The organism is Proteus sp. G2300 (assembly GCF_009915965.1).
In the GTDB taxonomy this organism is placed as follows: domain Bacteria; phylum Pseudomonadota; class Gammaproteobacteria; order Enterobacterales; family Enterobacteriaceae; genus Proteus; species Proteus vulgaris.
On record NZ_JAABNK010000012.1, the window covers coordinates 1 to 45,805 of the forward strand.

The 45,805-nt window shown below is 39.1% G+C and carries 36 protein-coding genes, 1 tRNA gene, 2 rRNA genes and 1 pseudogene; 18 read left to right on the forward strand and 22 right to left on the reverse strand.

Annotated features, from left to right (window positions below; all coding sequences use genetic code 11):
* From GWI97_RS06765 to GWI97_RS06785, 5 genes are all read left to right on the forward strand, one after another.
* Window positions 1-1,676: ribosomal RNA gene (locus GWI97_RS06765) — 23S ribosomal RNA — on the forward strand; the annotation flags it as partial.
* 116 nt (window positions 1,677-1,792) lie between these two features.
* Window positions 1,793-1,908, forward strand: a 5S ribosomal RNA gene (rrf, locus tag GWI97_RS06770).
* 303 nt (window positions 1,909-2,211) lie between these two features.
* Window positions 2,212-2,949: a (Fe-S)-binding protein gene (locus GWI97_RS06775; protein ID WP_036933545.1), complete on the forward strand. Its 738-nt coding sequence runs from the start codon at window positions 2,212-2,214 to the stop codon at window positions 2,947-2,949.
* Complete coding sequence (locus tag GWI97_RS06780) at window positions 2,940-4,358, forward strand: LutB/LldF family L-lactate oxidation iron-sulfur protein (protein WP_161681391.1); 1,419 nt, start codon at window positions 2,940-2,942, stop codon at window positions 4,356-4,358. Before GWI97_RS06775 ends, GWI97_RS06780 begins: the two co-directional genes overlap by 10 nt.
* Window positions 4,359-4,361: 3 nt before the next feature.
* Window positions 4,362-5,051, forward strand: coding sequence for a LutC/YkgG family protein (locus tag GWI97_RS06785; RefSeq protein ID WP_036933549.1), 690 nt, complete (start codon window positions 4,362-4,364; stop codon window positions 5,049-5,051).
* 24 nt (window positions 5,052-5,075) lie between these two features.
* Here the strand turns inward: GWI97_RS06785 and GWI97_RS06790 are convergent, their stop codons facing one another.
* The 4 genes from GWI97_RS06790 to acs form a co-directional block, all read right to left on the reverse strand.
* Window positions 5,076-6,587 carry a phosphoethanolamine transferase gene (locus GWI97_RS06790; RefSeq protein ID WP_224215411.1) on the reverse strand — a complete coding sequence of 504 codons (1,512 nt, stop codon included), beginning with the start codon at window positions 6,585-6,587 and terminating at the stop codon, window positions 5,076-5,078.
* 476 nt (window positions 6,588-7,063) lie between these two features.
* Window positions 7,064-8,719 carry a cation acetate symporter gene (locus GWI97_RS06795; RefSeq protein WP_036933554.1) on the reverse strand — a complete coding sequence of 552 codons (1,656 nt, stop codon included), beginning with the start codon at window positions 8,717-8,719 and terminating at the stop codon, window positions 7,064-7,066.
* Window positions 8,716-9,027: a DUF485 domain-containing protein gene (locus GWI97_RS06800; RefSeq protein ID WP_161751889.1), complete on the reverse strand. Its 312-nt coding sequence runs from the start codon at window positions 9,025-9,027 to the stop codon at window positions 8,716-8,718. Before GWI97_RS06800 ends, GWI97_RS06795 begins: the two co-directional genes overlap by 4 nt.
* A gap of 161 nt (window positions 9,028-9,188) precedes the next feature.
* Complete coding sequence (gene acs / locus GWI97_RS06805; protein ID WP_036933559.1) at window positions 9,189-11,147, reverse strand: acetate--CoA ligase; 1,959 nt, start codon at window positions 11,145-11,147, stop codon at window positions 9,189-9,191.
* Between the two features lie 372 nt (window positions 11,148-11,519).
* Here acs and sodA point away from each other — a divergent pair, with 372 nt between their 5' ends.
* Together sodA and yiiM are read left to right on the forward strand one after the other, a co-directional pair.
* Window positions 11,520-12,143: a superoxide dismutase [Mn] gene (gene sodA / locus GWI97_RS06810; RefSeq protein ID WP_036933561.1), complete on the forward strand. Its 624-nt coding sequence runs from the start codon at window positions 11,520-11,522 to the stop codon at window positions 12,141-12,143.
* 108 nt (window positions 12,144-12,251) lie between these two features.
* Window positions 12,252-12,926 carry a 6-hydroxyaminopurine reductase gene (gene yiiM, locus GWI97_RS06815; RefSeq protein WP_036933563.1) on the forward strand — a complete coding sequence of 225 codons (675 nt, stop codon included), beginning with the start codon at window positions 12,252-12,254 and terminating at the stop codon, window positions 12,924-12,926.
* Window positions 12,927-12,993: 67 nt separating this feature from the next.
* Here yiiM and trpS read toward each other — a convergent pair whose 3' ends face one another.
* The 11 genes from trpS to GWI97_RS06870 form a co-directional block, all read right to left on the reverse strand.
* On the reverse strand, window positions 12,994-14,022 hold the full coding sequence (gene trpS, locus GWI97_RS06820) for a tryptophan--tRNA ligase (protein WP_036933565.1): 1,029 nt from the start codon (window positions 14,020-14,022) through the stop codon (window positions 12,994-12,996).
* A 7-nt stretch (window positions 14,023-14,029) separates the two neighbouring features.
* A complete protein-coding gene (locus tag GWI97_RS06825; RefSeq protein WP_036933568.1) occupies window positions 14,030-14,734 on the reverse strand; it encodes a phosphoglycolate phosphatase in 705 nt (234 codons plus the stop codon).
* On the reverse strand, window positions 14,734-15,405 hold the full coding sequence (gene rpe, locus GWI97_RS06830; protein WP_036933570.1) for a ribulose-phosphate 3-epimerase: 672 nt from the start codon (window positions 15,403-15,405) through the stop codon (window positions 14,734-14,736). Before rpe ends, GWI97_RS06825 begins: the two co-directional genes overlap by 1 nt.
* 44 nt (window positions 15,406-15,449) lie before the next feature.
* On the reverse strand, window positions 15,450-16,265 hold the full coding sequence (dam, locus tag GWI97_RS06835) for an adenine-specific DNA-methyltransferase (RefSeq protein WP_036933573.1): 816 nt from the start codon (window positions 16,263-16,265) through the stop codon (window positions 15,450-15,452).
* A gap of 82 nt (window positions 16,266-16,347) precedes the next feature.
* Window positions 16,348-17,289 carry an SPOR domain-containing protein gene (locus GWI97_RS06840; RefSeq protein WP_036933576.1) on the reverse strand — a complete coding sequence of 314 codons (942 nt, stop codon included), beginning with the start codon at window positions 17,287-17,289 and terminating at the stop codon, window positions 16,348-16,350.
* A 169-nt stretch (window positions 17,290-17,458) separates the two neighbouring features.
* The gene (gene aroB / locus GWI97_RS06845; RefSeq protein ID WP_036933579.1) at window positions 17,459-18,553 is read right to left on the reverse strand and encodes a 3-dehydroquinate synthase; all 1,095 of its coding nucleotides are present in this window, start codon (window positions 18,551-18,553) and stop codon (window positions 17,459-17,461) included.
* Window positions 18,554-18,607: 54 nt separating this feature from the next.
* A complete protein-coding gene (gene aroK, locus GWI97_RS06850) occupies window positions 18,608-19,129 on the reverse strand; it encodes a shikimate kinase AroK (RefSeq protein ID WP_036914409.1) in 522 nt (173 codons plus the stop codon).
* 578 nt (window positions 19,130-19,707) lie between these two features.
* On the reverse strand, window positions 19,708-20,814 hold the full coding sequence (gene pilQ, locus GWI97_RS06855) for a type IV pilus secretin PilQ (RefSeq protein ID WP_161751890.1): 1,107 nt from the start codon (window positions 20,812-20,814) through the stop codon (window positions 19,708-19,710).
* A complete protein-coding gene (locus tag GWI97_RS06860; protein WP_161751891.1) occupies window positions 20,811-21,341 on the reverse strand; it encodes a hypothetical protein in 531 nt (176 codons plus the stop codon). Before GWI97_RS06860 ends, pilQ begins: the two co-directional genes overlap by 4 nt.
* On the reverse strand, window positions 21,338-21,910 hold the full coding sequence (locus GWI97_RS06865) for a hypothetical protein (protein WP_052038418.1): 573 nt from the start codon (window positions 21,908-21,910) through the stop codon (window positions 21,338-21,340). The genes GWI97_RS06860 and GWI97_RS06865 overlap by 4 nt, the downstream gene beginning before the upstream one ends.
* On the reverse strand, window positions 21,898-22,722 hold the full coding sequence (locus tag GWI97_RS06870; RefSeq protein ID WP_036933583.1) for a hypothetical protein: 825 nt from the start codon (window positions 22,720-22,722) through the stop codon (window positions 21,898-21,900). Before GWI97_RS06870 ends, GWI97_RS06865 begins: the two co-directional genes overlap by 13 nt.
* A 115-nt stretch (window positions 22,723-22,837) precedes the next feature.
* Between GWI97_RS06870 and mrcA the strand changes: the two genes are divergently transcribed.
* Window positions 22,838-25,372 (forward strand): peptidoglycan glycosyltransferase/peptidoglycan DD-transpeptidase MrcA, encoded by a 2,535-nt coding sequence (mrcA, locus tag GWI97_RS06875; protein ID WP_036933586.1) that lies wholly within the window; start codon window positions 22,838-22,840, stop codon window positions 25,370-25,372.
* Between the two features lie 48 nt (window positions 25,373-25,420).
* Here mrcA and nudE read toward each other — a convergent pair whose 3' ends face one another.
* Window positions 25,421-25,969, reverse strand: a complete 549-nt coding sequence (gene nudE, locus GWI97_RS06880) for an ADP compounds hydrolase NudE (protein ID WP_036933588.1) — start codon at window positions 25,967-25,969, stop codon at window positions 25,421-25,423.
* Between the two features lie 353 nt (window positions 25,970-26,322).
* On the opposite strand from nudE, the gene umoB reads away from it, so the two are divergent.
* The 4 genes from umoB (at window position 26,323) to pckA (ending at window position 31,651) form a co-directional block, all read left to right on the forward strand.
* On the forward strand, window positions 26,323-28,431 hold the full coding sequence (gene umoB / locus GWI97_RS06885) for a flagellar biogenesis regulator UmoB (RefSeq protein WP_036933589.1): 2,109 nt from the start codon (window positions 26,323-26,325) through the stop codon (window positions 28,429-28,431).
* A gap of 71 nt (window positions 28,432-28,502) precedes the next feature.
* The gene (gene hslR / locus GWI97_RS06890; RefSeq protein WP_036933591.1) at window positions 28,503-28,916 is read left to right on the forward strand and encodes a ribosome-associated heat shock protein Hsp15; all 414 of its coding nucleotides are present in this window, start codon (window positions 28,503-28,505) and stop codon (window positions 28,914-28,916) included.
* Between the two features lie 26 nt (window positions 28,917-28,942).
* Complete coding sequence (hslO, locus tag GWI97_RS06895; protein WP_036933593.1) at window positions 28,943-29,827, forward strand: Hsp33 family molecular chaperone HslO; 885 nt, start codon at window positions 28,943-28,945, stop codon at window positions 29,825-29,827.
* A 204-nt stretch (window positions 29,828-30,031) separates the two neighbouring features.
* Window positions 30,032-31,651 (forward strand): phosphoenolpyruvate carboxykinase (ATP), encoded by a 1,620-nt coding sequence (gene pckA / locus GWI97_RS06900; protein ID WP_103005178.1) that lies wholly within the window; start codon window positions 30,032-30,034, stop codon window positions 31,649-31,651.
* A gap of 167 nt (window positions 31,652-31,818) precedes the next feature.
* Here pckA and GWI97_RS06905 read toward each other — a convergent pair whose 3' ends face one another.
* Together GWI97_RS06905 and GWI97_RS06910 are read right to left on the reverse strand one after the other, a co-directional pair.
* The gene (locus tag GWI97_RS06905; RefSeq protein ID WP_036933595.1) at window positions 31,819-32,520 is read right to left on the reverse strand and encodes a pirin family protein; all 702 of its coding nucleotides are present in this window, start codon (window positions 32,518-32,520) and stop codon (window positions 31,819-31,821) included.
* A 604-nt stretch (window positions 32,521-33,124) separates the two neighbouring features.
* On the reverse strand, window positions 33,125-34,339 hold the full coding sequence (locus GWI97_RS06910; RefSeq protein WP_036933598.1) for an NAD(P)/FAD-dependent oxidoreductase: 1,215 nt from the start codon (window positions 34,337-34,339) through the stop codon (window positions 33,125-33,127).
* Between the two features lie 309 nt (window positions 34,340-34,648).
* Here GWI97_RS06910 and pitA point away from each other — a divergent pair, with 309 nt between their 5' ends.
* A complete protein-coding gene (pitA, locus tag GWI97_RS06915; protein ID WP_036933601.1) occupies window positions 34,649-36,148 on the forward strand; it encodes an inorganic phosphate transporter PitA in 1,500 nt (499 codons plus the stop codon).
* A 67-nt stretch (window positions 36,149-36,215) separates the two neighbouring features.
* On the opposite strand, the gene uspB is transcribed toward pitA, so the two are convergent.
* The gene (uspB, locus tag GWI97_RS06920; protein WP_036933603.1) at window positions 36,216-36,548 is read right to left on the reverse strand and encodes a universal stress protein UspB; all 333 of its coding nucleotides are present in this window, start codon (window positions 36,546-36,548) and stop codon (window positions 36,216-36,218) included.
* A 406-nt stretch (window positions 36,549-36,954) separates the two neighbouring features.
* On the opposite strand from uspB, the gene uspA reads away from it, so the two are divergent.
* The 3 genes from uspA (at window position 36,955) to GWI97_RS06935 (ending at window position 39,882) form a co-directional block, all read left to right on the forward strand.
* Window positions 36,955-37,386, forward strand: a complete 432-nt coding sequence (gene uspA, locus GWI97_RS06925) for a universal stress protein UspA (RefSeq protein WP_023583131.1) — start codon at window positions 36,955-36,957, stop codon at window positions 37,384-37,386.
* 254 nt (window positions 37,387-37,640) lie between these two features.
* The gene (gene gdhA, locus GWI97_RS06930) at window positions 37,641-38,981 is read left to right on the forward strand and encodes an NADP-specific glutamate dehydrogenase (protein WP_036933605.1); all 1,341 of its coding nucleotides are present in this window, start codon (window positions 37,641-37,643) and stop codon (window positions 38,979-38,981) included.
* Window positions 38,982-39,132: 151 nt separating this feature from the next.
* Window positions 39,133-39,882: an SDR family oxidoreductase gene (locus GWI97_RS06935; RefSeq protein WP_036933607.1), complete on the forward strand. Its 750-nt coding sequence runs from the start codon at window positions 39,133-39,135 to the stop codon at window positions 39,880-39,882.
* A 74-nt stretch (window positions 39,883-39,956) separates the two neighbouring features.
* Here the strand turns inward: GWI97_RS06935 and rsmJ are convergent, their stop codons facing one another.
* Window positions 39,957-40,703, reverse strand: a complete 747-nt coding sequence (gene rsmJ, locus GWI97_RS06940) for a 16S rRNA (guanine(1516)-N(2))-methyltransferase RsmJ (RefSeq protein WP_036933608.1) — start codon at window positions 40,701-40,703, stop codon at window positions 39,957-39,959.
* A 3-nt stretch (window positions 40,704-40,706) separates the two neighbouring features.
* A complete protein-coding gene (gene prlC, locus GWI97_RS06945; protein WP_087803743.1) occupies window positions 40,707-42,749 on the reverse strand; it encodes an oligopeptidase A in 2,043 nt (680 codons plus the stop codon).
* Between the two features lie 241 nt (window positions 42,750-42,990).
* Here prlC and GWI97_RS06950 point away from each other — a divergent pair.
* Window positions 42,991-43,085, forward strand: a tRNA-Sec gene (locus GWI97_RS06950).
* A 154-nt stretch (window positions 43,086-43,239) separates the two neighbouring features.
* A pseudogene (locus GWI97_RS06955) lies at window positions 43,240-44,444 on the forward strand (tyrosine-type recombinase/integrase).
* 352 nt (window positions 44,445-44,796) lie between these two features.
* Here the strand turns inward: GWI97_RS06955 and GWI97_RS18525 are convergent.
* On the reverse strand, window positions 44,797-45,624 hold the full coding sequence (locus GWI97_RS18525) for an RHS repeat-associated core domain-containing protein (RefSeq protein ID WP_337247648.1): 828 nt from the start codon (window positions 45,622-45,624) through the stop codon (window positions 44,797-44,799).
* Between the last annotated feature and the right edge of the window lie 181 nt (window positions 45,625-45,805).

The window sequence follows — 45,805 nt, forward strand, 5'->3', positions numbered from 1 at the left end:
ATGCTGGAGGTATCAGAAGTGCGAATGCTGACATAAGTAACGATAATGCGGGTGAAAAACCCGCACGCCGGAAGACCAAGGGTTCCTGTCCAACGTTAATCGGGGCAGGGTGAGTCGACCCCTAAGGCGAGGCTGAAAAGCGTAGTCGATGGGAAACGGGTTAATATTCCCGTACTGGTGGTAACTGCGATGGGGGAACGGAGAAGGCTAGGTTGTCCGGGCGACGGTCGTCCCGGTTCAAGCATGTAGGCAGAGTGATTAGGCAAATCCGGTCACTTAATGCTGAGGTGTGATGACGAGCCACTAAGGTGGTGAAGCAATTGATGCCCTGCTTCCAGGAAAAGCCTCTAAGCTTCAGGTTACCAACAATCGTACCCCAAACCGACACAGGTGGTCAGGTAGAGAATACTCAGGCGCTTGAGAGAACTCGGGTGAAGGAACTAGGCAAAATGGTGCCGTAACTTCGGGAGAAGGCACGCTGGCGGTAAGTGAAGTCCCTTGCGGACGGAGCCGAAGCCAGTCGAAGATACCAGCTGGCTGCAACTGTTTATTAAAAACACAGCACTGTGCAAACACGAAAGTGGACGTATACGGTGTGACGCCTGCCCGGTGCTGGAAGGTTAATTGATGGGGTTATCCTTAGGGAGAAGCTCTTGATCGAAGCCCCAGTAAACGGCGGCCGTAACTATAACGGTCCTAAGGTAGCGAAATTCCTTGTCGGGTAAGTTCCGACCTGCACGAATGGCGTAATGATGGCCAGGCTGTCTCCACCCGAGACTCAGTGAAATTGAACTCGCTGTGAAGATGCAGTGTACCCGCGGCAAGACGGAAAGACCCCGTGAACCTTTACTATAGCTTGACACTGAACATTGAGCCTTGATGTGTAGGATAGGTGGGAGACTATGAAGTGTGGACGCCAGTCTGCATGGAGTCAACCTTGAAATACCACCCTTTAACGTTTGATGTTCTAACCTAGGCCCGTAATCCGGGTCGGGGACCGTGTCTGGTGGGTAGTTTGACTGGGGCGGTCTCCTCCTAAAGAGTAACGGAGGAGCACGAAGGTTGGCTAAGCATGGTCGGACATCATGCGGTTAGTGCAAAGGCATAAGCCAGCTTGACTGTGAGAGTGACGGCTCGAGCAGGTACGAAAGTAGGTCTTAGTGATCCGGTGGTTCTGAATGGAAGGGCCATCGCTCAACGGATAAAAGGTACTCCGGGGATAACAGGCTGATACCGCCCAAGAGTTCATATCGACGGCGGTGTTTGGCACCTCGATGTCGGCTCATCACATCCTGGGGCTGAAGTAGGTCCCAAGGGTATGGCTGTTCGCCATTTAAAGTGGTACGCGAGCTGGGTTTAGAACGTCGTGAGACAGTTCGGTCCCTATCTGCCGTGGGCGTTGGAAGATTGAGAGGGGTTGCTCCTAGTACGAGAGGACCGGAGTGAACGCACCACTGGTGTTCGGGTTGTCATGCCAATGGCATTGCCCGGTAGCTAAGTGCGGAAGAGATAACCGCTGAAAGCATCTAAGCGGGAAACTTGCCTCGAGATGAGTCTTCCCTGTCACCTTGAGTGACCTAAAGGAACGTTTAAGACTAAGACGTTGATAGGCTGGGTGTGTAAGCGTAGCGATACGTTGAGCTAACCAGTACTAATGAACCGTGAGGCTTAACCTGACAACACCGAAGGTGTTTTGTCTGAGAGACGAAGAGTAGATAAAGTAGGCTTGTTTAAGATTGATATTACTGGCGACTGACCGAAAGGAAAGAAGCGGGTAATAAAACCGAATTTGCTTGGTGGCCATAGCGCAGCGGTCCCACCTGATCCCATGCCGAACTCAGAAGTGAAACGTTGTAGCGCCGATGGTAGTGTGGGGTCTCCCCATGTGAGAGTAGGGAACTGCCAGGCATTAAATAAGACGAGAAAGCCAACCCACTGGGTTGGCTTTTTTGCGTTTAAGGTTTTTATTTTTTTAATCTTTTGTTTCATTTTCTTCTTAATAAATTGTTTTTATTTAAAATAATTTATTTCTATCCTATCTCTATACATAAATTAGTTTTATGTACCTATTCAAATTATAAAAAAACATAGAATTAAACATATATTTAACATCATTTTTATGCAAACATTAATTGTCATACAAATATAGCGATAAATAAATGGCGGTCAGTAAGCTATTTTGTATAAATGATAAGCAATAGGAGCAAATGTATGGATGTTAATTTCTATGTCACATGTATTGGGGATGCTCTAAAATCCCATATGGCAAGAGACAGTGTATTACTGCTAGAAAAATTAGGTTGTCGGGTTCATTTTCTTGAAAAACAAGGTTGTTGTGGTCAACCCGCTATTAATAGTGGTTATATCGAGAACGCAAAACCTGCAATGAAAAAACTCATTGAAACCTTCGAAGTTAATGATTATCCCATTATTTCTCCTGCTGGATCTTGTACTTATGCAATCAAAGGTTATTCCAAATATCTTGCTAATGAACCTGATTGGGCTATACGAGCTGAAAAAATAGCTAATAGAATGTTTGATTTAACTTCCTTTATTGTAAATCAGCTTGGTATTCTTGATGTTGGCGCAAGTCTTAAAGGTAAAGCTGTTTATCACCCATCTTGTAGCCTATTTCGTAAAATGGGCGTCAAAGAAGAACCTATTAAATTATTACAGCATGTAAAAGGTCTTGAATTATTGCCTTTTGAAGATATGGAAACATGCTGTGGTTTTGGTGGGACATTTTCAGTCAAAATGGCTGAGATTTCAGGGGAAATGGTAAAAGAAAAAGTACACCATATCATGGATGTTAAACCTGATTATTTGATTGGTGCGGATGTTAGTTGCCTTTTAAATATTGGTGGACGTTTAGAGCGAGAAGGCCGTCCTGTTAAAGTGTTGCATATTGCACAGGTCTTGATGAGTCATGAGGAGGAATTATGTCGTTAAGAACGAGTACTATTCCATTTAAAGACCTAATCAATCGTCAAGTACATGATGAAGTCATGCAAAAAGCAGTTGCTAATGCACAAGAAACCATTGGTAGAAATCGGCAAAAAATGATTGATGATCTTGGGCATTGGGAAGATTGGAGAGATAGAGCTACTCAAATTCGGGATCATGTGCTTGCTAACTTGGATGCTTATTTATACCAATTATCTGAAAAAGTAGAAGAACATGGTGGACATGTTTTCTTTGCTGAAACAAAAGAAGAAGCGACTCAATATATTCTTAGCGTGGCTAGAGAAAAAAAAGCAAAGAAAATTGTTAAAGCTAAGTCTATGGTAACTGAAGAAATCGGTATGAATGACGCGTTAGAGAATGCAGGCATTAATGTTATAGAAACCGATTTAGCAGAATTTATACTCCAGCAAGCTAAGGATGCTCCGTCACATGTTGTTGTACCAGCTATCCATAAAAATAGAGAACAAATCCGTCAAATATTTCACGATAAATTAGGATATAACGGTTCTGATACACCAGAAGAAATGACTCGTTTTGTTCGTCAAAAGATTAGAGATGATTTTTTTACTGCTGATATAGGTGTAACGGGATGTAACTTTGCTGTTGCAGAGACAGGTTCAGTTTGTTTAGTGACTAATGAAGGTAATGCTCGCTTAAGTACGACATTACCTAAAACACATATAGCTGTGATGGGGATGGAGCGCATAGCACCGACATTTAAAGAAGTGGATATTCTCATTACCATGTTAGCACGTAGTGCCGTTGGATTACGTTTAACAGGCTATAACACATGGCTTACAGGGCCTAGAGAAAAAGACCATGTTGATGGCCCTGAAGATTTTCATCTTGTTATTGTTGATAATGGGCGTTCAAAAATTATCGGAACAGAATTTAAAGATATTTTGCGTTGTATTCGTTGTGGTGCATGCATGAATACTTGCCCTGCTTACCGTCATATTGGTGGCCAAGGATATGGTTCTATTTATCCAGGTCCTGTTGGCGCTGTTTTAACTCCTTTATTAGGTGGTTATAAAGATTTTAAAAACCTTCCTTATGTCTGTTCATTATGTACTGCTTGTGATTCTGTATGCCCCGTGAAAATACCTTTATCCAGTTTAATTAAAAAACATAGAGATGTGATGGTTAGGGAAAAAATCACGCCAATAACTGAGCGTACGATCACCGATATATTCAATTATGTGAATCGTCATCCAACATTATGGAAAGTTGGCATGAATTGGGGCGCTCATGTGGCAAGGTGGTTTATAAAAGAGGGTAAAGCCCCTTTAAATATAGGTGCATTAAAAGAATGGACTGAAGCAAGAAACCTGCCAAAAGGCGATGGTGAAAGTTTCCGTAATTGGTTCAAAAAACATCAAAAAGAGGAGAAATAAGAGATGAATAATAAAAATACATTCTTATCTCATTTAGCTTCTCAGTTGGGAAGGCCATTAAAAACAAAACCTGATCCATTCCCAACACCAGTAAATACATATCCAGAAGAAAGATTAACTGAATTATCAGAAGAGGAACGATATCAATATTTTCTCAATACCGCTAAATTAGCAGGAAGCGATTATGAGACAACGACACAAGAAGCCTTACCTCAGTGCTTACTTGCGTTATGCAATAAATATGGTTCATCAGTGATATTGACGGGTGATCTTCGTTTAAAAGAAAGTGGTGTTGTTGATTTATTATCTCAACATTGTGATGTTAGTGTGTGGGATCACCATTTTGGCGTGGAAAATATAGAGCATGTAAAAAATGCTAAAGTGGGTATTGTTTTTGCCGAATATGGGCTTGCTGAATCGGGAGGCGTTGTTTTATTTTCTGGAGCAGATAAAGGGCGTAGTGTCAGTTTGATCCCAGAAACAACACTCTTTGTTATTAGAAGAAGTACTATTTTACCTCGAGTTGCTCAATTAGCGGAAAAACTTCATCAATTAGCATCGGAAAATATCCGAATGCCTTCCTGTATTAATATTATCAGCGGCCCAAGTTGTACCTCTGATATTGAATTAATTAAAGTTGTTGGTGTTCATGGCTCTTTAAATGCCATTTATATTGTGATTGAAGATTGCTAATAATTATTTGTAAGGAGCCATATATTATTGTGGCTCTTGTTCTTCAGAACTCAATAAATTGTAGTTCAATAAATTTCTATTGCCATCAATAACCATAATAGGTGATTTTGGCTTATAACAATCATCTAGTGGTGAATAGCATTTATTTGGTGAATTATGTTCTATACCCAGCCAACTACTTAATAACCAATAATTATTTTCTGTGGAATAAGGCTTTTTCAAAACTTCATTACTTATTATTGGTTTTATTGTAGAAGGGCTATACCAAATGAACAAAGGAATGTTATAAGCTTCTTTACGAGGGGTATTTACGCCATGATGGTAACGAATTTCTTTATTTTTATCGAGGCGTTGTAAAGCATGATCTGCAAAGTAAAGAATAGATGCGGGTTTATCTTTTACTCTTTCAATAATGTTATTTATTAACTTATCTGTATAAGCAATAGAGCTGTCATAGCAGTTATCGTCTTCCTGTTGTGTGAATTTTTTTAAATCTTGATTTGGAAATCGGTTGCAAGCAGGTTCATGACTACCATAAGTATGCAAGATAATCAGTTTTTTTTGTGTAGATGGTTCGTTGAGTGCTTTATCTAAATGAGGAAGTAGTTCTTCATCATAACCGATAAATTCATTCCATTTCTTATTCTGCGCCATATTTGCAATGACTGAAATTACACTTGTTTTTTGATTTCCTTTCCCTTGATTACTTAACCAATAAGTTTTAAACCCAGCATGATTTGCGAGAGAAACAATATTATCAGCATAATGATTTTTATCTTGTAGCTGTTTTAACCCAATATTTGAGAGTGATATCGGTACTGAGAGTATTGTTACTGGAGCAGGAGAGTAAACATTCTCAAAAAGAATTAGATTGTTTTTTTCTTTCATTAAATTTGGTGTTGTATCATGAGGATAACCATAAATACCTAAATGATCGCGACGAACAGACTCACCAATAATCAGAATATAAATCTCTGTGTTATCGTTCTTTTTACTGTATTGATAATCAACTTTTTGAGAAGCAATTCTTTTTATTTGACGATTTTCGTGAAATGTTTTAACTAGTGCTGCTGCATTATAAAAGGGGGTATTTAGAAGAGTATATTCAGCGAGTAATTTAGTTTTATTATCATTTCTTAACGCTAAGTTTTTATATATAGGAATAATGGCTATTAATATAACCATTGCTATCACACTATTTTTCGTGGTTTTTAAATGAGAAAATCGAGCACTTTTATGGATAAGAAAATAATAAATAGAGAAGCTACATATATAAAATAATACGTAATATTTATTATAAGAAAGCATACCAACAGTCTCACTGCCGTTAGTATTTATAAACGTTTCTGCGATAGAAGAGGAAAATGCAATATCGTGTTCACGATAGAAAAATAGAGAAATAGAGAGATTTAAAGACCATAAGGCGCTGATTATAAATGTTACTATTTTTCCTAGAATTGAACGATAAATTCCACTACACATCAACATAAGTAGCCAACCAATGAGAACAATATAGAGTTTTTGTTCTATGTACAATGTTGAGCCACCCAGTATTGCTGGTGTTATAGATAGAAGAAATAAAAGTGTGTAATAAGTTAGTCGAGACATAATCTATTTAAAATTGTCACCTCTTCTTATGTAGAATAAAAAAGTTAACCATTTACCTTTTGACAATACAAGACGTGTTTGGCTGAAATGTGTCCGAATTTGATATTATTACGATTTTTCTAATTTTTTGTATTATTAATAAAGTCATACAGTGAATAAATAATAATAGTCTTATTTTGTAACGCATTGATTTTATTTTATTTTTGCTTCTTTTTTTGATAAATAGTTAATAAATAGCAAATTATTAAAATAATCGTATAGATATGTATTTAAAAATTAGATTTATTCTAATTACGTAAAGAGGAGAAATATGATCAGACTGTCTATCAAAAAATAAAAATGCCCATTTCTATTGTAAAATAATGGGCACTTTTATCGTAAAAAATAAGTGAATTTTATAGTTTTTAGTGTTCTTTACCTTGTTCAATTCCTAACCCAATTTGAGAGCGAATAAATTGAGCTTGGAATTTTGCTTTTTCTTTCTCACCTAAAGATGATTTATCTGTAATTGAGAAAAGCCATGAAACAACAAAAGCAATTATCATTGAAAATAATGCTGGATATTCATAAGGATAGATAGGTTTTTCGTGACCTAAAATACTGACCCAAATTGTGGGGCCTAAGATCATTAATGTTACGGCTATTAATAAGCCAGCCCATCCTCCTGCTACTGCACCACGCGTTGTCAATCCTTTCCAATACATTGATAATAAAATAATAGGGAAGTTACAGCTTGCGGCTATTGAGAAGGCAAGTCCGACCATAAAGGCAATGTTTTGTTTTTCAAATAAAATACCTAAACCAATCGCAACAATACCTAAAATAACGACGGTTATTTTGGAAACATTAAGTTCTTGACGTTCATCAGCATGACCATTTTTTATCACATTAGCATAAAGATCATGAGAAACAGCAGAAGCTCCTGCTAACGTCAATCCAGCAACAACGGCTAATATTGTGGCAAATGCAACTGCAGAAATAAAACCGAGGAAGAAATTACCTCCCACAGCATCAGCAAGATGAACTGCGGCCATGTTTGTGCCGCCAATTAAAGCGCCAGCGGCATCTTTGAACACAGGATTAGGGCTAACGAGTAAGATAGCGCCGAAACCAATGATAAAAGTAAGAATATAGAAATAACCGATAAAACCTGTTGCATAGAAGACACTCTTACGGGCTTCTTTGGCGTCACTAACCGTAAAGAAGCGCATGATGATATGAGGAAGCCCCGCAGTACCAAACATTAAAGCAAGACCTAAAGAAAGTGCAGAAATAGGATCAGAAACTAAACCTCCAGGGCTCATAATTGAGAACCCTTTTGAGTGCACATTGACAGCTTCTTTAAATAAAGTATTGAAATTAAAATCAACTGCTTTCATAACCATCACCGCCATAAAACTTGCACCAGCAAGTAATAAAATAGCTTTAATGATTTGCACCCAAGTGGTTGCTAACATGCCTCCAAATAACACATAGAGCACCATTAGAATACCGACGAGTACAACAGCAATATGATAGTTTAAACCGAAAAGTAGCTCGATTAATTTTCCGGCACCGACCATTTGTGCAATCAAATAAAGAGCAACCACAACTAGAGAGCCAATAGCAGAGAGTGTTCTAATCGGTTTTGGGCTTAATCGATAGGAAACAACATCAGCAAAGGTATAACGACCTAAATTACGTAAACGTTCAGCAATAATAAAAAGAATAATCGGCCAGCCGATGAGGAATCCTATTGAATAAATCAGGCCATCGTAACCAGAGGTATAAACGAGTGCGGAGATCCCTAAAAAGGATGCTGCTGACATAAAATCGCCTGCAATAGCCATCCCATTTTGAAATCCTGTTATTTTACCTCCAGCCGTATAGTAATCTGCACGTGAACGAGTACGTTTAGAGGCCCAGTAAGTGATATAAAGTGTTAATCCGACAAATATCAGAAACATGATGATGGCCTGAATATTCATCGGTTGTTTCTCACCACCTTCTGTTATTGTAGCCGCATAAGCAATGGTTGAAGAGAGGAAAAATAGGCTTATTGCATAGAGTAATTTTCTCATTTTTCTACCTCTTCTATAATCTCGTTTGCCAGTTTGTCGAACTCCGTATTGGCTTTAATAACGTAAATGCCCGTTAATAAAAATGAAGCAATGATTAAGCCAATGCCAATGGGAATACCTCGTGTAATATAGCTTCCTTCATACAGTGGTGTACCTAACCATTGTGGATAGAAAGCGATAAGTAGGATAAATGAGACATACATAACGAGAGTAATAATTGAAAGTGTCCATGAAAAACGACTACGTTTTTTAACCAGTTCTTTAAAGCGAGGGTTGTTTTCTATCTCTTGATAAATATCGGCATTCATCAGAGTTCTCCTCTATATAATTGTTTGGTTTATCACTTGATTTAGAGGCTTAAATCCCCCGCATTCCATGATTTTTAGGTAAGAGAGTCCAGCAAAGGCATTTTCATGCCTTTGCATTGTCGTATTGCGTTTTTAAATGACAGTTATATTGTTGTTGTGAGTTACGCAGTAAGTGATAGAGACTGTTTTTCTTCTAACAGTTTCTCTACAACACCTGGATCGGCGAGTGTTGAGGTATCTCCGAGGTTAGTTGTGTCGCCAGAGGCAATTTTACGCAAGATACGTCGCATAATTTTCCCTGAACGCGTTTTGGGTAAAGAGTCTGTCCAGTGAAGAATATCGGGCGTTGCAATTGGCCCTATTTCTTTACGTACCCAATCACGGACTTCTGTGTAAAGTTCAGGTGTTGGCTCTTCACCATGATTTAGCGTGACATAAGCATAAATAGCCTGCCCTTTAATATTATGAGGGATACCCACTACTGCGGCTTCAGCAATCTTAGGGTGTGCAACGAGAGCAGATTCAATTTCTGCTGTTCCTAGTCGGTGGCCTGAAATATTCAAGACATCATCAACACGTCCTGTTATCCAATAGTCACCATCTTCATCACGGCGGGCACCATCACCAGAAAAATACATGCCTTTAAAGGTCGAAAAGTATGTTTGTTCAAAGCGATCGTGATCACCAAAAAGTGTTCTAGCTTGGCCAGGCCAAGAATCAATGATCACTAAGTTACCTTCACAAGCACCTTGTTGTACTTCTCCCATATTATCGACAATGGCAGGCTGAACACCAAAGAAAGGACGTGTTGCAGAACCCGGTTTTAAGTCCATCGCACCGGGTAATGGCGTTATCATGAAACCGCCTGTTTCTGTTTGCCACCAAGTATCAACAATGGGGCATTGGCTACGTCCCATTTTCTGATAGAACCATTCCCAAGCTTCAGGGTTAATTGGTTCACCTACAGAGCCTAAAATGCGCAGAGAAGTGCGTTGAGTTCCCTCAATCGCTTTATCTCCTTCAGCCATTAATGCTCGGATTGCAGTAGGGGCTGTGTACAGGATATTGATTTGGTGCTTATCAACGACTTGAGCCATACGATTCACTGAGGGGTAATTAGGTACACCTTCAAACATAACGGTTGTTGCGCCATTTGAAAGCGGGCCATACAGTAAGTAGCTATGTCCTGTTACCCAGCCTACATCAGCAGTACACCAATAAATATCGCCTTCATGATAATCAAAGGTGTATTTAAACGTCATCGAAGCATAAACAAGATAGCCCCCTGTGGTATGTAACACACCTTTAGGTTTTCCTGTTGAACCTGATGTATACAGAATAAAGAGTGGATCTTCCGCATCCATAATTTCGACATCACACTCAGTACTGACACCTTGGATAGCTTCATCCCACCAAATATCACGTCCTTCAATCCATTGTTCTGTATTTCCTGTTCGGCGAAATACAACAACATGGTTAATAGGCGGAATATCAGTGTGATTTAATGCAGCATCGACATTTTTCTTTAGGGGAATAGCGCGACCTGCGCGTAAGCCTTCATCAGCAGTGATAACTAATTTGGCTTTTGAATCAATGATCCGACCTGCAACAGCTTCAGGAGAAAAACCACCGAAAATAACAGAGTGAATAGCACCAATACGAGCACAGGCGAGCATAGCAACTGCGGCTTCAGGTACCATCGGCATATAAATTGCCACAACATCGCCTTTTTTAATTCCCAAATTTTTTAATACATTAGCGAATTGGCAAACATCTTGGTGGAGTTGTCGGTAAGTTATTTTTTTTGATTCATTAGGTGAGTCGCCTTCCCAAATAATTGCGGTTTGATCACCTCGTGTTTTAAGGTGGCGATCGAGGCAGTTTTGGCTGATGTTTAGTTGTCCATCTTCAAACCAGCGAATGCGAACATGCCCTGGGTCAAATGAGGTATTCTTTACCACAGTATATGGTTTTATCCAGTCAATCATTTTCCCTTTATCTGCCCAAAAGGCCTCCGGGTTTTTGATAGATAATTCATAGTCTTTTTGGTATTGCTCTTTATTGATCAGGGCGTGTTCTGCAATGTTTGCAGGAATATGATGTTGGTTTATTTTTGTCATAATAGTTCTCCTTACTGTTGTTAATACTATGTCAAAAAGTCGTTAACAAAAGAGGGGAAATAAAGATTGTTTCTTTTTTGCGCAGAAGATCACGAATTAATGGAAATGCTTTTCATGGAATGTTCAATTAGTGCTAAAGCATAGCATGTATTATTTATCTATATTTATCTTGTTTAATAGAATTATTTTTTAATAAAATGCTTTTAAATTAAAATAATATACTGTGAAAATTAATTAACGAGTGCTGAATAAAAAAACCACAAAAATAATATGGATATGATAATGATTTTCATTAACGTTTTTTTCACTATAATGAAATGAAAAGATAAATCACATGATGTGATCTAAGATAAAACAGCACTGGAGATAAATATGAGCTATACATTACCTGCACTGCCTTATGCTTATGATGCGTTAGAACCTCATTTTGATGAGCGTACAATGGAAATTCACCATACAAAGCATCATCAGACGTATGTAAATAATACCAATACTGCATTAGAAAAATTACCGGAACTTGCAGATTTAGATATTGATGAGTTAGTTAAAAAACTTCATAAAGTGCCTGCTGAACAACGTACATTCTTACGTAATAATGCGGGTGGCCATTCTAACCACTCTTTATTTTGGAAAGGTTTAAAACTAGGAACTCAATTACAAGGATCACTAAAAGAGGCAATTGACCGTGATTTTGGTAGTGTTGATGCCTTTAAAGCGTTGTTTGAAAAAGCAGCTGCTAGCCGTTTTGGTTCAGGTTGGGCATGGCTGGTATTAAAAGACGATGGTAAATTAGCTGTCGTCTCTACAGCTAACCAAGATAGCCCATTAATGGGGGAAGAGTTAGCTGGTGCATCAGGCTATCCAATTGTTGGGTTAGATGTATGGGAACATGCTTATTACTTGAAATATCAAAATCGTCGCCCTGATTATATCAAAGCGTTCTGGTCAGTTGTGAACTGGGATGAAGCGCAAAAACGTTTTCAGAGCAAAGCATAATTAAATTGATCATTTCTTTTCTATTTTTAATGCCGACAAATGTCGGCATTGTTTCTTTTGAACACTCTCTTTACTATGAGTTATCCTTTTCTGTTTAGGTAGTGAGCTATGCGTTATTTTCCGAGTGTTTATATTGGCAATATCATAACAACGTCTAATGGATTTACCAGTGCGATCACTAAGAGGCTAGTGGATGGTCATATCAAACTTACTTCGCTGGGATTAGAAGGCGATGAGCAAGCAGAAAAGAGTTTTCATGGTGGGCCAGATCGCGCACTGTGTCATTATCCTCAAGAGCACTATCTGTATTGGGCAGAACAATTCTCACAATTGACGGATTTTTTTAATGCGCCAGCTTTTGGTGAAAATATATCAACAATGGGTATGACAGAAGAAAATGTCTTTATTGGTGATATTTACCAATGGGGTAATTCATTAATTCAAGTTACTCAACCACGCTCTCCTTGCTATAAACTTAATACAGTGACAGAAGTCAGTCACTTTTCGCAAATTATGCAAGATAGCGGTTATTGTGGTTGGTTGTATCGTGTCGTGAGTGCAGGAGAAACAGGCAACCATCATCCTCTCGTTTTGGTTTCAAGAAACAGTGATGTTTCTGTTAAAGAAGCAATATCAATTGCTTTTCATATGCCTTTTGATGAAGAGCTTTATCGTCGTCTATTAAGTGCTGCGGGATTATCAGCAAGTTGGAGTAAGACTATGCAGTTAAGATTGAAAAATCAAGCAATTGAGAGTTTTAATAGGCGGTTGTTTAAAGAATAAATACTTTACTAAATAAAAAACACCTCCCTAAAAATAGGTGAGGTGTTTTTTATGTATTAACAAAAAATCACGGATGCGCAATAAACCCAATGGCGTCATAAACTTTGTCTAAGGTTGCTTGAGCACGAGCTTTGGCTTTATCAGCACCTTCTTTCATAATTTTATTGAGCAGAGCTTCATCATTACGGAATGTGTTAAAACGTTCTTGAATGTTAGTTAGCATTTCAGAGACTGCATCTGCAACAGCACCTTTTAGATGTCCGTACATTTGACCTTCAAATTCGGCTTCTAATTCAGGAATAGTTTTGCCTGTTATACCCGCTAAAATATCCAGTAAGTTAGAGACTCCAGCTTTGTTTTCAAGATCGTAAATAACACGAGGTGGCTCTTCTGAGTCTGTCATTGCGCGTTTGATCTTTTTAGCCGCAGCTTTGGGATCTTCAAGTAGGGCGATAACGTTATTACGGTTATCATCAGACTTAGACATTTTTTTAGTTGGATCTTGTAATGCCATAACACGTGCACCACCTTTGGGAATAAAAGGATCTGGTACAGTGAATATATCGCCATAAATAGCGTTAAAACGCTGAGCAATATCACGGCTTAATTCAAGATGCTGTTTTTGGTCAATACCCACAGGGACTTGGTTCGTTTGATAAATAAGAATATCTGCTGCCATCAATACAGGATAATCAAATAACCCAGCATTAATATTTTCAGCATGGCGTGCCGATTTATCTTTAAATTGAGTCATACGGCTCAATTCACCAAAATAGGTGTAACAATTTAGTGCCCAGCTTAATTGAGCATGTTGTGGAACATGTGACTGAACAAAAATGGTGCTTTTTTCTGGATCAATACCGCAAGCAAGATAGAGTGCCAGCGTATCTAATGTTCTTTTTCTTAGCTCTTTTGGATCTTGACGAACTGTAATGGCATGTTGGTCAACGATACAGTAAATGCAGTCATAATCATCTTGCATTTGTACCCATTGACGTAATGCACCCATATAGTTTCCGATAGTTAACTCACCAGAAGGTTGCGCACCACTGAATACAATTGGCTTTTTTGCCGTTTTTTCTACTGAAGTCGTCATGTTAGTTCTATTCCACAGTTGTCATTGGCGTGATGTCGAGGATTGAGAGCAAATCGGCAAAATTATCGAGAGTATAATCTGGTTTGCTGTCTGCGATAGATACGCCGTAGTTATAGCCATAGGTTAAACCTACGCAAGGGCATTGTGCCTCTTGTGCTGCAATAATATCGTTGCGAGAATCCCCAACAAAAAGGAGTTCTTCCTTTTTAACACCAAATGTGCCCATTGTTAAATATAATGGTGCTGGATGCGGTTTTTTTTCTTTAACATCATCTCCTCCTAGCACTAAGGAAAAATATTTATCAATTCCCAGTTGCTGTAATAATGGAGCAATAAAAGGTGATGGCTTATTGGTGACAATGCCTAATGGAATATTATGCGAAGCTAATACTTCAAGCGTTTCTTTAACGTGTGGGAATAAATCACTGCCTGTTTTGACGGAAGTTGCATAATGTGCATCAAAAAGGTCACGCATTTCTTTTAATAGGGTTTCAGTGACATCCTCGACACCAGCGTTATGCAAAGCGCGCGTGAGTAGCATATCAACGCCGTTGCCTACCCAAATAGTGACATTATGTTTGCCAGCAGGAGGAAAGCCTTTTGCTTTCAATGCGTAATCTGTTGCTTCTGTAAGTCCTACTGCACTGTCAGTGAGTGTGCCATCAAGATCAAAGGCGATAGCACGGATGCCTTTGAGTTTTTTATCTGTCATTACGATACCTTTTCTAATTCACGGCGCATATTGTCGATAACATGTTTATAGTTCGGCTGATTGAAAATAGCAGAGCCAGCAACAAACATATCCGCCCCCGCTTGGGCAATTTCAGCAATATTATCGACTTTGACACCGCCATCAATTTCTAAACGAATGTCATAACCACCATCATCAATCATCTTACGAACTTGGCGTAATTTATCGAGAGTGTTAGGAATAAATGATTGACCACCAAAGCCTGGGTTAACGGACATCAGCAGGATAAGATCTAATTTATCCATTACATAATCGAGATAGTTTAAAGGGGTTGCTGGGTTAAGTACTAAACCCGCTTTACAACCACAATCTTTGATTAACTGAATAGTACGGTCAACGTGGTCACTGGCTTCTGCATGAAATGAAATATAAGTTGCACCTGCTTTTGCAAAGTCAGGAATGATGCGATCAACCGGCTTTACCATTAAGTGAACATCAATGGGAGCAGTAATTCCATAGTTACGCAAGGCTTTACAAATTGGCGCGCCAAACGTTAGATTTGGAACATAATGGTTATCCATGACATCAAAGTGGACAACGTCAGCACCTGCGGCAAGTACTTTCTCAGTATCTTCGCCAAGACGTGCAAAATCAGCGGATAAAATAGAAGGGGCAATCAGAAAATCTTTCATCGCATTCTCCTGACAACACTCCCCTTGTCGGGAGGTGTTAACGATTATTTATATAAAGCTAGTAATTCGTTCACTTTGCTACGACCGAGTGTGTTGCTACTGATTGTTCTTCTGACTTTCACACTGTGTAGCTCTTTTGCGTTTACATACCACTCTTTTGTTAACGCAGTCTCATGATTGGATATTAACACGGGTATCTGTCTCTCGTAAGCCAGCATTGAGGCAAGTTGAGCCAGATGTTCCTGCTCTTGAAAACTAAAGCTATTTGTATGGTATGACGTGAAATTTGCAGTTGGTGATAGTGGTGCATAAGGCGGATCGCAATAAATAACGGAGCCTTTTTCTGCATTTGTCATCGTTGATGAATAGCTTTGGCAAACAAATGTGGCTTTTTGTGCCTTTTCAGAAAACCAAATTAACTCTGTTTCAGGGAAATAAGGCTTTTTGTAACGGCCAAAAGGGACGTTATATTCACCTTTTGAATTATAACGACATAACCCATTGTAACAATGGCGGTTAAGATAGAGAAATAAGACACTACGCTGATAAGGATCAGTTGAGAGATTAAACTCTTGTCGTAGTTCATAAAACTCTTCTGCAATATTCATTTGAGGAGTAAATAATAAGCGAGCATCCTCCATAAATTTTTCAGGATGCTGCTTTACCGTATTATAGAGATGAATTAGATCACTATTTATGTCGGCAAGAATATATGAATCGTATTCTGTATTTAAAAAAACAGAACCGGCACCCGTAAAAGGTTCAATTAAACAGTTACCTTCAGGCAGATGACGTTTAATGTCATCTACCAAAGGATACTTACCACCAGCCCATTTTAGGAATGCGCGTTTTTTTTTCATGCCGTCCAAATTTCTCAATCGTTTCAGAGTCGCCGATTGTACTCTGTTTCAGACAGCATATCAGCGGTGAACCTCGTCTTAATTATTTTTTTAGATCCTGATGAACATGTTTCATCGGTCTAACCCAAGGTTGTTTCGCTTGTACCGGTGTTGGTAATGAAGAAACAGCCTGCTTAGCTTCGCTTATATTACGATAGTTACCATAGATGAGTACATACCATGGGTTACCATTACGCTGAGTTTTATAGATAGCGTAGTTTCCATTAAGGTTCTTTTTAGCGAAAGCTTCTAAGGTATCTTGGCGACTTGCACCACTTAGTTGCAATGTGTAATTTGAAGCTGGAATAGAACTTAAATTGCCGGCAGACAATGAACCTGAAACCACGGGCTTAGAGGCGGGCTTAGATTGTGTTGTTGCTGGTGGAGTTACCGGTTTTGTTGGCGGTGTTTTTATTTCAGCCGGTTTCTGTACAGGTTGCACCGGCTTGGTTGCTGGTGGTTGTGTAACAGGTTTCTCTGGTTTTGGTTGTTGTGAATTTAATGACTGTTGCTGACCTGTTGCTTGGTTTATACCTGCTTGTTGTTGATTTAAAGAATCAACAATATCACCAGGGATCTCAACACGTTGACCTTGTGAATCAATCATTGGAGGTAAATTTTGTGAAGGCGGTGTCGCAGGTTGGATTTCTTGCCCAGAAATAGCTTGAGGTGTTGATGGTTGGCTATTTTCTGTAGGCGTAACGGATGATGGTTGTTGAGACAGATCGATATTTCTTTCTGTTCCGGTTGGCGATGAAGGTTCCGTTGTTTCTGGTGATTTTAATGCAGAGCTTATTGCAATAATTAGCAGAATAAGTACGAGGACACCAACACCAATCATCATCTGTTGACGGGATACAGAGAAGCGCGCATTTTTTAATGGGTTGTTACGAGGTCGGTTGGTTCGACGTTCAGGTCTATCCGATGTATCAGGTTTGAGTGAGTTATCACTCTTGGTTTCATTATCAGGTTTGAACTCGTCCATTATGCCCTCCGTCAGAGCGTCAAAAAGCGAAAATATTCTATTCAGCCTTAGCCATTACCTCATAGTATAAGGATGAAACGCTTTTTCCGAAACGTTGCATTTGACAATATTAACCAGAATTATCCTTAAATAGGTGTTCTGGTTTACTTCTAGTCAGGTAATGGGGAGCTTAATTTGCATTAATGCAAGATGTTATCGCTTTGTGGACTTGTTCGCGAGAAATATCCGCACGTAATTCGGATTGACCGATACCTTTTGGTAAAACGAGGTGTAATTTGCCACCAGATACCTTTTTATCTCTCATCATATGAGGTAAATAGTCATCAGGTGTCATTTCTACTGGGCCATTGACAGGAAGATTTGCTTTTTCAAGTAATTGAATGACACGTAGTGTTTCTTCTTCAGTAAATTGACCAAGTGCTTGAGAGGTTCTTGCCGCCATTACCATACCTGCGGCAACGGCTTCACCATGCAACCAAACGCCATATCCCATATGAGCTTCAATAGCGTGCCCATAAGTATGGCCAAGATTGAGGAGTGCACGTAATCCACTGGTTTCTTTTTCGTCTGCGGCGACAACTTCCGCTTTAAGCTCACAGCAACGACGGATACAAAATGCCATCGCTTTAGGATCAAGTGCCAAAAGTTTATCAATATTATTCTCAAGCCAGATAAAGAAGTCTTTATCTAAAATGATGCCATATTTAATAACTTCAGCTAAACCAGATGAAAGTTCACGAGGTGGTAATGTGGCAAGGCAATCGAGATCAATAATGACAGAAGCTGGTTGGTAAAAAGCCCCAATCATATTCTTGCCAAGAGGATGATTAACTGCTGTTTTTCCACCAACAGATGAATCAACTTGTGATAACAAGGTAGTCGGTACTTGGATAAAGCGAACACCGCGTTGATAACTTGCTGCCGCAAAACCGGTTAGATCACCAATAACACCCCCGCCTAATGCGATAAGTGTTGTATCTCGATTATGATTTTTTTCTAATAATGCAGTAAAGACATCGTTCATGATTTCAAGCGATTTATATTGTTCGCCATCAGGTAAAATCACGCTATCAACCAAAATACCTTGTTTCTTTAAGGTATTTGTTACCTTTTCTAAATACAGCGGAGCAAGCGTTACATTTGTAACTATCATAACTTGCTGCCCTGATTTTAATGGTAAAAAGGTATCAGGTTGATGAAAAAGGCCAGAAGCAATGGTAATGGGATAGCTTCTTTCACCTAATGTGACAGCGATTTTTTCCATAACAGTGGCCTTCTTCTTATTGTCTTTGTTTAACCTTATAAATAGCTGAATTTATTAGTTTTGTTCTAATAATTCAATTATTTGATTGGCTACAATTTTTGCACTCTGATCATCAGTATGAATTGTGATGTCAGCAATCTCTTCATAAAGAGGATTACGTTCTTCAGCTAATGTCTCTAGGACATCGCGCACAGGCTCAACACCTTGCAATAAAGGACGTTTTTTATCACGTTGGGTACGAGCGAGTTGCTTTTCAATGTTTGTTTCTAAATAAACAACCACACCACGTGCAGATAGTCTGTTACGGGTTTCTCGCGATTTCACCGAACCACCACCTGTAGCAAGCACGATACCTTGCTTTTCAGTGAGTTCGTTGATGATTTTCTCTTCTCGTTGACGGAAGCCTTCTTCGCCTTCTACATCAAATACCCAACCTACATCCGCACCTGTACGCCGCTCAATTTCCTGATCGGAATCATAAAACTCCATACTAAGTTGTTGAGCTAACTGACGACCAATAGTGCTTTTGCCGGCACCCATAGGCCCAACCAGAAAGATATTACGTTTCTCTGCCATGTTTTTGGTATTACTAAGATATTCGTTAATGATAACCCGCCCCGCCAAATTCATTCAGCGACGGGACCTAAACTGAAATTTATGAGTGTTTATCTAATACACACCTGATAACATTTGTTATCTACTCTCATAATAAGACTGAGTTCTTTCAGTAGATCGCTATAAAATAACCACATGCTGTTGCAAACAACAACATAGGATAAAAATCCCTTTGCCTACAGTACATAACAAAAACTACTAAAAAGTAATCATCTTTGTTGGCAACGCGAAGATTCTAACACAATTTAGTCGGAAAACCGCATCTGATAATATTGTCTTTTTCGTCATCAAGCGATCAATATTACATATAAAAAGCCCTACCTCCAAGAATAGAGGAAGTGCATAAAATGTATCCGTATTATCATTGTGATGTTTCAGGCTCACTCAAATTAGCTAACCCTTGTAAGCTAAATCGTCCTCATCGTCAAATCTATAAATACTGATTATAAGAAAAAACAATGAATAACTCTCAGTTTAATCCTAGTAAAAAACAGGTAATTTATTGTATTTTAAAAACAAAAAAATTTTTGCATAAAAAGTTAGATTAATTTGGGTGTAATAAAAATAACCAATTCATGGCGACTCTGCTGATCTCTTTTATGGCTAAAAAGTACTCCTAATAACGGAATAGAAGATAATAAAGGAATGTTTGCTGTATGTTCTTGCTGCTTTTGTTGAAATATTCCTCCTAACATAATGGTTTCTCCATCATTAATCGTGACTTCTGTACTGATCTCTTGCTTATCTATGGAAAGGTGCTCACTTCCTCCCTGTACAAGTGCGATACCTGGTGTATTTTGGCTTATTTTAAGTATTAACCTTATCTTTTTATTCCTTTGGATCATCGGTGTGACTTCCATCCCTAATACGGCCTCTTTAAATTGAACACGAGTGGTTTCATTATCTCGGCTGACATAGGGGATCTCCGTTCCTTGTTTGATTGAGGCTGTTTTCTCATGAGCTGCTGTCAATCTTGGGCTGGCAATAATTGATAATTGCTTTTCTTGTTCTAATGCACTTAACTCAAGTTCTAATAGCCGGCCGTTAATTCGAGCAATGTTAAAGGCAATAGAGTGAAGTGGGTTTTTGGTGTTTTGATGGAGTGATAAAGCAGAAAGCGAAGGTATTGATAAAGCTGAATTTGAAGGGGGAGATATTGTGTTAGGGTGTGTCGATGTTGCTTCAACATGGGTTGTTTTTAACGTGTGCAATCCCCATTGAGCACCTAATTCATTTAACGCGTCTTGACTGCTACTGATGATATGCGCAGTGATATAAACTTGCTGTTGTGGTGTATCTTTTAATCTCAGCCAGTCTGCAATTTCAGAAAGTGCTTTATCATTATCAACAATAGAAAGGCTATTAGCGTCACTATCAGCAATGACACGGCCTTGTTTACTTAATAGTGGAATAGCGTGCGTGCTAAGTTGTTTTGCTAACGTATCTGCATCGGCATAATTTAATGGATAGAGCCGATGGTGTAACTGTTCAGTTTGTTGAGTTTTAGTCAATGGTTCATCAATGAGTGTTGGTGGTGCTTTTTCATGATTAATGACATCAAGGACGTCAGGAAAAAATGGATCTCTCGAATGAGCAAAAACGGAAGTTGTCATCAATAACACAATAAAAAAAAAAACTATTTTCATGATATGTCCCCTTGTTCTAAAGAGAGTTCCTTTAGTGTCGTCAGTGTAATTTGAACTGAAAGTAACTTAGTCTCTGTTGGCATAATATTGAGAGAAACAAGCAATAATCCGGTTTGATTAAGGAATTCTAGTAAAGTTAAGAAGCGGGCATAAGGCAAAGTAAACGTGAGTTTATATAATGAATTAGATGAATTCTCCCAAGTTTCAGGGATGAAATGATAAGTCATAAGTATGTGTTGTAGTTGCTCAGAAGCTGAGGGGATATTCAATGGAATATTATAATCCGCTTGTTGTGCTATAAGTGATCCGAGGGAGGGAATTGTCTCTAACGTCCTTTGATAATGATGAATACGAGAGAGACTTTGTTTTATTTCCATGTGTTGTTGGGTTATTTCTTGCTGATAGTCTGTATAAATAAAGAAGTAGTAAAGTAGAAAGATAATAAAAGGTATCGTTAAGCTTAGTAATGTTATTTGCCACATCGCAAGAGAAACCACAAATTGTAACCATTTCACATTTATCTTCATGGTATTTTCTCAACCTCTTTTTTATTCCATCGCTCATCAATTTCCCATTTTCCTGTTAGATGAACTTCGGTATAGGACGGGGAGATTTTACTTTGTTGTAAATAATCCAGTGATAGGGGGGCAAGAATGGGGTGATGTTTAAAATGGGCTATAAAAGAGAGCGTGTGTGTATTGGGTAAAATAAGTGCCAAAGAGTGACGATTATCCATACCAGAATAATGGCTTACCCATACAGCCGGTGGGAGATATGTTTCAATAGCTTGAAAAAAACGTATGTAATGTAAATAACGTAACCAATTTTGATAATAGAGCGAATAGCGTTGATAACATAAATAGGTTTGTTTTTTCTGTTGTTGATAAATGTTGAGTTGCTCTAGCAAGCTCCTTTCTTGTTGCTGGGTTCGAATATGTAGTGCTGTGGTGCTATCTCTTTTTTGGACTAAATGATAAGTGTAATAACCGCAAGCTATCAGCGTGATAGTGATAAACACTAACGTTTGATAAGTCCATATTACTGTTTTTTTTCTAAATAAATTGTGGCGCCACGGTAGATAATTTACTTGATACATGATGTCTCCCAAGGGCGTAATGCTAAACCAAGCGCAATAAGAGAAAGTGAGCTTTCTTTTGCGGTGAATTGAAATAAACAATGGGAAAAATCAGGCCAAAGAGGCATTAAATGGTTAAAATATATCGCATTATCACCAGCAAAATAACATTGCTCTTTAGACCAATGATATTTTTCTATTAGTTGATAGATAAGTTTTTTTTGCTCCTGTTGATTCTGATAAGAGCACGTGCCGTAATGGGGCATTTCATCATCAGATGAAACCCAAAAGAGAGAGTTATTTTTGCAGTAAATAAGCTTACTTTTTGGTGAGATATTAAGGTAAGAGGCTAAATAACGTAGCGCACACGCAGGAAGATCAATCGCAGAGAGTGTTAACTTTATTTGGGAGAATAAGGCAATATACTTATCTAATGCGACCTTATGACATAAATGAATAGCGAGTTTGCCGTTATTTTGCCGATAGTCAAAATTAACAGGGATTTTGGTATTTTGTGTGTAAGATGTGGCTCGTAACTGTGCTAGTCGATAACATGCCGCAGATGTAAGGGAAACGGGGTGTGGTAGCGGGATAGTCTGATAGTTTTCATAAATATCGGGTAACGAAAGGGTAATATTGTTAATAAAAGGGAGATCCTTGCGCCAGTTTATTAAGATATTTCTTAATTTTGTATCATCTAAATCGTCATTGAGAGGTAAAGGGAATTGCCAAAATGCACTGATCTTCCATTGTTTATTCTGCTGAAAGACCAAAACAGCATTGATATGATGAGTATTAATTTCAATTCCAATCTGGTAATTGTGTGTTTCCATAAATGATATCCATATCTATTGATGAGTAATTGCCTATTTTCAAAGGGGCGTTACCTTTATACTACGCACTGTTTGTTTATAAACTGCCCAATTCACACTACATGGGAAATTTAAGGTGAAGTTCTTAAAATATTTTTTCATCTTCGTTTTGGCTTGCATAATTTTGGGAGCTGCTTCGATATACGGTATGTATAAGTATGTTGAGCCTCAGTTACCTGATGTGGCGACATTAAAAGATGTTCGTTTACAAACCCCTATGCAGGTTTTTAGTGCAGACGGAGAGTTAATGGCACAATACGGCGAAAAACGTCGTTTACCGTTAACGTTGGAGGAGATGCCTCCTCAATTAATTAATGCTTTTATTGCAACAGAAGATACCCGTTTTCGTGAGCATCACGGTATTGATCCTATTGGGATCTCGCGTGCGGTAGTGGTGGCATTAACTTCAGGACAAGCTTCTCAAGGTGCAAGTACCATTACGCAACAATTAGCACGAAATTTCTTTTTAACACCTGAGAAGAAATTGATGCGAAAAATCAAAGAAGCCTTCTTGGCTATTCGCATTGAAAAAGAGTTAACTAAGGATGAAATTTTAACACTGTATTTAAATAAAATTTATCTGGGTAACCGTGCTTATGGTGTGGGGGCCGCGGCTTATGTTTACTTTGGTAAAAGTGTGCATGACCTTAGCCTTAATGAAATGGCCGTCATTGCTGGTTTACCTAAAGCCCCTTCTACACTCAATCCACTCTATTCTTATGATCGTGCTTTAAAACGTCGTAATGTTGTTTTACTGCGTATGTATGAAGAGAATTACATTACTCGTGCGCAGTATGAAAGTGCGCGAGCGGAACCTATTGTTGCGAAATATCATGCACCTCAGATTGATTTCTCAGCTCCATACCTTACTGAAATGGTGAGAATGGAGATGTATGAGCGCTATGGTGAAAATGCTTATACTGATGGCTATAAAATTTACACTACCGTTATTCGTAAAGACCAATTAGCCGCTGAAAAAGCCTTACGCGACAATGTGATTGATTATGATATGCGTCATGGTTATCGCGGTGCTCAAGAAGTCCTTTGGCGTGCAGGCCAAACGCCGTGGGATAACGACGCAATTAGTAAAAAATTAAAACAAATCCAAACGTATGGACCATTAATTCCAGCGGTTGTGTTGTCTGTGGATGCCAAAGAAGCGAAAGTCGTTTTAAAGAATGGCGATAACATAACTCTTGATTTAAAAGCCGTTCGTTGGGCTCGTAAGTTTATTTCAGATACAGCTCAAGGTGCGACACCAACAAAAGTTGATGCGGTTGTTAATGCTGGTGAGCAAATTTGGGTTCGCCAAAATAATGATAATAATTGGGTATTAGCACAAATTCCGGGCGTTAATGCGGCATTTGTTGCATTAAATCCGTTAAATGGTGGAATTATTGCCCTTGTAGGGGGCTTTGATTTTGAAATTAGTAAATTTAATCGTGTTTCTCAATCATTACGCCAAGTAGGTTCGAATATTAAACCTTTCTTGTATGCGGCTGCTTTAGATAAAGGTTTAACCTTATCTACGTTACTTAATGACTTACCGATTAGTCGTTGGGATGCGGGAGCAGGCACTGATTGGCGACCTAAAAACTCACCACCAACTTACGCAGGTCCTATTCGTTTACGTCAGGGATTAGGTCAGTCTAAAAACGTAGTAATGGTTCGTGCAATGCGTGCAATGGGCGTGGATTATGCCGCAGACTATCTCTTACGTTTTGGTTTTCCTAATCAAAATATAGATAGAACAGAATCCTTAGCATTAGGCTCGCCATCATTTACACCTATGCAAATGGTGCGCGGTTTTGCTGTTATGGCGAATGGAGGATATTTAATTGAACCTTACTATATTCAACGTATTGAAAATGCAGAAGGTGAAGTGCTGTTTACTGCGGAGCCAAAAGTAGCGTGTCCAGACTGTACTGATATTCCAGTTATTTATGGTGATACCATGCGTTCTATTGCTTTATCAGATGACTATATGGAAAATGTTGCTCAGTCTAATACCTCACAGCCTGCTGATGCAGCACCTGACATTGAATTAGAACAAGCTCCGTTAGCTGAAACTGTTAAAGAAAGCCCTTATGCACCACACGTCATCAGCACACCACTGGCTTACTTAATGCATGATGCGTTAAGGACAAACCTTGTCGGTGAACCTGGATGGTCTGGTACAGGTTGGCGAGCTCTTCGTGACTTAAAACGCCAAGATATTGGTGGTAAAACTGGGACAACCAACAGTTCTAAAGATGCGTGGTTCTCGGGTTATGGTGCGAATATTGTTGCTACAGCTTGGATTGGTTTTGATGACAGTAGCCGAAACCTAGGACGTACGGCGGCTAGTGGTGGTGAAGCGGGTGCTAAAACAGCGCAACCTATTTGGAATGACTTTATGAAAGTTGCACTCGATGGTGTGCCTGTAAATATGATGCCGGTACCAAAAGGTGTTGTTGCTGTTCAAATAGATAGAAGAACGGGCAAACTCGCAGGTGAAGGTGCATCAATGAAAGAGTATTTTATTGAAGGTACACAACCAACGGAAAGTGCAAAAAGTGAAGTGGGAACACGGATTTTTGAGGATAATGGTGAATCTAACGAGTTATTCTAATTAATCAAAAAATAAAAAACCGGATGTTAACGTCCGGTTTTTTATTACCTATTTATTTTGTAAATAGCGATGTGCGAGGAAGAGAGCACTGACACTACGTGCTTCGGTAAAATCAGGATGATCCAGTAAATCCATCATTTTTGCGATAGGCCAACGTACTTGGATAAGAGGTTCTGGTTCATCGCCTTCCAGTTGTTCAGGATAAAGATCATGTGCAATGACGATATTCATTTTGCTGGAAAAATAAGAGGGTGCCATAGAAAGTTTTGCTATTTCTGTTAAAGAGTGGGCACCATAACCAATTTCTTCTTTGAGTTCGCGGTTTGCGGCTTGTAGGGCATTTTCGCCAGGATCAATGGCACCTTTAGGAAAGCCAAAGTCATAATTTTCGATACCGACAGCGTATTCTCGAATAAGGATAAGGTTGTCATCAATAATCGGAACAATCATAACGGCTTCACGGTTAGCTGGCTTCATGCGCTCATAAATACGTTTTTCCCCGTTACTAAACTCCAGATTAACGGATTGGATCTGAAATAATTGAGAACGGGCGATGTTATCAATGTTTAATATATTGGGTTTTTTAAGTTCTTTCATAACAGCCCCTGGCAGAATAGAGATTAACCTGAATTTAACACATTAATGACAAAATAAATCTAACAATTAGATTTAGCTTTTAAGGGAAAATTGAGTACACTCCGCTATTAAACCTAGTTATCTATTGATTTTTTGAGAATATTATTATTTATTGATTCGCTATTTTACCCGAAGATAGTTTTGTTAGCGGATATAAAATTGATAAGAGATATAAATTATAACGCCGTGACAAAAAGATAATCTATTGTATTTAAATAAAAAATAGAACAAAAGAATAGGAATTGCCTTATGTTAGGCAGGGTTTTAAATTTGTTATTGTTACTACGCAGCATCAGTATAAGTATGGGGAAAAAATGAGATTATCAGTCATTATATTGGCTATCGTTATGATAAGCCTATTTATAATGGCCGCCTTTCTATTCTTTAAAAGAAGGCGGCTTGATGACTCACATCATCTCCCATCTCTTGCTAAACCGACTTATCGTAAGCTCACTGCTGATGATTATGGGCTTATTAGTGATTATTTATCTTATTTTGGTACGTCAGATTTTTCTTCTGGATATTCATTACAAAATTTCCCCGAAATGCCAATTAAAGGCGAAATTGTGACGACATTAAGAAATATCGTTAACCGTTTTGCAGGGTCTTCGGAAGGACTAAATCATTGGCGTTACTATATTGATGCTGTAGAAATTCATATCCCCCCGCTACTTGTTCCTTATCTTCAACAAGAAAATGTCCTTGATGTTGTGTGTACGCCATCTATCCCCATCGTCGTTGGTGTTAATGGGCATTTCTTAAAAGATGAAAAAATTCATTTTTCCGCACTCAGTTTAAAACAGCTTTCTGAACCTATCTTGGCAAATGGTTCATCAACAATCCAAAAAAATGAGGGTGATGCTGCTCACCTCCTGCAAATTAGAGAAGAGACTAACGAAGAATATCGATTACATAACTCATCTGGTTTTTGGGATGGTTCTTTTGTTTGTATTGGGCTTACATTATGGTTAACGGCCTTAATGATGCCCCAAGTTTTTCTTCCTTGGATCTTAGCGATAGGAAGTGCATTTCTTGCCATTGGTCTTTTCCTTATTCACAATCCTTTGATTAAGCCACGTAAGCAAGAAGTTCACTGTTTTAAAGGACGTTTGAAACGTTGGGGACTTTTTGGCAACTTTGATCATGGACAGGTAAAAAATGTTTCTTTAGGGGGGATAGATCTTATTTATCCACCTCATTGGGAGCCTTATATTCAAAGTGATATTGATAAGGTGACCTATTTAGAAATGTATCCTAGTCATCATGTTATAAAGCAAGGAAATTATCTTTCATTGCATGATGAAGAAAAAAATTATCCTTATAAACGGTATATTAAAAATATTGTTTTCGTTTTCTGGAGCTTGTTTATTATAGGTATGTTGTATCTTTATCAGCCACTTTCTCTGTCAATGAAACTTAGCTTTTCATGGCTAAAAGATACAGAACCGCATTTAGTGACTAATTTTACTGAGTTGGAAACAACCGATTTGCATGTTGGGGATATTATTCAAGCGAAAGGGGTTGGGATGTGTTATATGCCACCTAATCTATCAAGTAAGAATAATAAAACCATTTTTGCACCTTTTGATTGTTCTGGCATTTATTGGAACAACAGCAATCCAATGCCGATGCCTGAGTCGAGTACAATTGAAAAAGCGGCAGCGCTATTACATATGGTTGAAGAGCAACTTCATCCCGTTTCTAATAATCGAGTTAACCCAAGTTTAGGTCAAGCAATTACTAAATCAGGAATGAATCTATTAGATAACTTCGACGGTATTGTGTTGAAAACAGAAGATTTATGTCCGAGAGAAAATGAATGTATCCGTTTGAAAATGGCATTAGTGAACTTAAGTAACGTCAATGATTGGACGGCATTAGTTCAACGCGCTGAGAGTGGTAAATTAACTGGTACCAATGTTTTATTACGAGCAGTAAGTGCTGAGGCCTTGGAAAAGCTTATCGATACCACCACATCTTCTTTTATCTACCGAGAAATAGATAAAGCCGCAATACTGTTAAATAGTCCACCACCTGGTGGTGTGCTATTAATCAGTGATGAAAGAAAACAGCTTGTTGATTACGCTTCAAGTTCAAACTCAGTGTTTGAACCTACTCCGTTAGAACAGTGGCGAGAATTACAGCGTTTATCCGATATTTTATTGCACACACCTTTTGATACAGGTGGTGTAATAACTGGCATGGTTGTTGATGCAAATGGCACGTTACAGATATTTTTACATAGCCTGCCTGATCCAATGACAATGTTATATTACATCGGTAATACGTTATTATTGTTTCTTGCTATCGGGTTTTTAGTATTGAACCTATTTCTTATCATCCGGCGTCGGCGACAAAATAACCAACGCATGAATAAGATCAGTCTCTATTATGAGCACTGTTTTTATCGCCCTCCTCAGTAAGTCCCTTGTTGTGGAAGGCTATGTGTTTACACTATCGCCTTCATAAAGAAGTTGAAGTTAAGGAGAAAGGGATGAGTCAATCATCACAAGAAAGTGGTGTCCGTTTAGATAAATGGCTTTGGGCTGCACGTTTCTATAAAACGCGTGCTATTGCTCGCACAATGATTGAAGGTGGAAAAGTTCACTACAATGGTGTGAGAGGCAAACCAAGTAAAATCGTTGAAGAAGGCGCTGAAGTACGCCTAAGACAAGGTAATGATGAACGGACAGTAACCATTCTAATGGTGAGTGCGCAACGACAAGGTGCTACACAAGCGCAGGCACTCTATTGTGAAACTCCAGAGAGTATCACTAAAAGAGAAAAAATGGCGCTAGCGAGAAAAATGAATGCGTTAACTATGCCTCATCCTGAGCGTCGCCCTGATAAAAAGGAAAGACGTACCTTACTTCGCTTCAAACAGACAAATTTACAAGAATCGGATTAAACGATTCCCTGAAATGAGAGAAAATTATGTCTAAAAAAGACTCTTTATCACGTTTTTTATTTGAAAAAAACGCGGTACGTGGTGAATTGGTCAATGTGACTGAAACCTATCAATCTATGCTTGAAAATCATCATTATCCTGAGCCTGTTCAATGTCTTCTAGGGGATTTGCTGGTGGCAACGAGCTTGTTAACAGCAACGCTTAAATTTGAAGGAGATATTACTGTTCAAATACAAGGCGATGGCCCGGTACGATTGGCGGTTATCAATGGCAACAATAATCAACAAATGCGTGGTGTTGCGCGTGTGAGTGATGATGTTAAGGCGGGCAGTACATTAAAAGAGATGATTGGTAATGGTTTTATGGTCATCACAGTAACTCCGGAGAAAGGTGAGCGTTATCAAGGCATTGTTGCTCTTGATGGTGAAAATATTGAAGCTTGTATTGATAACTATTTTAAGCAATCAGAACAGTTACCAACTCGTGTATTTATCCGTAGTGGTATACAAGAGGGCAAGCCTGCTGCGGCTGGTATGCTATTACAAGTACTACCTGCATCAGAAGAGTTCACTGCTGAGCATACAGCAGAACATTTTGAATTACTTACACAATTAACTCACACTATTAAAGCTGAAGAGTTATTTACACTAGATACTAAAGAGATCTTACATCGTTTATATCACGAAGAAGATGTCACTCTTTATGAACCTCAAGCTGTTGAATTTCATTGTACTTGTTCTCGTGAACGTTGTGAAAATACATTAGTAACATTGTCTAAAGAAGATGTGAATCACCTGTTACAAGAACAAGGAAATATTGATATGGAATGTGAGTATTGCGGAACTCATTACATCTTTACTGAGAGTGATATTAATAATATCAATAAGTTAAATGATTCTGAATTACACTGATTCGATTTAGCAAGGTGATTTTATTAAAAGGACGCTATTTTGCGTCCTTTTTTATTCAACAATTTTTCTGTAGTTTTGTGCATTAGCTCTCGTTCTTAAAATAAAAAAATTATAAATTTTCAAAATATTGATAACAATCGCTGTTAATTACTCGTAACACCCTAATATTGCTCGTAGAAAGGTCTATTTATCAGGAGCGAAACTATGAGCGTTAAAGGTCTTACCCCTAAGGATCTCCAGCAGTACGGCATTAAGGACACGAGTGAAATCATTTATAACCCAAGCTATGAGCTGTTATTTAATGAAGAAACTAAGCCTGGATTAACAGGTTATGAGCGAGGCACATTAACCTCGTTAGGCGCTATTGCCGTTGATACAGGTATATTTACTGGACGTTCTCCGAAAGATAAATACATTGTTCGTGATGATGTTACTCGTGATACCGTGTGGTGGGCTGATCAGGGAAAAGGTAAAAATGATAACAAGCCCCTCTCACAAGAAGTATGGTCTGATTTAAAATCATTAGTAACCAATCAGCTATCAGGCAAACGTTTGTTTGTCGTTGATGCATTTTGTGGTGCGAATGCAGATACACGTTTGAAAGTCCGTTTTATCACGGAAGTTGCCTGGCAGGCACATTTTGTTAAAAATATGTTTATTCGTCCCGAACAAGAAGAGTTGGAAAATTTTACACCAGACTTCATTGTGATGAACGGGGCCAAATGTACCAATCCTAATTGGAAGGCACAAGGACTCAATTCTGAGAACTTTGTTGCTTTCAATTTAACTGAACGCATTCAGTTAATCGGTGGTACTTGGTACGGTGGCGAGATGAAGAAAGGTATGTTCTCTATGATGAACTACTTCCTTCCTCTTAAAGGTATAGCTTCTATGCACTGCTCAGCAAACGTTGGCGAAAGTGGTGATGTGGCTATTTTCTTTGGTTTATCAGGTACAGGTAAAACAACGCTTTCAACGGATCCTAAGCGTAAGCTAATTGGTGATGATGAGCATGGTTGGGATGATGACGGCGTCTTTAACTTTGAAGGTGGTTGTTACGCGAAAACAATTCATTTATCAAAAGAAGCTGAACCTGATATTTATGGTGCAATTAAACGTGATGCACTATTAGAAAACGTGGTTGTATTATCCGATGGTTCTGTTGATTTCGATGATGGCTCAAAAACAGAAAATACGCGTGTTTCTTACCCGATTTATCATATTGATAATATCGTTAAACCTATTTCTAAAGCGGGTCATGCCAAAAAAGTTATTTTCTTAACGGCAGATGCTTTTGGTGTGTTACCTCCGGTTTCTCGTTTAACGCCAGAACAAACACAATATCATTTCTTATCAGGATTTACGGCTAAACTTGCAGGAACGGAACGTGGAGTGACAGAGCCAACACCAACATTCTCAGCCTGTTTTGGTGCTGCGTTCTTATCTCTGCATCCAACACAATACGCTGAAGTATTGGTAAAACGTATGCAAGCATCAGGTGCAAAAGCTTATTTAGTTAATACGGGGTGGAATGGTACGGGTAAGCGTATATCAATTAAAGATACACGCGCTATTATTGATGCCATCTTAAATGGTGATATTGATAAAGCACCGATGAAAACATTACCTGTGTTTAATTTAGAGATCCCAACTGTATTGCCGGGTGTTAACAGTGAAATCTTGGATCCTCGTGATACTTATACGGATAAAGCTCAATGGGATACTAAAGCAGACGATCTTGCAGATCGCTTCGTGAAAAACTTTGATAAATATACGGATACGCCAGCAGGTCAAGCATTGACTAAAGTTGGGCCTAAACGTTAATTTCTCTCAGTATGGATCTCGAAACACCAAATTCATAGGATATGATTTTGGTGTTTTTTTATCTTAAATAAAAAAAATCCCTGAAATGCGAGAGAATTTCAGGGAAGAGAAAAATAAAGTGAAATAGTTTATTAGAGAAAAATTGACTTTAGAGGGTGATAGCCCAACTATGCTGTTACAGGAGGTAAATCAAACAGTAAAATTTCACTGTCTTCGTCACCAACGAAACGGATCATATCTTCATTAGCAATTGCCACACCATCACTGGTGGTCGCAATAATGTCATTAATCGTTATTTTACCTTTTACAACTTGTAGCCAAACGTTACGCCCTGTTTGGGGGTGATATTGTGCTTCTTCACCTTGTTTCAGATTCCAGCGCCATAACGTCATATCTTGAAAGACTTTTAAAGAGCCGTCACGCGCATCTGGCGACAAAATAAGTTGTTTGTTCTCTGTGGTATCAAAACGGCGTTGATCGTAACGTGGTGTGATACCGAGCGTATTAGGTATAATCCAAATTTGGTAGAAATGTAGTCCCTTATCACTATTAGGGTTATATTCCGAGTGAGTGATCCCCGTACCGGCACTCATTATCTGGAATTCACCTGCAGGTACATTTTCTTTATTACCCATACTGTCTTTATGCTCAATATTACCTTCAAGCACATAGGTTAAAATTTCCATGTCTTTATGAGGGTGAGTACCAAAACCTTCACCCGGCATGACGCGATCTTCATTAATAACGCGTAATGCAGAAAACCCCATAAAATCACGATCGTAATAATTTGCGAAAGAGAAGGTATGCCAGCTATCTAGCCAACCATGATTAGCGTGTCCTCTTTCATTTGCTTTGCGTAGATAAATCATAATGTGTTTCCTTCTCTGAAGTTGTTGAACACAGTTTACGCAATAGCACAAAGTAGAAAAGCGGAGGAATTTAACCTGAGGATCCAAATAATTTGAATAAGAGAAAATAAAAATATCGAATAAGTTCTAGAAAAGAAAAAAGCCAGCACCCGGCTGGCTAAAATAAAACACTGGAAGCAATGTGAGCAATGTCGTTCTTTCATATCACCCTGAAGGTGGTGCATCTGAAAGTGTTATTGATGATAATAGTTCTCAGTATCATTTGTAAAGTCTTTTTTTTAAGCAAAATAGAAAAAAAAGCTGAAAAGATTTTAACTCACTGATTAACGAGTCGTTTTATTTTAATAATTTTTTAAAAAAGCAATATAACCAATTAGTTAACAGTAATTTTTATAAGGTTATTCATAGAAAAAGAAGAACAAATGAGTGATAAAACCAGTATAAAAGAGGGGATATAAGCTATTTTGAGCCACTATTAAAAGATAAAGCAAAACCCAGGCATCACATATTGATGATAACTGGGTTTTTGTTATGTATAACTTATAATTTTATAGAATTATAAAACTAATATTTATAACTTTAATATTTGCAAATTTATTCATTATTACTCAGCAAACGTTGATTTTGATGTTGAAATAAGACTTTGCGCACAGGCATACGCTGAACTCCATGCCCATTGGAAGTTATATCCACCTAACCAACCCGTTACATCGACCACTTCACCAATAAAATAGAGCCCTTTTACTTTTGTGGATCCCATTGTTTTAGAGGAAAGGGCGCGAGTATCTATGCCACCTAGTGTGACTTCTGCTGTGCGGTATCCTTCCGTGCCATTAGGTTGAACTGGCCATTCTTGTAGCAAAGTTGCAATTTGAGTAATGCGCTCGTTACTGAGTTGAGTTAGAGAGATATCTGGGAGTTGTTTATTTTCTATCATTATTTCGATCAATCGCTTTGGTAATAGGCGAGAAAGCGTATTTTTTAATGATTGTTTAGGATGTTCTTGTCGTTTTTCCTGTAAAAAGTGTTCCAGATCATTATCTGGAAGTAAGTTAATACTCACATACTCTCCAGGTTGCCAATAACTTGATATTTGTAAAATAGCAGGGCCAGAAAGACCTCGGTGAGTAAAGAGAATATTTTCTTTGAAACTCACTCCATTTTTTGCAGTTACAGTTGCTGGAACCGCCACTCCTGAGAGTTGGCTAAATTGTTCAAGTTGAGGTTTATGCAGTGTAAAAGGCACTAATCCTGCACGAGTCGGTAAAACGGGCAGACCAAACTGCTCTGCAATTTTATAACCAAAAGGGGTTGCCCCTAAACCAGGCATAGAAAGCCCACCACTGGCAATGACAACTGATGAGGCAGTCATTGCTTTTCCATCAACAAAAATAGTGAAGCCTTCGTCTGTTTTCTCGATTTGTGTTACTTCGCTACGTAAGCGAATACTTACTTTTCCTTTTTGACACTCTGTCAGTAACAAATCCACAATCTGCTGTGCTGAGTCATCACAAAAGAGTTGTCCTAATGTTTTTTCATGGTAGGCAATGTTGTGTTTTTGCACTAGTTCAATAAAATCCCATTGAGTAAAGCGAGCAAGTGCTGACTTACAAAAATGAGGATTCTCTGATAAGTAGGCTGAAGGCTCGATATACATATTGGTAAAATTGCAACGACCACCTCCTGACATAAGAATTTTCCGACCCGCTTTTTTACCGTTATCTAGCACTAAAACAGATAATCCTGCTTGTCCTGCTAAAGACGCACAAAAAAGCCCCGCGGCACCTGCACCTATAATTACTGTATCGTATGATCCCACAATGATATCTCGTTCTTGGTTTTCTCTGACTACTTAATCAATGATTTTCGCGTAAGATCAGAGTGTTTTTGTAAAATTATATGGAGAAATCTGTATTTTTCACCTAAATTCGTATTAGCAAGGAAAAAATTTGTCAGAAATTTACTTTTTTTTTATTTTTATTAATTGAATGATATATAAGGAATTATCTTAAAAAGGCTCTGATTTTCTTGGTTATCAAATCAAAAAAAGGTTAAATTTCGCTTCCACCGTTCGCATTTGTCGCTGATAATGCGCCGCGTTCATGTCCAACTAACTGGCTTAACGTCTATGCTACATTTGTTTACTGACCTAGAATTTCATACAGGTTTAATGTTGGTTTTAGCACTACTATTTGTGCTATTTTATGAAGCTATTAACGGCTTCCATGATACCGCAAATGCGGTAGCAACGGTTATTTATACTCGTGCTATGCGAGCGCAATTTGCGGTTGTGATGGCGGGTGTTTTTAACTTCCTTGGAGTTTTGCTCGGTGGATTGAGCGTAGCTTATGCTATTGTTCACTTGTTACCGACAGATCTTCTGCTGAATGTGAGCTCAGCTCATGGCCTTGCCATGGTCTTTTCGTTGCTGTTAGCTGCCATTATCTGGAACTTAGGTACATGGTATTTCGGTATTCCAGCATCAAGTTCACATACGCTGATAGGTGCTATCATTGGTATTGGTTTAACAAATGCTATCGTGACAGATTCGTCTATCGTTGACGCGTTAAACATACCAAAAATGATCAGTATCTTCCTATCACTCATTCTTTCTCCAATTATCGGCTTGGTTATTGCAGGTGCGATGATTTTCTTACTACGCCGTTACTGGAGTGGTACGAAAAAACGTCGTCGTATTCACCTGACACCTGCTGAACGTGAGAAACAAGATGGTAAGCGTAAGCCACCATTTTGGACCCGTACTGCATTGATTTTATCTGCAGTTGGGGTGAGTTTCTCTCATGGTGCAAATGATGGGCAGAAAGGTATCGGTCTTATCATGTTGGTCTTAATTGGCGTGGCGCCTGCGGGCTTTGTCGTCAATATGAGTGCGAGCGGATATGATATCACCAAAACACATGATGCGGTTGTTCATTTACAACAGTATTATGAGAAGCATCAGCCAGCATTACAGCATGCTATCGAAAATACACCCGCAGTATCAGCCCAAACTGATCTTAGTGATACGGATTTCCATTGTAACAGTGCGAGAACGCCAATTGTTCTGAATCAAACAGAACAAATGCTGGCAAATATTAGTTCTTATGATGAACTAACAGCAGACCAGCGTGCTCAAATGCGCCGATTACTAATGTGTATCGCTGATACCGCAACAGAAGTGGCTAAACTACCTGAAACTAGTACCCAAGATGCACGGTTCTTAAAAACATTGAGTCGTGACCTGCTAAACACTGTGGAATATGCGCCGATTTGGATCATTATTGCCGTGGCATTAGCGCTCTCTATTGGGACAATGGTAGGTTGGAAACGCGTTGCAGTAACGATTGGTGAGAAAATTGGTAAAAAAGGTATGACTTATGCTCAAGGGGTTTCTGCTCAGGTAACAGCGGCAGTATCCATTGGTGTTGCAAGTTATACGGGTATGCCTGTATCAACAACACAAGTTCTGTCATCTGCGGTTGCAGGTACAATGATTGTTGATGGTGGAGGGGTTCAAACGAAGACGGTGAAGAATATCGCACTGGCTTGGATCTTAACATTACCAATTAGCATTGGTTTATCAGGTTTACTTTATTGGATATCGCTGACATTCATTGTGAATGGTTGATAACAATAAACGACCCAAATTTGTTTATAAACGGTGACTTTTAGTCACCGTTTTTTGTTTTTGTCACTTACCAAATCAGCATCGCAATTAAACTTGCTACAGCCAAAATACAAAAACGGCTCACAAGGTAAAATTGTCGATAAATTCGCTCGCAACGCATAATCACTTCAGGATTATGGTGGTTGGTATATTGGCGTTGGTTGATGTAGCGGATCAGTCGCAATTGTTTTGAAAGTTGCCCATGCATAGTAAAGAACCCATTACCATCCACCGATTGATAGAGTAATGGATCGGATTGGCGCAATATTGTAAGTAGTACCCGAATAGATGAAAAATAACGCATCATATTAATCAGGCAAAGTATACAAAGCGCCCAAAAGATAACAATGACATTAAACATAATCCCCTCCCTAGAATAATAGATTCTGAGATGAGAAAACCTTTACCCATAGAGGTTACTTTTTCTCTTATTTAAGTTTAGGTGAAATTAAGTAATAAACAAAAGTGACTTATTCAAGTTGTTTCCTTTTTCAAAAAAATGGATAAAAAATAACTCTAAAAGGGTGTTTTTGTTGTTTTTTATACTCAATTCTCATTATTATGATGATATTGTCGGTGAATGACATCGTACTAATCTAAAATGGTGTATATTGTTATTTATCGCTAGATGCTTTTCTTGATGAATCTGTCATAAGTTGTGATCAAGGCGACATCTAACTTTCATCTTAAAACGTTATATTTAATACATAGGATTGAGGCTTAACCGCCTTTCCAATCGATTAATCAGCTTATGGAAGGAGTTCACGATGGCTTATAAGCATATTCTAGTGGCAGTTGATTTATCCCCTGAGAGTAACGTCTTAGTACAGAAAGCTGTATCTATGGCAAAACCCTATAATGCCAAAGTTTCCTTAATTCATGTTGATGTTAACTATTCTGATCTTTATACCGGTCTAATTGATGTCAACCTCGGTGATATGCAACAACGTATTACTGATGAAACCCGTAACGCGTTAAAAGACCTTTCAGATAAATCAGGCTATGAAATTCAGGAAACCTTGAGTGGTAGCGGTGATTTAGGCCAAGTTCTGGTTGATGCGATTAAAAAATACGATATGGATTTAGTCGTTTGTGGTCATCACCAAGACTTTTGGAGCAAATTAATGTCCTCAGCACGCCAGTTAATAAATACTGTTCATGTTGATATGCTAATTGTTCCTCTGAAAGATGATGAATAATAATCGCTTGCTTGTTTAAGCAAAAAAAATGCCTGCCTATGCAGGTATTTTTTTGCCTAAAATTCCTATTTTTCCAGATGTTAAATAGAGTCAACCTTTTTTTTTTGTCTAATTATGAAAAAAATGTCTTGAAGTGTGAATGTATTTTAATGATATATTCAAGAAGCAAAACAACATCAACCTCACAAAACCCAAAAATATTCCGAATAAATGAGGTTACGCAATCATCACATTACACAAAAAGGAATAGCGGAATGAATATATCTGGCTCATTGTCTTCATTTTTAGAAGGGGTAGAAAAATATAACGCTCATCAGCCTGAGTATCATCAGGCGGTTCGTGAAGTTTTTACCACTTTGTGGCCTTTTTTAGAGAAAAACCCACAATATCGTGAACAATCATTACTTGAGCGCTTAGTTGAGCCTGAACGTATTATCCAATTTCGCGTTTGTTGGTTAGATGATAAAGGGCAAGTGCAAGTTAATCGTGCATGGCGTATTCAATTTAACTCAGCGATTGGACCTTACAAAGGGGGGATGCGTTTTCACCCTTCTGTGAATCTCTCCATCCTAAAATTCTTAGGTTTTGAGCAAACATTCAAAAATGCTTTAACAACATTACCAATGGGAGGCGCTAAAGGAGGATCTGACTTTAATCCTAAAGGTAAAAGCCACGGGGAAGTGATGCGCTTTTGCCAAGCTTTAATGACAGAGCTTTATCGCCATTTAGGCGCTAACACAGATGTTCCCGCAGGGGATATTGGGGTGGGTGCACGAGAAGTCGGCTTTATGGCCGGTATGATGAAAAAATTGTCTAATAGCAATGAATGTGTATTTACAGGCAAAGGTCTTTCATTCGGTGGCAGTTTAATCCGCCCAGAAGCGACAGGATACGGTTTAGTTTACTTTACTAACGCAATGCTTAAACGTCATGGTATGTCTCTTGAGGGGATGCGTGTGGCCGTTTCTGGTGCAGGTAATGTAGCACAATTCACCATCGAAAAATGTTTAGAGCTAGGTGCTACGGTTATTACAGCATCAGACTCAGGTGGTACGGTTGTTGATGAAGCTGGATTTACGACGGAAAAACTGGCACGTCTAACGGAAATTAAAAATAACTATGGCCGTGTTGAAGAATATGCCAAAGAATTTGGCTTAACCTATCTTGAAGGGCAACAACCTTGGGCTGTTCCTGTTGATATCGCTCTACCTTGTGCAACACAAAATGAATTAGATCTAGAGGCAGCAAAAGCCTTGATCAAAAATGGTGTTAAAGCGGTTGCTGAAGGCGCAAATATGCCAACAACGATTGCTGCAACAGATGCCTTTATTGAAGCCGGTGTTCTTTTTGCACCAGGTAAAGCAGCCAATGCTGGGGGGGTTGCAACCTCTGGTTTAGAAATGGCACAGAATGCGGCACGTTTAAGCTGGAAAGCAGAGAAAGTGGATGCGCGTTTACATCACATCATGTTAGATATTCACCATGCTTGTGTGAATTACGGTGGTGAAGGTAAGCAAACTAATTATATTCAAGGTGCGAACATTGCTGGCTTTGTAAAAGTTGCGGATGCAATGTTGGCACAAGGCGTGCTGTAAATCTCATTGATTCTGAACGGGTGTTTAACACCCGTCAGATCCCCTTGAATCTGCTACCCTCGTTTCCCTATCTTATCTTTTTCAAATTTTTCATCTGCTATCCTTAAAAAAGAGGCACTTTATAAAGTGGTTATTTTTGTAGGAGAAATTTATGGCAATGCAGATCGATTTTACTCTGCCAAATAAAGTCGCTGTTATTACTGGTGGAGCCGCTGGAATAGGGTTATCTATTGCTAAGATGTTTATTCAGAAAGGGGCTAAAGTCGCGTTATTAGATAGATCAGATAAAGTAGAGCAAGTTGCTCAGCAATTAAATAGTGCGGTTGGTATTCAATGTGATGTCACAAATGAAGAGTCTGTACATCGTGCAGTTTATTCTGTAATTGAAGAATTTGGCCATATTGATATTTTGGTGAATTGCGCAGGTATTGTGGCGTTAGCGCCCGCGGGATCACTTTCTGTTGCGGACTGGAATAAAACGCTATCAGTTAATTTAACGGGGACATTCTTGTTATGCCAAGAAGTGGGACAATATATGTTACAACAAGGGCAAGGGAAGATTATCAATTTAGCCTCTCAAGCGGGAGTGATAGCTTTGCCCGAACATATTGCTTATTGTGCCACTAAAGCGGGTATTATCGGTATGACTAAAGTGTTAGCGTTAGAATGGGCACCTAAAGGTTTACAAATCAATGCAATATCCCCCACTATTGTGATGACCGATTTAGGAAAGCAGGCTTGGGAAGGAGAGAAAGGCGAAAAAATGAAAGCTCAAATTCCAGCTCAACGCTTTGCTGAACCAGAAGAGATTGCCGCTGCCGCTGTCTTTTTAGCGAGTAATGCTTCAGATATGATAAATGGTCATAATCTTGTTATTGATGGTGGGTATAGTATTCAATAATCAGAAAATAGAAGAAAAGCAGTGGTGGTGTAATAAAGGGGCTATAAAAGCCCCTTTATAATAAAAGGATAGCCTTAAACACAAGGATAAATATCAAAACGGTGATTTTTTGTGGTCACATTGGCATGAGCGAGTTGATTATTTAATGGCTCTGCATAATCAGGTCGTTTTACGACGACACGCTTTTTAGCTAAAGTGATTGCTGGTTCGAGTAATGCATCTGCATCTTCATCAGCACCCACTAAAGATTGAAACACTCGCATCTCTTTTTTTACTAATGCACTTTTCGCCTTATGTGGATACATCGGATCAAGATAGACGACATCAGGAGGAGGTGTGATCTCAGTGAGTGCTTGGGCAGAAGAGGCATGAATTAACGTCATTCTCTCTTGCATCCATTCGCCAATATCAGCATCAAGATAAGCACGTTTTAGGCCATCTTCAAGTAATGCAGCAACGACGGGGTGACGCTCTACCATTCTGACTTTGCAACCAATAGACGCTAATACAAACGCATCTCGACCAAGTCCTGCCGTCGCATCAACAACATCAGGTAGATAGTCTTTTTTGATCCCGACAGCTTTTGCTACCGCCTCACCTCGACCACCGCCAAATTTACGACGATGTGCCATTGTACCTTCTACGAAATCGACATAGATGCCCCCTAATTTAGGTTCATCTTGTTTGCGTAATTCAAGGTGAGTAGGCGTTAACACTAAAGCCATGATTTGCGTTTCGTCGTGAACTAATCCCCAACGTTGCGCTAAATCAGATAAGGCGCTGTTATCAGCGCCTTCTTCACAAAGTAAACAGATATTCACATATCATCCTTTAATGCCGTAGCCTTTGAGCATAGCATCAAGTTTTGGCTCACGACCACGGAAGCGTTTGAACAGCTCCATTGGCTCTTCTGAACCACCACGAGTTAAAATATTATCAAGGAATGATTGACCCGTTTCGCGGTTAAAAATACCTTCTTCAGAGAAACGAGAGAAGGCATCAGCAGCCAGGACATCCGCCCATAAATAGCTGTAATAACCTGCGGCATAGCCACCGGCAAAGATATGGCTAAAGGCATGAGGGAATCGCGCCCAAGGTGTTGAAGGAACAACAGAAACTTGCTCTTTCACACTGGTTAAGGTTTCCATCACACGAGCTCCCTTAGCGGGATCATATTCAGCATGTAAACGAAAATCAAACAGACCAAATTCTAATTGGCGTAATACAAACATTGCTGACTGATAATTTTTTGCTTTAAGCATATTATCAAGCATTGCCTGTGGTAATGGTTCGCCAGTTTCATAATGACCAGAAATAAAGGCTAACGCTTCTGGCTCCCAGCACCAGTTTTCCATAAATTGGCTTGGTAATTCAACGGCATCCCAAGGAACGCCATTAATACCTGCAACATCAGCGATATCAATTTGCGTTAACATATGATGTAAGCCATGACCAAACTCATGGAACAGTGTGGTGACTTCATTATGAGTAAACAGTGCTGGTTTATCACCTACAGGTTTATTGAAGTTACAGGTGAGATAAGCAACAGGGTTTTGTAGCTTGCCATCGGCATGACGCATTCTTCCCATGCAATCATCCATCCAAGCACCGCCACGTTTGTGTTCGCGTGCATATAAATCAAGATAGAAGCTACCACGTAAGGTGTTGCTTTCATCATAAAGCTCAAAGAAACGAACATCATCATGCCAAGTATCGATGTTGTTACGTTCTTTGGCTGTTAAACCATAGATACGATGAACAACTTCAAATAAGCCACTTAAAGCACGTTGTTCTGGGAAGTAAGGACGTAGTTGCTCATCATCGATTGAGAACAGGTGTTGTTTTTGCTTTTCGCTGTAGTAAGCCAGATCCCATGACTCTAATTTATCAACGCCATAGTGTTCTTTTGCAAATTGAGTGAGTTCAGCTAACTCTTCTTCACCTTGCGGGTGAGCTCGTTGTGCTAAGTCAGTTAAAAAACTAAGGACTTGCTCTGGAGACTCAGCCATTTTAGTAGCAAGTGACTTTTCAGCATAATTTTTAAAACCAAGCAGTTGAGAGAGTTCGTGGCGTAGTGCGAGGATCTCGGCAATAATTTCGCTATTATCCCACTGACCTGCATTTGGACCTTGATCGGAGGCACGCGTGCTATAAGCGATGCTCATCTCTTTTCTAAGTTCACGATTATCCGCATAAGTCATCACAGGAAGGTAGCTTGGCATATCAAGTGTTAACAGATAGCCGTCTTGCTCTTTAGATTGTGCGATAGCTTTTGCCGCATCAATAGCGCTTTGAGGTATACCTGATAAATCTTCTACATCAGTAATTAGTTTAGACCAACCCATTGTGGCATCTAATACATTATTACCGTATTTAGCACCTAACTCAGACATACGCGCACTGATTTCACCAAAACGCTGTTGTTTCTCTTTTGGTAAACCGATGCCTGATAATTCAAAGTCACGTAATGCATTTTCAATCGCTTTTTTCTGTGGTTGAGTTAACGCATTAAAATCCGCACTTTCTTTAATTGATTTATAAGCTTGATATAAGCCTTCGTGCTGTCCCATCCATGTACTGAATTCAGATAGTAACGGTAAACTTTGTTCATAGGCTTCACGTAGTTCAGCACAGTTTTTAACAGAGTTTAAATGGCTAACAGGGGACCAAACACGAGAAAGCTTATCGCCTGCTTCTGCTAATGGTTGGCAAAGGTTATCCCAGGTAAATTGAGTATTATCAGCCAGTAATTTTTCAACTGTTTCACGATATGTGGTTAAAACTTCGTTTAGTGCAGGAACGACATGTTCTGGTTTGATAAGGGAAAATGCAGGTAATCCCGTTGTGCTAAGTAATGGATTTGACATAAAAAACATCCTGTATTTTGGTTTGCAGTGACGTAAAACACACCACTGAGTTTATTCGTTATAGATAGTAAGATGAGGATGAAACTGTATAAGTTCAATAGTATCGCGGTAATTATCGGAGGTTTTACTCAAAAACGGGATTATTTTATTTGAAAGGGGTTTTATTGATTTGATGCACTTGGGATTAAAAATAATTCAGCGTATAATCATCTCGTTATTTCCTTTTGACCCATTCAAAAATGGAAGATCATCGTCCCCGGTGGGGCGGCTGGACTTCAAATCCAGATGGGGCCGCCAGCGGTCCTTGGCAGGTTCGACTCCTGTGATCTTCCGCCAATTAAGTTCAATACAACTCCACAAAACTCAAGTAATCCCTTATAATACCAGCCATTAATACACTTCCCAGTCTCCTGATGTCAACCTACATCAATAGGTTTTTGGGAGCATATCAGGGGGCACTAAAAATTCACCCCAAAATGAGGTGCTCCCAATGACATTAACAGCCCGTCAGGTTGAGACTGCAAAGCCTAAAGAGAAGTCATATAAACTCTTTGATGGTGGTAGTTTATACCTTGTTACCGCTAAAGGCTCACGCTACTGGAGAATGAAGTATCGCTTTGGGTGGTAAATAAAAAAGATTAGCTTTTGGTGTTTTTCCTACTGTGACACTTGCTGAAGCACGTGAAATGAGAAACCAAGCAAAAAAGGTACTCGCAGCTGGTGGTGATCCAGGAGAGGTGAAAAAAGAAGAGAAGGCGATTCAAAAGCTCAGTACAGGGAATACGTTTGAAGCTATTGCTCGCGAATGGCATAAATCTAAAGCAGATCGCTGGTCACTGCGTTATTGTGATGAAATTATTGATACCTTTGAAAAGGATATCTTTCCTTATATTGGTAAACGCCCAATAGCGGAAATCAAGCCGTTAGAGCTGCTGGAAACGCTGCGTAAAATGGAGAGGCGCGGGCCTTAGAGAAGATGCGTAAAGTCCGCCAGCGTTGCGGTGAAGTGTACAGATACGCGATCATCACTGGCAGGGCAGAATACAATCCTGCTCCTGATCTGGCAACAGCGCTTACCCCACCGAAGAAACAACATTTTCCATTCTTAACCGCTGAAGAGTTACCTTATTTTCTGAAGGATCTAGCTGGATATACAGGCAGCATGATCACTAAAACAGCAACTAAAATTATTTTGCTCACTGCTGTTCGGACTCAAGAACTTCGCTTTGCTCGTTGGTAGGATATCGATTTAGAAAAAGGGATTTTGGGAATTCCGGCTGAAGTGATGAAAATGAAGCGACCGCATGTTGTGCCATTATCTAAACAGGTGATCGAGCTATTTAATTCACTTAAGCCGCTATCAGGGCATTATGAGCTTGTCTTTATAGGCCGTAATGACCATAGAAAACCAATCAGTAAGGAAAGCGTAAATCAGGTTATTGAGTTACTTGGGTATGCAGGCTAACAGGGCATGGCTTCCGCCACACAATGAGCACGATATTGCATGAGAAAGGATATAACTCGGCATGGATTGAAACTCAGCTCGCGCATATCGATAAGAACGCGATCAGTGGCACGTATAATCATGCTCAATATTATATGGATGGACGCAGGGAAATGATGCAGTGGTATGCGGATTACATGGATGAGTTGGAGGGGAGGTTGGGTAATGTTGTTGATGTGAATTTTAAATAACACCACTCAATCCCATTAATTTCAGGAAGTTGATCCCATAATTGGGTACCTAAGACAATGATTAATTGTGGTTTCAATTCTTGAACTACATTTAAAACTGTGCGAAATCAGAGTTAATATCAACATTAATACTCTACAAGGCACCACGGTACTCACTTGAGGGTTCATCAAACCACCAATTTTTATTTTTAAAATAATCAATCAATTTAGGGGTTAACATTTACCCTCCTTTTTTACAGCAATTAATCAGATTTCTACGATTGAGTTCTTCTTCAGCTCTTTGCCTCCAGTAAGCTTTCCGATCTGCATCAAAAAGATTACGATCTACAGGATTGATAGGGTGAGCATCCGGTTAATGTGGATGTAAAGCATTACTATATCTATATTGTTCGTGCGTTGGTGTTGATAACTCAAATAAAGGCCCTAAGCCATTTTGTTTAGAGTGATGTAGACTCACGATCTCATATTTACCATTTTTCACCACCATAGGACTTCGACCATCTTCGAGGACGATTTGAAGATTCGTTTTTACACCATCTCGCGTATTAACTTTTAAATCCCAGTCAATTGGTTGTTGATAGACAGTATATGTAATATCGGAAGGACCTGTAAAAGTTGAGCCTGTAAATAAACTACTAAGACCTAATGGATCAACCCACCCAATAGGACAATGCACATACCCATACGGATTAAAGCCACCTAATAATCCAATAGGATCTGGTGAAATATATTGCCCTGTATCCTTATCATAGTAGCGAAAGCGATTGTAATACAAGCCACTTTCTTTATCTTCATATTGTCCGGAAAATCGAAAATGGCATTCGGTATATTCAGGATCGTTATCGGCATAATCATCATGAGATTGCCAAAACGCCATTTGTCCCCAGGTATTTAACCGTCCTGCCCAGCTGACAATGCCTTTTTCGCTAAAGATTTCGCGTGGCGTGCCTTGATGGTCAGTGACGACATAATGCAGTTTTCCACGTTGATAACGTGCTGTTGGGGTAATTTCATTGGGTTGGTAGAGCCACTGAATTTGAGCGTCATAAGCGGGTGTGCCATCGGCATAAATCGGAGTTTCCTGCACCATCTGGTCGCCAGACCACAGGTAATCAACACGCTGAATGCGTTTGTTTTTAAACGGTGAATTGGGCGGTGTAATAGGGTGATTATCGACCACCTTGCTTTTACTGAGGCGTCGTCCAAAGGCATCGTAAGTGTAACGCCAGCATTCCCCTTCAGGGTTAAAACAGGCGATAAGTTGGTTAAGCGTATTCCATATTCCATTGGTAATACCACGTTTTTGCCCGAAAACCGTGTTGGTGAACCACTTTTTGGGTTAATCGACCATTAATGTCGTA

Bases quoted from the DNA above. Each gene is read 5' to 3' on its own strand.
- GWI97_RS06775 (WP_036933545.1), top strand. From the start codon at position 2,212: ATGGATGTTAATTTCTATGTCACATGTATTGGGGATGCTCTAAAATCC.
- GWI97_RS06780 (WP_161681391.1), top strand. From the start codon at position 2,940: ATGTCGTTAAGAACGAGTACTATTCCATTTAAAGACCTAATCAATCGT.
- GWI97_RS06785 (WP_036933549.1), top strand. From the start codon at position 4,362: ATGAATAATAAAAATACATTCTTATCTCATTTAGCTTCTCAGTTGGGA.
- GWI97_RS06795 (WP_036933554.1), bottom strand. From the start codon at position 8,719: ATGAGAAAATTACTCTATGCAATAAGCCTATTTTTCCTCTCTTCAACC.
- GWI97_RS06800 (WP_161751889.1), bottom strand. From the start codon at position 9,027: ATGAATGCCGATATTTATCAAGAGATAGAAAACAACCCTCGCTTTAAA.
- acs (WP_036933559.1), bottom strand. From the start codon at position 11,147: ATGACAAAAATAAACCAACATCATATTCCTGCAAACATTGCAGAACAC.
- sodA (WP_036933561.1), top strand. From the start codon at position 11,520: ATGAGCTATACATTACCTGCACTGCCTTATGCTTATGATGCGTTAGAA.
- yiiM (WP_036933563.1), top strand. From the start codon at position 12,252: ATGCGTTATTTTCCGAGTGTTTATATTGGCAATATCATAACAACGTCT.
- trpS (WP_036933565.1), bottom strand. From the start codon at position 14,022: ATGACGACTTCAGTAGAAAAAACGGCAAAAAAGCCAATTGTATTCAGT.
- GWI97_RS06825 (WP_036933568.1), bottom strand. From the start codon at position 14,734: ATGACAGATAAAAAACTCAAAGGCATCCGTGCTATCGCCTTTGATCTT.
- rpe (WP_036933570.1), bottom strand. From the start codon at position 15,405: ATGAAAGATTTTCTGATTGCCCCTTCTATTTTATCCGCTGATTTTGCA.
- dam (WP_036933573.1), bottom strand. From the start codon at position 16,265: ATGAAAAAAAAACGCGCATTCCTAAAATGGGCTGGTGGTAAGTATCCT.
- GWI97_RS06840 (WP_036933576.1), bottom strand. From the start codon at position 17,289: ATGGACGAGTTCAAACCTGATAATGAAACCAAGAGTGATAACTCACTC.
- aroB (WP_036933579.1), bottom strand. From the start codon at position 18,553: ATGGAAAAAATCGCTGTCACATTAGGTGAAAGAAGCTATCCCATTACC.
- aroK (WP_036914409.1), bottom strand. From the start codon at position 19,129: ATGGCAGAGAAACGTAATATCTTTCTGGTTGGGCCTATGGGTGCCGGC.
- pilQ (WP_161751890.1), bottom strand. From the start codon at position 20,814: ATGAAAATAGTTTTTTTTTTTATTGTGTTATTGATGACAACTTCCGTT.
- GWI97_RS06860 (WP_161751891.1), bottom strand. From the start codon at position 21,341: ATGAAGATAAATGTGAAATGGTTACAATTTGTGGTTTCTCTTGCGATG.
- GWI97_RS06865 (WP_052038418.1), bottom strand. From the start codon at position 21,910: ATGTATCAAGTAAATTATCTACCGTGGCGCCACAATTTATTTAGAAAA.
- GWI97_RS06870 (WP_036933583.1), bottom strand. From the start codon at position 22,722: ATGGAAACACACAATTACCAGATTGGAATTGAAATTAATACTCATCAT.
- nudE (WP_036933588.1), bottom strand. From the start codon at position 25,969: ATGAAAGAACTTAAAAAACCCAATATATTAAACATTGATAACATCGCC.
- umoB (WP_036933589.1), top strand. From the start codon at position 26,323: ATGAGATTATCAGTCATTATATTGGCTATCGTTATGATAAGCCTATTT.
- hslR (WP_036933591.1), top strand. From the start codon at position 28,503: ATGAGTCAATCATCACAAGAAAGTGGTGTCCGTTTAGATAAATGGCTT.
- hslO (WP_036933593.1), top strand. From the start codon at position 28,943: ATGTCTAAAAAAGACTCTTTATCACGTTTTTTATTTGAAAAAAACGCG.
- pckA (WP_103005178.1), top strand. From the start codon at position 30,032: ATGAGCGTTAAAGGTCTTACCCCTAAGGATCTCCAGCAGTACGGCATT.
- GWI97_RS06905 (WP_036933595.1), bottom strand. From the start codon at position 32,520: ATGATTTATCTACGCAAAGCAAATGAAAGAGGACACGCTAATCATGGT.
- pitA (WP_036933601.1), top strand. From the start codon at position 34,649: ATGCTACATTTGTTTACTGACCTAGAATTTCATACAGGTTTAATGTTG.
- uspB (WP_036933603.1), bottom strand. From the start codon at position 36,548: ATGTTTAATGTCATTGTTATCTTTTGGGCGCTTTGTATACTTTGCCTG.
- uspA (WP_023583131.1), top strand. From the start codon at position 36,955: ATGGCTTATAAGCATATTCTAGTGGCAGTTGATTTATCCCCTGAGAGT.
- gdhA (WP_036933605.1), top strand. From the start codon at position 37,641: ATGAATATATCTGGCTCATTGTCTTCATTTTTAGAAGGGGTAGAAAAA.
- GWI97_RS06935 (WP_036933607.1), top strand. From the start codon at position 39,133: ATGGCAATGCAGATCGATTTTACTCTGCCAAATAAAGTCGCTGTTATT.
- prlC (WP_087803743.1), bottom strand. From the start codon at position 42,749: ATGTCAAATCCATTACTTAGCACAACGGGATTACCTGCATTTTCCCTT.